Raw genomic sequence first — 57,192 nt, 5'->3', positions numbered from 1 at the left:
GCGCCACCGGGATCTCGGTGTATTTCGGCGAGGGGAACTGGCCCTGCTGCTGGAACCAGCCGGCCTTGCCGTGGATCTCGCCGGCCGACTTCACCAGCAGGCCCACCAGGGCCGGATGCAGGTCTTCCCTTGCCACCAGCGTGGCGGTGGGCGCGATCAGGTGGTAGTCCTGCGACGGGATGTCGCGCCCGAGGTCGACGATCCCGCGCGGCAGCACCACGTGGGTCAGGAAAGGCAGGCGCCGGGTGTAGGCGTCGGCCTGGGTGAAGTTGAACAGCCTGATGCCGGGCGTCTGCAGCAGCATCTGGATCAGCGGCGCTTCCGGCGCGGAGCTGAACACCAGGCCGTCGATGCGGCCGGCCAGCAGTTCCACCGTCGCCGGCGTGTTTTCCAGCGCGCCGATCTTCAACTGGGCGGGTTCGACGCCGTTGGCATCGAGCACCTGGCGGAACAGGCGCGGCACGCCGGTGCCTTCCGGGCCCAGGTTGATGCGTTTGCCCTTCAGGTCGGTCAGGTGGCTTACCTTGGCCTCTTCGCGCAGGAACAGCCACACCGGTTCGGTGAACAGGCTGCCGAGCGAGACCAGCCCTGCCCGCGCGGCCTGGCCGTCGCTGGTCGAGCCGCTCTGCACGAAGGCGATGTCGGCCCGGCCCTCGATCAGGCGCTGCAGGTTTTCGTGGGAACCGAGCGAGGGCTGCAGCTGCAGCGTGATGTCGTCGCGCGCCAGCAGTTCGGCGTACTGGCGGCCGAATTCCTGGTAGGCGCTGTTGAACTGGCCGGTGGCCATGCTGAGGCGGCGCGGCGGCGCCGGGTCGACCCAGAGGTAGGCCAGCACCGCCACCGCGATCGCCGCCAGCAGGGTCGGTCCGCTGGCGACCAGCAGGTCGCGCAGGGACACGAAGCTGAACTGGCGCACCCGCGTCATGGCGCGCCGCACTGCCGTACCCGAAACGCCGGGTTTCAACGCACGCACTGACGCTGGGCGGCCACGCTGCCCGCAGGCGGTTCGATCATCGGCATCAGGCTCGGGGCCAGGTTCGCCAGCAGCTGCACCGGCAGCGCGCTGGTAAAGTCGTAGTTGCCGGCCTGCGGGCCGTGCACATAGGCGGTCATGCTGCCGAAGTAGCGCTCGCCGATGTTGAAGACAAAGGTCGCCGAGCGGTTCACGTAGCGCGACTCGATCACGCGGCCGCCGCGCGCATACACCTCGAAGCGCTGGTCGCCGGTACCGGTCTTGCCGCCAACGGCGATCACGCTGCCGTCGGACTGGGTGAAGGCGGTCTTCACGCGCTTGGCGGTGCCGTCGCTGACCACGCCCTGGATGGCGTCGGCCACGGTACGGGCGACTTCAGGCGACAGGACCTGCTCCTTGCCGCCGCCCTTGCTGCGCTTGACCAGGGTCTCGTACGGCGTGTCCTTGGCGAAGTGCAGCGAGTCGATGCGCTCCACGGGCTTGCGCACGCCGCCGTTGACGATGATGCCCATCAGCTCGGCCAGCGCGGCCGGACGGTCAGCCGAGGCGCCCAGCGTGGTGGCGTAGGACGGCACCAGCGAATCGAAGGGGTAGCCCATCTTCTTCCACTGCGCGTGGATCTTGAGGAAGGCTTCCACCTCGATCAGGCCGGCGATGCGCTTGTCCTGGGCGTGCTTGCGGTGGGTCTTGAACAGCCAGGAATACACTTCCTGGCGCTCCTTGACGCTGGCGTCGGTGACTTCGGTCCAGCCGGCCTTCGGATGGGTGATCAGGTAGCCCGCCAGCCACAGTTCGAGGGGGTGCACCGAGGCCACGTAGCCGCGGTCGGCCAGCGACATGTTCTTCGGATCGTACATCTCGTACATCTTCGGAATGCGGTCCGGATCCATGTCGACCGAATCCGGCAGGGCCTTGTCGACGAAGGCGCCGAACTGCTCCAGCGTCGCCTTCGGGAACACGGTGCGGTGCGCGGCAGCCAGCTTCGAGGCCATCGGGCGGATGCCGGAGAACAGCAGGCTTTCGACCTCGGCAGGGGTCTTGCCCTTGTACTTGTTCCAGAACTTGGCCATGAAGACCTTGCCCTCGTTGTCGGCGAAGCGCGCCAGGTACATCTGGCGGCGCGGGTCGTCGGCGTCGGCCAGCAGCTTGGCCGAGGAACCCGGCAGCTGGAACATGTAGTAGCGCACCACGTCGCGCATCATGCGCACGAACACGAGGTTGGTCGAATTGCGCAGCGCTTCGGTCACCGTCATGATCTTGCTGTTATCCAGCTTGCTGAAGTTGCCGAAGGTGTGCAGGCCGCCGCCGGTGAAGAAGGCTTCGCCCGGGTTGGCCGAGTACTTGCGCTCCATCGCGGCGGCCAGCATCGGCTTGAGGCCACGGTCGGCGCCGTCCGGCAGCTGCTGGAAGTATTCCACCGCCCACTGCGACATGCGGTCTTTCGGATCGACTTCCACGCCCATCAGGCCAATCTTGTCCATCGGCTCGTAGCGCTTGTGCAGCTGGTCGACGATGTCCAGGTAGGTCACCAGGGTACGCAGCTTGGCGGTCGAACCCAGGTCGAGCTTGGCGCCTTCGTTGATGTCGAGCGGCTGGTCGTAGTTGTCGGTCTGGACCCGCAGGTAGTTCACGTGCTCGCCGCGCTCCATCAGGGTGAAGCTGTACACCACCTGGGCCGGGTCGCCGTTGCCGAGCAGGCCCTTGCCGGTCAGGCCGGCTTCTTTCGCGTGTTCGGCGTCCGACAGCTGGCGCAGCGCCGCGGTGACGGCCTGCTGCACGCCGGCGTCGAGGGTCGAGACCACCGACAGGTCGAGGCGGTCGACGTTGTACAGGCGCGAGTCGCCCACCAGATATCCGAGGTGGTTGCGCACCGCATTCGCGGCCTTGCGCGACACAAAGGCGTCGGCGCCCGGCGCGGCCACACCCGAGGCCTGGGACGGGTGCAGCTGGACCTTGAGCGCGGCGTCGCGCAGCTGCGGCGAGATCACCCCGGTCTGGGCCAGCACGCGCAGGTGGCTGTTGGTGAGGGTTTCGAGGTCATGCTCGCCGTCGCCCAGGTAATAGGCCGGGCGGCGCTGCGCGATCATCAGCGACAGCGCTTCCTTGTAGGCGGTGACCGCTTCCTGGCTGTCCATCGGGCCGCGCAGCATCTTGCTGGTCTTGTCGAAGTCGCGCCCGTACCAGACCCACATGCCGTCGCCGATGCCGTTGACCTCGCCGTAGCCCGGCTTGGCCGACAGCGGCACGGTATTCAGGTAGTCGAGCACGATCTGGCGCCGCGCCTTGGTGGTGTCTTCGCCGTCCTGGTAGGCGCGCAGCGTGGCCGAGGCCATCTGGATGATCTTGTCGCCCAGCGAGCCGGTACGGCCTTCGGCCGAATGGCGGTATTTCTCGATCTGGGTCGCGAGCGTGGAGCCGCCCGCCACGCGGCCGGTGCCGCCCAGGCCGACGCTGCTCAGGGTCTTGTCGAACACCGCTTTCGAGAATCGGTCCCATTCGACCGCCGGGTTGCGGCGCGGGTAGGCCGGGTCGAGCAGTTCGCGGTTCTCGATGAACAGCAGGCTTTGCACCAGCAGCGGCGGCGCGTCGTCGAACTTGTGATAGAAGCGCTCGGGGAAGCGCGACGCGAACAGCGGCTGCGCGCGGCAGTCGAGGATCTCGAGGCCGACCTTGGTCTTCTCGTGGTAGGTGGCGTACAGGCCGCGGTCGGCCATCGCGATCATCTGCGGCGACATGCGCGCCTGTGCCTCGATGAAGTAGCCGCGCGACTGCAGTTTCTGCAGGTAGGCCGGCATGCTGGCGTAGCCCAGGCGGGTGTCGTAGGGGCTGGCAGCCGGGAAGCGGATCGCGTTGCTGGGGCCCTTGTCCATGCGGTAGGTCAGCTCGCTGGCCATGTCGGCGAAGATCATCGCCTGCAGGCGCGAGGTGCGCATCTCGAGCGCGCCCCAGGCGCCCAGCAGCACCAGGAAGATCAGGAGGCCGAGGTAGAAATAGGGCTTGAAACGGCGCTTGCGCGGCGCCGGTTCGGGGGTGCGCTCGGGACCGCCCTCGGGTTCCGGCGGCACGGGCGCGCCGGACGGCCGGTCCGGCGCGCCGGCACCGCCGCCTGCCGCCAGATGCGGATAGGCTTCGTACAGGGGAACGTCGTTGCCGCCCGCGGATGCGAATACGGGCGCGGTGCCGGCCATGGCTTGGGCGGGACGCCCGAGCCAGCTGCCGACTACCTGAAATAAATTACTTGGCCGCATATTGCGGCGAATACTTTCCATGATGGCTCAACCGGTTTGAATCAATACGTGCTCAATCCCCGCCAACCTGCCCGCCATCCTTGCCTGCCTTTTCGAGTGATGTTGGGTCCTCGCCAGTCTGCAAAAATGCGCGGCGCAAACTCACTCAGGATTGCACCTCCACAGGTATCATTCCACCACATCAATACGACACGCGCGAGACACCGTTTAACAAATTTGATGCGCGCGAAGTATTTTCGCAAAAAAACAACGGCTGAGTTAGCAGGACGGCATGTCGTCCTACAACACCTCGAATTCGGCGCCGCGGCTCTGCAGTTCGGCCTGCATCGCCCCGAAGGCCGGCTCCACTTGCGCAGGCGCGCCCTTCACGCCCAGCTCGATGTGGCGGCGGGTCTGGGCGTCGCCCACGCTCGGCAGGCTGAACACCCGCAGGCCGGGATAGTCGCGCTCCAGCGCCTCCATCATCGGGGTGAGGTCGGCCTCTCCCTGTTCATAAACGAGCAGGGAGCGCTCCAGGTGCACAGCCGCGTGAAATAAGTGGGCGTAGTGGGTGTCCAGCACCCATTCGATCATCGGCCAGGCCATCACCGGAAAGCCCGGCACGAAGTGGTGGTCGCCGACCGTGAAGCCGGCAATGCGGTTGTACGGATTAGGAACCAGGCCGGCTCCTTGCGGGAACTCGGCCATCTTGAGGCGCTGCAGGTTCTCGGGCGCGTTCATGTCGGCATCAAGGCCAGCGGTCTCGCGGATGCGCTCCTCGATGTTCAGGCGCCCTTCGGGATGCAGCACCAGCGGCAGCCCGAGCGCCGCGGCCGCGCACTGGCGCGTGTGGTCGTCCGGCGTGGCGCCGATGCCGCCGCAGGAGAACACGATGTCGCTGCCCGCGAAGCTGCGCTGCAGCAGCGCCGTCAGGCGCCTTGGGTCGTCGCCCACGAATTCGGCCCAGGCCAGCTGCAGGCCGCGCGCGCCGAGCAGTTCGACCACTTTCGAAAAATGCTTGTCCTGGCGCCTGCCGGACAGGATCTCGTCGCCGATGACGATCAGGCCAAATCCCATATGAGCTTCTCCTTCTTCATGTTCAGGCCAGTGTGCCACAGGACAGGCAAATACCTGTGAAGCCTCAGGCCTGCGGCGCGCCGGCGCGCAGCTCTTCCAGCGCCTGCAGGCAGAAGTACTGGAACCACAGGCCGGCGAACAGGAAGATCATGATGTACAGCCACAGCGACAGCATGGCCAGGAAGGGGAACAGCACGATCGACAGCAGCGCCCCGCCCATCCAGGCGATGCCGGGCAGCGCCCCGGCCAGGCCGGAAGCCAGGCCGATCGCCAGCAGCGCGCCGCGGTGGCGCCGCATCAGTTCATGCCGCTCTTCCCGACTGGCGTGGGCGGCCAGCGCGTCATAGCTCATCACGCGCGACGTGACCCAGGCCCACAGGCAGGCCTGCACCAGCCAGGCCAGCGGCGGCACCGCGTACAGCGGCAGCGCGATCAGCCACAGCAGCGCGAACACGGCGGTGCTGCCGACGTTGATGGCGACGCTGCCGAGGAAGGATCCGCCCTGCTTCTTTTCCAGCTTCGGGTACTGGGTCGTGCCGACGTGGCGTTCGATCGCGGGCATGGCGATCACGCCCATGAACAGCAGGGCCGAACCGATCATCAGGGGCAGCAGCAGCGCGATCGCCAGCAGCGGCACCACCATCACCTTGAACACGCCCAGGCCCAGCATCCCCAGCGTACTGCCGCTGGCCTGGAACAGGCCGTAGTCGGTGAACACGCCCTGGAGCCAGTCGAGCAGCGGCTGCAGCCCGGTCCACAGGACGGCGCCCCACAACAGCAGCGACAGTGCCAAGGGCGCGCCGGAGAGCACCAGCATGCGGCGGGTGAACTGGGCGCGCAGCGCGCGGCGGTAAGCGGTACCGATGCCCTTCATCGTGGCTCCTGTTATGGCTGGCGAAAGCGCCATTCTACGCAGATGAGCCGCAAGCGTGCGGACCCGGTTTGGCGCACCCGCGATGCATGGACTACAATCCCCGTTCAACTTGAACAACAGGGAAAACCATGTCCACCATTACCACTGATTCCGGCCTGCAATACGAAGACACCGTCGTTGGCAGCGGCGCCGAGGCGAAAGCCGGCCAGCACGTCACCGTTCACTACACCGGCTGGCTGCGCAACGACGACGGCAGCCAGGGCGCCAAGTTCGATTCGAGCAAGGACCGCAACGACCCGTTCCAGTTCGCGCTGGGCGCCGGCCACGTGATCCGCGGCTGGGACGAAGGCGTGCAGGGCATGAAGGTCGGCGGCCAGCGCCGCCTGACCATCCCGGCCAGCCTCGGCTACGGCGCGCGCGGCGCCGGCGGCGTGATCCCGCCGAACGCGACTCTCATCTTCGACGTCGAACTGCTCGCAGTCTGAGGTGTTGTAGGGTGGGCGGCTTGTCCGCCCACGCGTTCAAGCAGCCGGAGCATTTTCGCGAAGCACGCTGCAGCTATCACCGCGTGGGCGGGAAGACCCGCCCACGCTACGTCCCCCGAGCATCCCCTCTAAAGTTCGCCCCGTTTGGCGGTGGACGCCCTCCTCCTGCGCTAAGATCGCCTCCTGCATTACCACATTGCCAACGCAACCAACACAGGAGTATTCATGAGCTTGCAGGAACAGTTCGCCCAGGCCCAGGCCGAATCGAAGAATCTGCCGGAACGCCCGGACAACATGACCTTGCTGAAGATTTACGCGCTGTACAAGCAGGGCGCGAGCGGCGACGCCACCGGCGAACGTCCGGGCATGACCGATTTCGTCAACCGCGCCAAGTTCGACGCCTGGGCTGCCCTGAAGGGCACCTCGCAGGAAGACGCGATGCAGCAGTACATCGACCTGATCGAGGAACTGAAGGGCTGATTCCTTCGATGCGCCGGCCGTGCGCGGCCGGCGATTGCCGCGCCTGACTCAGGCGGGCACGAACACCTTGCGCATCTTCTCCGCCACCTTGGCTTCGATGCTCGATGCGAAGGCGCTCATGAAGAATCCCAGGCGGATCCGCAGCGCCGCGCGCTGGCCTTCCAGGCTCAGCGCTCCTTCCACCCCACTGCGCTCGAAGCGCAGCATGTCGCCATCCCATTTGCAGGCCAGGTCGTAGTCGGCCGCGAGCTTCTGGGCCACCTGCTGGGCCGCCGCGCGCGCCTGTTCCGGGCTGAGCGTATGTTCCTGGACGATGCTAATTTCCGACATCTGGGCAATCCTTTTTCTTTTTCCGTTGCAAGACAGTCCGCCATGATGCCAGTTGGCGGCTGAGGATGCCAGCCTTGGGCTCGATCCAGATCAATTGACGCCAGTCAATGCCCGCGCCGCCCGGCGCGCGACCATGGGGGTGCCGACCGACCTATCGCAAGGAGCCGTCATGGAACCAGGTGCCCTCTTGCCGGACGAGCTGGACACGCCCAGTGACCAGCCTCCGGTCCGCTTCATCCCCACGCCCAGCGCCCCCTATCAACAGCAGCACCGCATCGCCAGGCTGCTCGAACAGCCGATCGAGCCGGGCGATGCCACGACAACGCAATCCGGCCTGCCCGACGAGGAGGAGCTTGCCGAGGCGCCGCCGCTGCCCTACGCCTTCGGCGCCCGCGTGCTGATGTGGAAGCAGGACCCGTCCGTCGGCGAGATCGGCACCCGCCGCGCCTACCTGCCGGGCCCGGTGCTGGCCGGCCCGCGCGACGCCCGCATCGCGCCCGGCACGCCCGGCATCGACGCGGTCGAGCCGAACGCCTTCGGCGACTTCGTCACCCAGCCCGACACGCCCCAGTTCGACGCCGTGCACACCTTCGCCGTGGTGCGCCAGACCCTGACCATGTACCAGCGCGCCCTGCTGGCGGCGGGCCTCGACATGCCGCTGCCCTGGCAGTGGAATACCAGCATGGACACGCGCCCGCTGGCGGTCTTCCCCTACGGCCTGCCGAACGTGATGAACGCCTTCTACAGCCGCACCCAGGGCTGCCTGAAGTTCGGCGACTTCATTCCCAACGGGATCGAAGGCGGCGAGGCTGCGCGCGTCTATACCTGCCGCTCCTTCGACATCGTGGCCCACGAAACCGCGCACGCGGTGCTCGACGGCCTGAAGCCGCAATGGCTGCTGGCCGACGCCCCGCCCCAGACCGGCGGCCTGCACGAAGCCTTCGGCGACCTGACCGCGATCTTCCTGGCCCTGTCCCAGCTCGACCAGTGCGAGGCGGTGGTGGCCCAGACCAAGGCCCACCTGCACGACAAGACCTATTTGTCCGACATCGCCGAGCAGTTCGGCATGGCGCTGGGCGGCACCACCGGCCTGCGCAATGCCGACAATGACCTGACCCTGGGCCAGGCCGGCACCCAGGTGCACGCGATCTCGCAGGTGTTCACCGGCGCCATGTACGACGTGCTGGCCGACATGTTCGCCTACGAGCGCAACCCGACCTTTGATGACTGCGCCGCCGTGCTGCACCGGGTGGCGGCCTACCTGCGCGGGCTGCTGCTGCGCGCCCTGATCGCCGCCCCCGACAGCGCCGCCTCGTACGTCGACGTGGTCAACGAGATGCTGCGCATCGTGCAGGAAGACGGCAAGCCGGCCGCTTATGCCGGCTTCATCCGCAACCAGTTCGCCCGCCGCGACGTGGTCGAGCAGCCGCCCCCCGCGCCTGCCGAGGCCAGCGCCACGGCCGCCCCGCTGGCGCCCAAGGTCTGCGACAAGCCGGGCGCGCGCCAGGACCGGCGCGCCTGCTGCGGCACCATGAACCTGCCCGAATACCACCGGGTGCACCGGATGCTCGACAGCGAAGCCCAGGCGCTGGCGCGCTGGTGCGCGGCCAACGGCCGCCTCGGCGAATGCGTGGTGCCCGCGGCGGCCGTGCCGGTGGCGGGTGTGGCGGAAGAGCCATGAAAATCAGCGCACGCGCCTGCGGCGGCTTCGCCGGCCTGGCCGAAGCCTACGACCTCGACACCGCCGCCCACCCGGGCGGCGGCGAGCTCGAAACCCTGCTCGGCCGGCTCGACTTCTTCTCGGCGGCGCCCGAATGCCCGGTCGGGGCCGACCTGCCGCGCTGGGAAATCACGGTCGAGGACGGCCCGCGCTGCCACACCGTGTTCGTGCGCGAGGACGGCAGCGGCGGCGACTGGCAGGCCCTGCTCGACCGCCTGCGCACCAGCGCCTGAGCCATGGACGGCGCATGACGGCGCTCTCGGGTGCGCCGTCATGCGCCACATTTGCTTATATATATTGTGTATAAGGCTGATTTGTAGGAAAACCCGAATTGCCCTAAAATACAGTGCTTTGCAAGTCCCGTCGGCCCCATTCAGCGTCCGGCGCCGCGACACACCAACACTAATAGGACTGTTATGACCCACGTTGTCACCGAATCGTGCATCCGTTGTCGTTACACCGACTGCGTCGATGTATGCCCGGTAGATTGTTTCCGGGAAGGCCCGAATTTCCTCGCCATCGATCCTGACGAGTGCATCGACTGCGCCGTCTGCGTGGCCGAATGCCCGGTGAACGCGATCTACGCGGAAGAAGACGTGCCGTCGGACCAGCAGCAGTTCATCAAGATCAACGCCGACCTGTCGCGCGCCTGGCCATCGATCACCAAGACCAAGCCGGCCCTGCCCGACGCCGAAGAGTGGAAAGACGTCAAGGACAAGCTGGACCAGCTGGCCCGCTGATCTTCTCCCGGCCGGGCCCGCCAGGGCCCTGGCCAGCGCAGGTTCGTCAATCGTGGCACACTAGCGGCCACCGTCACACCCTATCCAATACACAGAAAGTTTAAGCGCATGACTATCAGTGCCTCCCACGAAGCGGGCAGCATCGCTCCCAACAGCTCCTTCGCCGGCGCGATCGAAGCCGATGCCGTGATCATCGGCGCCGGTCCGGTCGGCCTGTTCCAGGTCTTCGAACTCGGCCTCCTCGAAATCAAGGCCCACGTCATCGATTCGCTGCCGGCCGTCGGTGGCCAGTGCGTGGAACTGTACCCGGACAAGCCGATCTACGACATCCCGGCCGTGCCGGTGTGCACCGGCCAGGAACTGACCGACAACCTGCTCAAGCAGATCGAGCCGTTCGAGCCGACCTTCCACCTGGGCCAGGAAGTCACCACCGTCCAGCGCCGCGAAGACAGCCGCTTCAACGTCGAGACCTCGACGGGCACCCGCTTCATCACCAAGACCATCTTCATTGCTGCCGGCGTCGGCTCGTTCCAGGCGCGCACCATGAAGGTCGACGGACTCGATAAGTTCGAGAACACCCAGCTGTTCTACCGCGTCAAGGATCCGGTCCTGTTCGAAGGCAAGAACCTGGTCATCTGCGGCGGCGGCGACTCCGCCCTGGACTGGGCCCTGAACTTCGTCGGCAAGGCCGAGTCGGTCGTGCTGCTGCACCGTCGCGAAGACTTCCGCGCGGCGCCGGCATCGGTGGCCAAGATGAAGGCCCTGTGCGACGAATACGAGATGCAGCTGATCATCGGCCAGGTCACCGGCTTCGAAGAGAAGGCCGGCCAGCTGAGCGAAGTGAAGGTCACCGGCGCCGACGGCGTCACCCGCCGCGTCCCGCTCGACATGCTGCTGGTGTTCTTTGGCCTGTCGCCGAAGCTGGGTCCGATCGCCGAATGGGGCCTGGACATCGAGCGCAAGCAGCTCAAGGTCGTGGACACCGAGAAGTTCGAGACCAACGTGCCGGGCATCTTCGCCGTGGGCGACATTAACACCTACCCGGGCAAGAAGAAGCTGATCCTGTCGGGCTTCCACGAAGCCGCGCTGGCCGCCTTCGGCGCCGCGCCCTACATCTTCCCGGACAAGAAGATCCACATGCAGTACACGACGACCTCGCCGAAACTGCACAAGATCCTCGGCGTCGAGACCCCGGTCTTCGACTGATCTCTGGATGAGGAAATAAAAATGCCGCCCGGCGCAAGCCCGGCGGCATTTTTCATTTCTGCTCCAGCCTGCAATTTTTTAGTGTCATTACAACAGAAAGCCCGTGTCGGACAGGACCTACCTTTATATGTGGTCCGCTTCACCGAGCAGTTTTGGGCAAATATGCTACAAGTAGTCTATGCAGCAAGGGAAGTGAAAAGGACTGTTTCCACAAGTAAATCACTATCCCCTATAATTGACTGCGAGCACGCGCAAACGATTGCGACGCCCAGTCTATTCGAAGGAATTATTTATGCTTTACCAACTGCACGAGATGCAACGCTCCTTCCTGACCCCACTGATGCAGTGGGCAGATGCGTCCTCCAAACTGTTCTCGAACCCCGTTTCGCCATTCGCGCACACCCCGTTCTCCCAGCGTATCGCTGCAGGCTACGAGCTGATGTACCGCCTGGGGAAGGATTACGAAAAGCCGGCATTCGGCATCAAGACCGTATCCATCAAGGGTAAGGATGTCGGCATCATCGAACACACGGCCGTCGAAAAGCCCTTCTGCAAGCTGCTGCATTTCAGGAAGGACCTGAGCGACAAGGCGTTCGCCGCGCTGAAGCAGCCGACCGTGCTGGTCGTGGCGCCGCTGTCGGGCCACCACGCCACCCTGCTGCGCGACACCGTGCGCGCCCTGCTGGTCGAACACGACGTCTTCATCACCGACTGGACCGACGCGCGCATGGTGCCGCTGTCCGAAGGTCCGTTCCATCTCGACGACTACATCTACTACGTCCAGGACTTCATCCGCCGCCTGGGCCCCGACGTCCACGTGATCTCGGTGTGCCAGCCGACCGTGCCGGTGCTGGCCGCGATCTCGCTGATGGCGACCAACAATGACCCGAAGCTGCCCAAGACCATGACGATGATGGGCGGCCCGATCGACCCGCGCAAGTCGCCGACCTCGGTCAACGACTTGGCCGTCGAAAAGCCATTCTCGTGGTTCGAGAACACCGTGATCTACTCGGTGCCGGGCAACTACCCCGGTTTCGGCCGCAAGGTCTATCCGGGCTTCCTGCAGCACGCCGGCTTCATTGCCATGAACCCGGGCCGCCACGCCCAGAGCCACCGCGAGTTCTACCAGCACCTGGTGCGCGGCGACGACGATTCGGCCGAGTCGCACCGCCAGTTCTACGACGAATACAACGCCGTGCTCGACATGCCGGCCGAGTACTACCTCGAGACCATCAAGACCGTGTTCCAGGACCACGCGCTGCCGAAGGGCACCTGGGAAGTGGGCGGCCAGCTGGTGCGTCCCCAGGACATCAAGACCGTGGCCCTGTTCACCGTCGAGGGCGAGCTGGACGACATCTCGGGCCTGGGCCAGACCCGTGCCGCGCACGACCTGTGCACCGGCATCCCGAGGGACATGCACCAGGAATTCGTGGCGCCCAAGTGCGGCCACTACGGCATCTTCTCGGGCCGCCGCTGGCGCGAGATCATCTGCCCGAAGATCGGGGAGTTCATCCGGGCGCATGCCTGATGCTTGAAAAAATGCCGGAGCTCGCTCCGGCATTTTTGTTTGGGGCGCCAGCTGCCTCAACGCCCCACCAGCACCTCCGTCACCACCCCCGTCGCAATCGCCACCAGCGCATAGTCGCTGCCCGCCTGCACCCACTGGTGCCCCGGCGGCGGCTCGCTCAGGCGGTGCGCCCTCCAGTTCTCCACCACGTAGTGATGCGTGCGATAGCGCGGCGGCAGCTGTTCGCCGCGCTTGAGCTGGCCGCTGGCCTGCACGCTGCGGTAGGGACCGGCCTTGACGGCCTGCGCCTGCTGTTCTCTGGCCTGCTGCTCGCCGCGCGCGTAGACCTGGGCCGCGGCGCCACCGGCCAGCACCGCCGCAGCCAGCAGCGGAACGATCAATTTGTTCATGTGAGCTCCTCCTAGCGTCGAGCCACCAGTGGACCATGCGCGAACCCGGCAGTCTGTTCGCTCCAGCACGCACATCGCGCCGGCTGCGGTTTTGGCGGATAATGTCGGCTTTGACCGTTTGCCCTTCGCCGTGACCAAAACCCTTGCCGACCTGATCGAAGACGCGCTGCCGCAGACGCAATGCACCAAGTGCGGCTACCCCGCATGCCGTCCGTATGCGGAAGCGATCGCGCGCGGCGAGGCCGAGATCAACCAGTGCCCGCCGGGCGGCATGGAGGGCGTGCACAGGCTGTCTGCCGTCACCGGCCGTCCCGTCATCCCGATCAACCCGGCCAACGGCGTCGAGCGCCCGCGCCCGGTCGCCTTCATCGACGAGTCGCTGTGCATCGGCTGCACGCTGTGCATCCAGGCCTGCCCGGTAGACGCCATCATGGGCGCGGCCAAGCAGATGCACACCATCCTGCCGAGCCTGTGCACCGGCTGCGACCTGTGCGTGGCGCCCTGCCCGGTCGACTGCATCTCGATGGTGCCGGTCACCAATGCAACCGGCTGGGCCGCGTGGTCGCAGGAAGCCGCCGATGCGGCGCGCGCGCGCCACGACTTCCGCAGCGAGCGCCTGCGCCGCGAGCGCGAAGAAAACGATGCGCGCCTGGCCGCCAAGGCGCTGGAAAAGATGCGCGCGGTGACGGCTGAAGTGACCAACACGCCCGAGGAGCTGGCCGAGAAGGAGCGCAAGCGCGCCATCATCGCCGCCGCGATGGAGCGTGCACGCCAGAAGGCGGCGGGCAATCCGCCGGACCAGACATAAGCCGATGAATCCAGCCAAACGCCTAGAAATCTTCACGCGCTTTCGCGCCGCCAATCCGAAGCCGACCACCGAGCTCGAATTCACCACGCCCTTCGAACTCTTGATCGCGGTGCTGCTGTCGGCGCAGTCGACCGACGTCGGCGTCAACAAGGCCACGCGCCGCCTGTATCCGGTGGCGAACACGCCCCAGGCCATCCTCGACCTCGGGCTGGACGAACTCAAGTCGTATATCTCGACCATCGGCCTGTACAACAACAAGGCCAAGAACGTGATCGCTACCTGCCAGATCCTGGTGGACCAGTACGGCGGCGAGGTGCCGCCATCGCGTGAGGCGCTGGAAGCGCTGCCGGGCGTGGGCCGCAAGACCGCCAACGTGGTGCTGAACACCGCTTTTGGGGAGCCGACCATGGCGGTCGACACCCACATCTTCCGGGTGTCCAACCGCACCAGGATCGCACCGGGCAAGAATGTCGACATCGTGGAACAGAAGCTGCTCAAGTTCGTGCCGAAGGATTTTTTGCACGACGCCCACCACTGGCTGATCCTGCACGGCCGCTACACCTGCGTGGCGCGCAAGCCGCGCTGCTGGAACTGCCTGATCGCCGACCTGTGCGAGTTCAGGGACAAGACGCCGGCGCCGGCCGGCGTGCTCGATCCGGCCGCCGACCTGGCGACTCAGGCCGCGGAGCTGGGGTAAAGCCGCGTTTCCCCCGTGGCGAACGAGGCGCGCACGATGCGCCCGTCCACCACTTCATACACGCACAGCATCTCGACCGTCCCCAGTCCCTCCGGGAAGTTACGGGTCACGATCTCGAGGTCGGTAACGAAGTTGCCGGTTACCTGGCGGCTCAGTAGGCGCGCCTGCAGGTCGGGCTCGAGGAAGCGCTGCTGGTAGCGCGGACGGATCTCGTCATGCCCTTGGGCGAGCAGTGCGCCGTGCAGCGCGAACTGCTGCGCATCCGGGGCATAGGTGCGCATCAGCGCGTCGAGGTCCTTGGCGTTGTAGGCGTCGAGCTGGGCCTGGACGATAGCGAGGGGGGAAGGATTCATGGGCTCCGAAGGTAGATGAAAAAACGCGCCAACTGTGGCGCGTCTTTCATCTTACCGTAGGGTGTTCGGCTTTGCCGAACACGCGCTCAACTCCGGCATGCATGGCGGCGGCGCAGAGTCGTGCTGAACGCGCGGTCGGCGAGCGTGATCTGGTCCACTGGACCAGATCACGCCTACGCAGCCAAGCGTTTCGGTGCGTGGAGCGGAAGCGCCTTGCGCAGCTCGCGCACCTCTTCGAGCTTGAACACCGATACCACCTCGTTCAGGGCCTGGGTCTGGTCGCGCAGCGACTGCGCGGCGGCGGCGGCTTCCTCGACCAGTGCGGCGTTCTGCTGGGTGGTGGTGTCCATCTCGCCCACCGCCATGTTGATCTGCGCAATACCCGCGCCCTGCTCGGCGCTGGCGGTGCTGATCTCGCCGATGATGTCCATCACGCGGCGCACGCTGGTGACGATGTCGCCCATGGTGGCGCCGGCCTCGCCGACCAGCTGGTTGCCCGCCTCCACGCGCTGCACCGAGTCGTTGATCAGTTCCTTGATCTCCTTGGCGGCGGTCGCCGACCGCTGCGCCAGGTTGCGCACCTCGCCCGCCACGACGGCAAAGCCGCGGCCCTGCTCGCCCGCACGCGCCGCTTCCACGGCCGCGTTCAGCGCCAGGATATTGGTCTGAAAGGCGATGCCGTCGATGACGCTGATGATGTCGACGATCTTGCGCGAGGATTCGCTGATCGAGGCCATCGTGCCCACCACCTGCTCGACCATGTGGCCGCCCTTGGCCGCCACGTCGCAAGCCGAGACCGCCAGCTGGCTGGCCTGCTGCGCGTTCTCCGCATTGCGCTGCACGGTCGCGGTCATTTCTTCCATCGACGAGGCGGTTTCCTCGATCGCGCCGGCCTGCTGCTCGGTGCGGGTCGACAGGTCCAGGTTGCCCTGTGCGATTTCATCCGAGGCCACGGCGATGGTCTCGGCGCCGCCGCGCACCTGCGCCACAATGTTCTGCAGGCTGCCGGTCATGTCTTTCAATGCCTGTAGCAGCTGGCCGGTCTCGTCGTCGCTGCGCACCACGATGCTGGTCCGCAGGTCGCCCGAGGCGACACTCTGGGCCGCTTCGACGGCCTGGCCGAGGGGGCGCGTGATCGAACGCGACACCAGCACGCCGGCGCCAACCGCCACCGCGGCGCCCAGCAGCATCAGGCTGTAGCTGAGAATCGTGGCATCGTGCCCGACCGCCTCGGCTGCACCGACCGTTTCGGTGGCCTGCTTCGACATCGCGTCCTGGGCCTTGGTGAGGAGCTCGGCGGGCGCCCGGTCCATCCCCTTGACCGCCATGTCCCCGGCAGCGGCATCGAAGCCTGCGCTGGTGAACTCGGCATAGCCGCGGCGATAGCCTTCACCCATCTTCGCATGCGCGCCCTGGAACTCGGTCAGCAGTTCGCGCACGGGGCCAGCAGGCAGTGCCGCGACCAGATCTTTCGCTTCCCCCGCGACTTCGGTCTCACTCTTCTGGAAGGCAGTCCAGAACTTGTTGCGCTGTTCCTCGTCCTTGCCACGCAATAAGGTGTTCTTCCACTCCTGCGTCTGCAGCCTGAAGTGGGACAGCAGTCCTTCCACACGCTGCGCGTTGCTGGACTGGATCACGGCCGCGTTGTAGGTGTCGAGCGCATGGTTCATGCGGTTCATGCCGAAAAAGCCGGCACAAGCGACGACAAGGGTGACGGCGGCGAAGCCGATCGGAAGTTTGCGGCTGAGTTTCATGAGTGTTGGCCGTGCGCGGCGTTATGCGTGATGAATACAGTGTACTTATTTCTGTATCCTGTAGGCAAAATTAACACCAGACCGCTTGTAGCGGCGCCAACTATATGTAGCTCAGCAGCAACGCCGCACCAGAGTAGTGCGCTACCCCTTATAAAAGGACGAGGTTGTCGCGATGTACCAGTTCCGGCCCCTCGACATAACCAAGAATGCGCTCGATCTCGGCCGAGGAGTGACGCATGATGCGCCGTACTTCGCTGCTGGTGTAGTTGGTTAGCCCGCGCGCCAGCGGCTTGCCCGCTTCGTCGATGCAGGTGATCACCTGTCCGCGCCCGAACTCGCCGCGCACCGCAAGCACGCCGATCGGCAGCAGCGACTTGCCCTCCTGCGTGAGCTTCTGTACCGCGCCGGCGTCGAGCACCACTTCGCCGGTGGTGTGCAGGTGGTCGATCATCCACTGGCGGCGTGCGGTCAGGCGTCCGGTCGGGGCCACCAGCTGGGTGCCGATGGCTTCGCCGCCGGCCAGGCGCGTGAGCACGTTTTCTTCGCGGCCCCAGGCGATGATGGTGTGGGCGCCCGAGCGCGCGGCGCGCCTGGCCGCCAGCACTTTGGTCAGCATGCCGCCGCGCCCGATGCTGGACCCGGCGCCGCCGGCCATCGCCTCGAGTGCCGGGTCGCCTGCCTGCGCCTGGGCGATCAGGCGCGCAGCGGGATCCTTGCGCGGATCGCTTGAAAACAGGCCGCGCTGGTCGGTGAGGATCACCAGCACGTCGGCTTCGATCAGGTTGGCTACCAGTGCGCCCAGGGTGTCGTTGTCGCCGAATTTGATCTCGTCGGTGACGACGGTGTCGTTCTCGTTGATGATCGGGACCACGCCCAGGCGCAGCAGGGTGGTCAGCGTGGAGCGCGCGTTCAGGTAGCGCTCGCGGTCGGCCAGGTCGGCGTGGGTCAGCAGCACCTGGGCGGTGCCAATGCCATGGGTACGGAAACTGGTTTCATAGATCTGCGCCAGGCCCATCTGGCCCACGGCGGCGCAGGCCTGCAGTTCGTGGATGTCGGTCGGGCGCTTGCTGAAACCGAGACGCAGCATGCCCTCGGCGATCGCGCCCGAGGATACCAGCACGACTTCCTTGCCGAGGCTGCGCAATGCGGCGATCTGGGCAGCCCAGCGGGCGATGGCGGTGTGGTCCAGGCCCCTGCCCTCGTTGGTGACGAGCGAGGAACCGACCTTGACGATGATGCGGGAGGCTTGCTGGAGCGTGGAGTGGGCGACTGAGTTCATAGCGACAGGAATTTTCCTCGCGGCCTTAAGGCCAGCAGGGAAAGTCCTGCCAACAACTCGACCGCGCAGACTGCTAATAATACCCCCTTCGGCAGCCCGATCGCGAAAGCGGCGACGAGACGCCCGGCCGGCTGGGCCAGGAGGAACAATGCGGTGAGGTCGACGAGAAGGGGCTGGTCGCCGCTTCTTGCTGCCAGCAGCGCCAGCATCGCGGTAGCGAGGCGCATGCCCACGTAGACGGCGTAGAACTGGCTGTAGCCGTTCACGCCGACGAGAAAGATGCCCATCGCGCCCGCAATGCGGTCGGGATCGAGCATGGCCGCCAGCGCCGCCAGCGAGCTGGCGGTAGCGAGCAGTTGCAGCAGCCGGCCGCGCAGCCAGCTGCGATACACGGCTGACAAGGCCAACGAGCGCCTCTTAGTCCTCAATGATCTTGAAACGCGGATCGTCCGGGTCGATCGAGTTGATGCCGCGCGCTTCCTCGGTCATCGAGGTCTCTTCGGCGCGCTGCTCAAGCGTGCGCTTTTCTTCCAGGTGCAGGTAGATCGCATTGACCAGGTCCTGGCAGCCTTCGCGGTTCAGGGCCGAGATCTCGAACACAGGCCCTTTCCAGGCCATGCGCTTGACGAAGTCCTTGACGACCTTCTTGCGCTCGGCTTCATCGACCACGTCGAGCTTGTTCAGCACCAGCCAGCGCGGCTTGTTGAGCAGCTCTTCGTCGTACTTTTCCAGTTCCTTGACCAGGGCCTTGGCTTCCTTGACCGGATCGACCTTGGCATCGAAGCCCGACAGGTCGACGATGTGCAGAAGCAGGCCGGTACGGGCCAGGTGGCGCAGGAACTGGTGACCCAGGCCCGCGCCTTCGGCCGCGCCTTCGATCAGGCCCGGGATGTCGGCGATCACGAAGCTCTTCTCGTGCGACACGCGCACCACGCCCAGGTTCGGGTGCAGGGTGGTGAACGGGTAGTCGGCGATCTTCGGCTTGGCGTTCGACACAGCGGTGATGAAGGTCGACTTGCCGGCATTCGGCATGCCCAGCAGGCCGACGTCGGCCAGCACCTTCAGTTCGAGGCGCAAGGTGCGGCGCTGGCCTTCCTTGCCCTCGGTCTTCTGGCGCGGTGCGCGGTTGGTCGAGGTCTTGAAGTGGATGTTGCCCCAGCCGCCCTCGCCACCCTGGGCCAGCAGTTCGGTCTGGCCGTGCTCGGTCAGGTCGGCGATGATCTCGCCGTTGACGTCGTCGATGATCAGGGTGCCCACCGGCATGCGCAGGTAGACGTCTTCGGCGCCCTTGCCGTAGCAATCCGAGCCGCGGCCCGGTTCGCCGTTGCGCGCATGGTGGGTCTTGGAGTAGCGGAAGTCTACCAGGGTGTTGATGTTACGGTCGGCCACCACGTAGATCGAGCCGCCCTTGCCGCCGTCGCCGCCGTCCGGGCCGCCGAATGGGCGGAACTTCTCGCGGCGGAACGAGGCGCACCCGTTGCCGCCGTCGCCGGCGATGACTTCAATTCTTGCTTCGTCGATAAACTTCATGATGGTGACCGATAAAAACTAAAAAGGCCCTACCGTGGGCAGAGCCTTTCGATGGAAGGCTTGCGCCTTACAAAGAAGCGCCGCTGAACGCGGCGCAAATGCTATTAAGCAGCGACTGCTTCGTTAGCAACGACGGTCACGAACTGCTTCGAGCCGACGCCTTGCTTGACGAACTTGACGGTACCGTCGACCAGCGCGAACAGGGTGTGATCCTTGCCGGTGCCGACGTTGGCGCCAGCGCGCACCGGGGTGCCGCGTTGACGGATGATGATGCCGCCGGCGTTGATCGCCTGGCCGCCGTAGACTTTCACGCCAAGGCGTTTGCTTTCTGAGTCACGGCCGTTGCGGGTAGTACCGCCACCTTTTTTGTGTGCCATTTATTTGCTCCTTGATGAATGAACTTGGTGAATCAAACGGGGATTAGCCGTTGATCGACACCACCTGGATTTCGGTGAAGTTCTGGCGATGGCCCTGACGCTTCTGGTAGTGCTTACGACGGCGCATCTTGAAGATGCGGACCTTGTCGTGGCGACCGTGGGAAACAACTTTCACCAGGACCGAGGCACCTTCGACCAGCGGAGCACCAAACTTGATGCTGTCGCCCGCGCCGAGCGCGAGAACTTGATCGATGGTGAGTTCGGAACCAATGTCAGCAGGTATCTGTTCTACTTTGAGTTTTTCGCCAGCGACAACTTTGTATTGCTTGCCACCGGTTTTTATGACCGCGTACATGATTGAAACCTCATCAAATGTTAAAAGAATCCCGCCGGCGTCAGAGACGCTGAGCTGTTCGGAAGCCGGGGAACAGGGGATTATACATAAGTCGCTGCAGCGCGTCAAAAGGCCTTGACGAATCCGGAAGAGCATGTTGCAGGCGTAGCGCTTTGCCAACGTCGACGCCGGCATGTGGCTGGACCACCTGAGCCCCTTGGAAGCCATCAGTGGGACGCCCTTTCCTTGCATGTCGTATAATCCCCGCACTTCAAACCGATTACGTTTCGCAGGTTCGCCTTGTCAGCCGCTACCCAACACGCCCAGAACACTATCGCCCAATCGATCGCCACCGACATGGAGGCCGTGAATGCGGTGATCCGACAGCGGCTGCACTCGGAAGTAAGCCTGGTCAACCAGATCGCCGAGTACATCATCAGCGCAGGCGGCAAGCGGATCCGGCCGGTGCTGGTGCTGCTGCTGGCGAACGCCTACGGCTACAAGGGCACCGCCCACCACGAGCTGGCGGCCGTGGTCGAATTCATCCACACCGCCACCCTGCTGCACGACGACGTGGTCGACGAATCCTCGATGCGGCGCGGGCGCCAGACGGCCAACGCCCTGTTCGGCAACGCCGCCTCGGTGCTGGTCGGCGACTTCCTGTATTCGCGCTCGTTCCAGATGATGGTCAGCCTCGACAACATGCGCGTGATGCGCATCCTGTCCGACGCCACCAACGTGATTGCCGAAGGCGAAGTGCTGCAGCTGCTGAACATGCACGATCCGGACGTGACCCACGAGAGCTACCTCACCGTGATCCGCTCCAAGACCGCCAAGCTGTTCGAGGCGGCCGCCGAGCTGGGCGCCCTGGTGGGCGGCGCCAGCGACGAACAGATCGCGGCGGCCGGCGAATACGGCCGCTCGCTGGGCACGGCCTTCCAGCTCATCGACGACGTGCTGGACTATGCGGGCGACGCAGCCGAGATCGGCAAGAACTTGGGCGACGACCTGCGCGAAGGCAAGCCGACCCTGCCACTGATCTGGCTGATGGAACATGGCACCCCAGAACAGCGCCAACTGGTGCGCAGCTGCATCGAGCACGGCGACGAAGCCCAGTTCGAAGCGGTGCTGGCCGCGGTCAGCTCGAGCGGCGCCCTGGACTACACCCGCCGGCAGGCGGAACAGGCCGCCACCCGCGCGGCCGAAGCGATTGCCGATCTGCCGGACAGCCTCTACAAGAGCAGCCTGCTCCAGCTCTGCAGTTTCGCTGTTGACAGGAACCATTGAGCCTACTATAGTAATGCCTTCCCGAGATTTCGAATACGAAGTCTCAAACCGTCGGGGTGTAGCTTAGCCCGGTAGAGCGCTACGTTCGGGACGTAGAGGCCGGAGGTTCGAATCCTCTCACCCCGACCACAGAATTTCAGAAAAACAGCGAACTCCGGTTCGCTGTTTTTTTTCGTCCGTCCGCTGCACGCTTGGCGTGTCGCGCGTCGCGCACGGTCTCGATATGATGAGGGATGCAGGCCGCAGGGCCTGATCCTTCCATCATTATCGAAAGGTTGCCCATGACCGCACAGATCCAGGTGCAAACCACCGACGGCAGCTTCGTCTGCCACGTCGCCCGCCCCGCCACGCCGGGACCTCACCCCGTCGTCATCGTTCTGCAGGAAATCTTCGGCGTGAACGCCGGCATCCGCAGCATCGCCGACGACTACGCCGCCAAAGGCTATATCGCCGTCTGCCCCGACCTGTTCTGGCGCCTTGAGCCGGGCGTGTTCCTGTCGGAAGCGGTGGAAGGCGACTGGGAGAAGGCCTTCGCGCTGTACCAGGCCTACGACAGGGACAAGGGTGTGGAAGACATCGCCCTCGTCATCCAGCAGGCGCGCACGCTGCAGGACGCCAATGGCAAGGTCGGCGTCACCGGCTACTGCCTGGGTGGCCTGATGACTTTCCTGAGCGCGGCTCGCACCGACGGCGACGCCTTTGCCGCTTACTACGGCGGCGGCACCGACGCGTATCTCGACGAGGTGCCAAACATCAAGGCGCCCCTGCTCTACCACCTTGCCGAAGAGGACGAGTTCATCGGCAAGGATGCGCAGGCGAAGATCCGCGCCGCCTTTGCCGGCAAGGACAACATCGAGCTGCACAGCTACGCCGGAAGCAACCATGCCTTCGCGCGGCCGGGCGGTAATCACTACCACGCCGAGAATGCCACGCTCGCCAACAGCCGCACCGACGATTTCTTCGCGCGCACGCTGCGTTAACGCGTTCCCAGGAGCTGGCGAATCTCGGGCAGGCAGGAGCCGCAGTTGCCGCCGGCGCGCACGCAGGCGGTGACGCCGGCGCTGTCGGTCAACCCGTGCTCGGCGATGGCGCGGGAGATCGTGTCGCGGCCCACGCCGAAGCACGAGCACACGATCGGGCCGGGATCGAGCCCCTGGCGCGGCGCCCGTCCAGCCAGCAGCGTGGCGCGGTCCTTGGCAGACAGTTCAGCCTCAGCGAACAGTCCGCCCAGCCATGCGCGCGCCGGCAGGTCCGTGCGGCGCGACAGGAACAGGCAAGCCTGCAGGCGTCCATCCACCAGCAGCGCGCAGCGCAGCATGCCCTCGGCCCTGTCCTCGTACTCGATCCAGTCGGCGTCCTCGCCGGCGCCCAGCAGCGCTCTTGCCTGCTCGGGCGACACCGGATCGCGTCCCCCCAGTTCGTAGCGCACGAAGCCGGCGCCGCGCACGCGGGTCCAGTTGGCGATGCGGTCGAGGTCCAGTTCTTGCCGGCTCAGGATGAAGCCGTGCCAGCTCACGCCGAAGGGTTCGACGCGCACTGGCGTGTGCTTGAATTCCGGTTCGCCCGAGACCGGGTCCACTTCGGGATTGACCACGGCGCCGACGCGCGCGTCCGACGCCGTCTGGCCGTTCCAGTGGATCGGAACAAAAGCGGCGCCGCGCGCAATGCCACCGCTGTGCGCGACGCGCGCCACGATGGCGCCCCAGTGGCTGCTCACGCGCGCCAGCTCGCCCTCGCGCACACCGCTCGTCAAGGCGTCGTGCGGATGCAGGTCGACGAAGGGTTCGGGCGCGTGGCCCGCCAGGCGCGGCGACTTGCCGGTGCGCGACATGGTGTGCCACTGGTCGCGCAGGCGGCCCGTGTTCAGCGCCAGCGGGAATTCGCCGCTCACGGCGTTCGCCGGCGCGCGCGGCGCCGTCGCGACGAACCGCGCCCTGCCGTCGGCATGGGCGAAACGGCCGTCCGCGAACAGGCGCTGCGTCCCCTCCCTCCCGGGCGCCAGCGGCCACTGCACGGGGTCGAGCGCGTCGTAGGCCGCGCGGTCCATGCCGGCCAGACCGTCGATCCGGAACTGGCGCGGCAGCTCGCCCGCGCGGTTGTGCCAGCCCGACAGGCGGGCATGCTCGTCGAAGATGGCGTGCACGCCGCTGTAATCGAAGCCAGTGAAACCCATGCGCCGTGCGAGCTCGCAGATGGCCTGCCAGTCGCTCTTCGCTTCACCCGGCGCCGGCAGGAAACGGCGCTGGCGCGAGATGCAGCGTTCGGAGTTGGTCACGGTGCCATCCTTCTCGCCCCAGCCCAGCGCCGGCAGCAGCACATCGCCGAAGGCCGCGGTGTCGGTGCCGGCCGTCATGTCCGAGACCACAACCAGCTCGCAGCGTTCCAGGGCGCGCTTCACCTGGTCGGCGTCCGGCAGGCTCACTACCGGATTGGTCGCCATGATCCACACCGCCTTGATCTTGCCCTCCTCGATGGCGCGGAACAGGTCGACGGCCTTCAGGCCCGGCTTGTCGGCCATGCGCGGGGCGTCCCAGAAGCTGCGCACGGCCCCGCGGTGTGCCGGCTGGTCCAGGTCGAGGTGGCTGGCCAGCATGTTGGCCAGGCCCCCTACTTCGCGCCCGCCCATGGCGTTGGGCTGCCCGGTCAGCGAGAACGGCCCCATGCCCGGCTTGCCGATGCGGCCGGTGAGCAGGTGGCAGTTGATGATGCTGTTCACCTTGTCGGTGCCGCTCGAGGACTGGTTGACGCCCTGCGAGAAGGCCGTCACCACCCTGGTCGTCGCTGCAAACATCTCGTAGAACTCGACCAGCAGGCGCGGATCGACGCCGCAGGTGCGCGCCACGAAATCGATGCTGTCGCAGCGGTCCGCCTCCAGCAAGGCGGCGTCCAGGCCGGCCGTGTGCGCCGCCACGAAGGCATTGTCGGCGGCGCCGCTGCGGGCCAGGTAGCTGAGCAGGCCGTTGAACAGCCAGACGTCGGTGCCGGCCTTGAGCGGCAGGTGCAGGTCGGCCAGCTCGCAGGTGGCGGTGCGACGCGGGTCGATGGCGACGATGCGCATTCCGGGGCGCGCTTCCTTCGCTTTCGCGATGCGCTGGAACAGGGTCGGGTGGCACCAGGCCGTGTTGGCGCCCACCAGCACGACCAGGTCGGCCAGTTCGAAGTCTTCGTAGCAGCCAGGCACCAGGTCTTCGCCGAAGGCGCGCCTGTGGCCGGCAACGGCGGAGGACATGCACAGGCGCGAATTGGTGTCGATGTTGGCGCTGCCCACGAAGCCCTTCATGAACTTGTTGGCGACGTAGTAGTCCTCGGTGAGCAGCTGGCCCGAGACGTACATGGCCACGGCATCCGGGCCATGCTTGGCGATGATCGAGGCGAAACTGGAAGCGACCCTGTCAAGCGCCTCGCCCCAGCTCGTGCTGCGCAAACGGCCCCCTTCGCGGATGGCCGGGGTCAGTAGTCGCCCGTCCAGGCCGAGCGTCTCGCCCAGCGCCGAACCCTTGACGCACAGGCGCCCGCGGCTCGCCATGTGTTCCGGATCGCCCTCGATCAGGGCGCCTTCCACCGTCGGCGTCGCGCGGATGCCGCAGCCGACCCCGCAGTAGGGACAGGTGGTGCGCACGCTGGCGACGATTGGCGCCCCCATCACGCCGCCTCGCACAGAGCAGGGCCGAACAATAGCCGGTCACGGAAGCTTGAAACGTCCGTGCCGCGCTGGATCAGGTCGAAGTACCAGGGGCCGTCCGTCACGTCCCCGTACAGCACCGCGCCGGTCACGCGGCTGCCCGCCAGCACCAGGCGCTTGTAGACGCCGGCGCGTCGGTCACGCAGCACGAGGTCTTCGCTGCCGTCCCTGCCCACGATGTCGCCGGCCGAGTACAGGTCGATCCCCGTCACTTTCAGCTTGGTGGCGGTGGCCTGCTGCACGTAGCGGCGGTGCCCGAGACCGGCCAGGTGGGCGGCGCAGACGCGCGCCTGGTCCCAGATCGGCGCCACCAGGCCGAAGGTGGCCTTGCGGTGCTGGACGCACTCGCCCACCGCATAGATGCGCGGGTCGTAGGTCTGCAGGGTGTCGTCGACCACGATGGCGCGCTCGACGTGCAGACCCGCGTCAACCGCCAGCGCCACGTTGGGACGCACGCCGGCAGCCATCACCACCAGGTCGGCTTCGACCTCTGTGCCGTCGGTGAAGCGCACCGCCTCTACCCTGGCCTCGCCCAGGATCGCTTCGGTCTGCGCACCGAGCAGGATGCGCAGGCCACGCTGCTCCAGCGCGAGCTTCAGCAGAGCGGCCGCCTGCGGGTCGAGCTGCTGGTTCATCAGGCTGTCGGTCAGGTGGACGACGGTGACCGCCATGCCACGGCGCAGCAGCCCGTTGGCGGCTTCCAGGCCGAGCAGGCCGCCGCCGATCACCACCGCGCTACCGCCGCGCCGCGCCGCCGCCAGCATGCGGTCGACGTCGTCCAGGTCGCGAAAGCCCAGCACACCGTCCAGCTGCGCGCCCGGCACAGGCACGATGAATGGCGTGGAACCGGTCGCCAGCAGCAGCCGGTCGTAAGCCACCTCCAGGCCGGAGCGGGCACGCACGACGCGGCGGTGGCGGTCGATCGCGAGCACGGGGTCCCCCGCATGCAGCACGATGCCATGTTCCGCGTACCACTCGCGCGTGTGCAGCACGATGTCGTCAGCCCCCTTGTCCCCCGCGAGCACGGGCGAGAGCAGGATGCGGTTATAGTTCACGCGCGGCTCGAGGCCGAACACCGTGATGTCATACATGCCGGCGTCGAGCTTGAGCAGCTCTTCCACGGTGCGCATGCCGGCCATGCCGTTGCCGACGACGACCAGCTTCGGTTTCACGGTGCGATCCATACCTTGCCTCCTTCCACGCGGGCCGGGTAGCTGGCCACCGAATGCTCGGGCGCTTCCAGGCATTCGCCGCTGTGGAGGTCGAAATGCTGCTTGTAGATGGGCGAGGCGACGACGATGCGTTCGCCGATGCTGCCGACCAGGCCGCGCGACAGCACTGCCGCCTGGGCGTTGGGGTCGAAGTTATCGATGGCGAATACACGCGGCTCCTGGCTGCCGACGCGGAACACGGCCACCTGCCGTCCACCCAGCAGTGCGCAGACGCCGGTGTCGGGGACGATGTCGTCGAGGGCGCAGATCGCGGTCCAGTTCTGTAATTGCAGGTCTCGGTGCATGGCTTGCTCCTTGCTTCGTTACGCCGCGCTGGCGGCAATCGGGATGACGCGAGCGCGCCGCTCCTCGGGATTGGCCGGACGGATCTGTCCGCGTTCGGGCACGAACACGACATTGCTGTCGGGCGCCTCGCTGTTGACGAAGTGGCGGAAGCGCCGCCGCACCTCGGGATTGGTGACGGCTTCCTTCCACTCGCAGGCGTAGGTGTCGACCACGTGCTGCATCTGCGCCTCCAGTTCCTGCGCGATGCCCAGGCTGTCCTCGACCACCACCTGCTTCAGGTAGTCCAGCCCGCCCTCGAGGTTCTCGCGCCACACGCTGGTGCGCTGCAGGCGCCCGGCCGTGCGCACGTAGAACATCAGGAAGCGGTCGACCAGTTTCACGACCGTTTCCTCGTCGATGCCGGCAGCCAGCAGCTCGGCGTGGCGCGGCTTCATGCCGCCATTGCCGCACACGTACAGGTTCCAGCCCTTCTCGGTGGCGATCAGGCCCACGTCCTTGCCCTGGGCTTCGGCGCACTCGCGGGTGCAGCCGGACACGCCGAACTTGATCTTGTGTGGCGCGCGCAGGCCCTTGTAGCGGTTCTCCAGCGCGATGGCGAAGCCTGCGCTGTCACCCACGCCGAAGCGGCACCAGGTCGAGCCGACGCAGGACTTCACGGTGCGCAGCGACTTGCCGTAGGCATGCCCCGACTCGAAGCCGGCCGCGATCAGCTCTTCCCAGATGGTGGGCAGCTGTTCCACGCGCGCGCCGAACAGGTCGACCCGCTGGCCGCCCGTGATCTTGGTGTACAGCCCGTACTTCTTGGCCACCTGCCCCACCGCGATCAGGCCGTCGGCCGTCACTTCGCCGCCCGGCATGCGCGGCACCACCGAATAGGTCCCGTCCTTCTGGATGTTGCCGAGGAAGTAGTCGTTCGAGTCCTGGAGGCTGGCGTGCTCCGGCTTGAGCACGAAGTCGTTCCAGGCGGAGGCAAGGATATTCGCCACGACGGGCTTGCAGATGTCGCATCCGAGGCCTTTACCATGCTTCGCCAGCAGTTCGCCGAAGCTGCGGATGCCTTCCACCCGCACCATGTGGTACAGCTCCTGGCGCGAGCAGGCGAAGTGTTCGCACAGGTGGTCCTTGACCTCGACGCCGAGGCGCGCCAGCTCGGCGTTCATCACCTGGGTCATCAGGGGCACGCAGCCACCGCAGGCGGTGCCGGCCTTCGTACAGCTCTTGAGCGCACCGACCGACCTGGCGCCGCCCGCCACCGCTTCGCACAGGGCGCCTTTCGACACGTCATTGCAGGAACAGATCTGGGCGCCGGCCGGCAGCGCGGCGACGCCCAGCGCGGGACGGACCGCGCCTTCCAGCTGCGGCAGGATCAGCACTTCCGGCGATGCGGGCAGCTCCAGCCGGTTCAGCATCATCTGCAGCAGTTCGCCGTAAGCGGCGTCGTCGCCCACCAGCACGGCGCCAAGCAGGTATTTACCACAGTCGGAGGTGACGATTTTCCGGTACTGCTGCCTGCGCTCGTCCAGGAACTGGTAGCTGCGGCAGCCTGCCGTGGCGCCGTGGGCGTCACCGATGCTGGCCACGTCCACGCCCATCAGCTTCAGCTTGGTGCTCAGGTCGGCGCCGGCAAAGCCGGCCTCGAGACCGAGGATGTGCTTGGCCGCGGTGCGCGCCATGTCGTAGCCCGGCGCCACCAGGCCGAACAGCTGGCCGCGCCAGGATGCGCATTCACCGATCGCATAGATGTCCGGATCGGAAGTCAGGCAGTGGTCGTCGATGAGAATGCCGCCGCGCTGGCCCAGCGCCAGGCCGCTTTCACGCGCCAGCTCGTCACGCGGACGGATACCGGCCGAGAACACGATCATGTCGGCCTCCAGGTGACTGCCGTCGGCGAACTGCATGCGATGGGTCGCTTCCTCGCCATCGACGATCGCCAGCGTGTTTTTTTGCGTGTGCACCTGCACGCCCAGTTCTTCGATCTTGTTGCGCAGTACGCGCGCACCTGGTTCATCGACCTGCACCGCCATCAGGCGCGGCGCGAACTCGACGACGTGGGTCTGCAGGCCCAGGTCGCGCAGCGCCTTGGCGCATTCCAGGCCGAGCAGACCGCCGCCCACCACCACGCCAGTGCGCGAACGGCTGCCTGCCTCCTGCATCGCCTCCAGGTCCTCGATGGTGCGGTACACGAAACAGTCCTTGCGGTCGGCGCCCGGTACCGGTGGCACGAAGGGAGTGGACCCGGTGGCCAGCACCAGCCTGTCGTACGTGACCGGCTCGCCTTCCGCCAGCAGCACCTGGCGTGCTTCGCGGTCGATGCCGACCACGCGAGTACCGAGGCGCAGGCAGAGCCTGTCGTTCTCGAAGAAACCGGGCGCCACCAGCGACAGCTCTTGCGCGCTTTTCCCGGCAAAGAATTCGGACAGGTGGACCCGGTCGTAGGCGGGCCGCGCTTCCTCCCCGAGGATGGTGACGCGCAGCTCCGGGTCTGCGCTGGCGGTGAGGGTTTCAAGGAACTTGTGGCCCACCATGCCGTGGCCGACGAGGACGATATGCATGCTGCTGCTCCTTATGCTGCCGTGGCGAGCGGCGCTGCTTCGGCCGCGCCCAGGGTGAAACGGGCGGCGATGGCGCACAGGCTCGAGGCCAGCACCAGCACGCTCAGGATGACGAGGGTCTGCTGGACGTCGCCAGTACCCTTCATCAGGAAGCCGGCCAGCACCGCGCCGACGTTGCCGCCGGCGCCGACGATGCCGGCCACGCCGCCCAGCGCCTTTGGCGCAACAAAGGGCACCAGCGCATAGGTGGCGCCGCAGGCCATGTGGGTGAACAGGCCGAAGCACAGCATGGCGATGACGGCATAGGCGACCCCGTCGGCCTGGGCGAACCACAGCAGGCCGAGGCCCTCGCCGATCATCAGCACGAACAGCACGGTGACGCGGCTGTTCAGGCTTCCGCTACCGGCGGCGCGGTCCGACAGCCAGCCGCCGAGTGCGCGGGCGAACAGGGCCAGCAGGCCGAAGCTGCCGGCCGCCAGCCCGGCGGCGCCTAACGACAGGTTGAAATGCTCGACGTAATACACGGCGGCGATGTTGTGGATGAAGATCTCGATGCCGAAACAGGCGCCGTAGGTGACGAACAGCAGCCAGGCGCGGTGGTTGCGGCAGGCTTCCTTGAAGCTCGCCCAGCCGCCCTTGCCGCCTTGCGGGTGGATGCCCTGGGCGCGCAGCTCGTCGTAGTTACCAGCCGGGCAATCCTGGGTGTAGCGCCAGTAGAAGAAGGCCATCAGGATCATCATCAGGCCCGGCACCACCAGCGCCACGCGCCAGCCCAGGCCCTGCGACACGCCCAGCATGGTCACGGCCGTGAGCAGCAGCGGCATGAGCGCCTGCGCCGCGCCGCCGCCGCTGTTGCCCCAGCCGGCCGCCGCCGCGTTGGCGGTGCCGACCACCTTCGGCCCGAACATCACCGAGGTGTGGTACTGGGTGATCACGAAGCTGGCGCCGACCGCGCCGATCCCGAGACGGAACAGCAGGAAGCTTTCGTAGCTCTGCGAGAGCGCCACGCCGAGCACGGGGATCGATCCCAGCAGGAGCAGGCCGGTATAGGTCTTGCGCGGGCCGTAGCGGTCGCACAGCGGGCCGACCAGCAGGCGCACGAAGATCGTGATGGCGACGGCCGCGATGTTGATGTTGGCGATCTGCTCCATCGACAGCCCGAACTCGCCTTTGATCACCGGCATGAGCGGCGCGCAGGCGAACCAGGCGAAGAAGCAGATGAAAAAGGCTACCCAGGTCAGGTGGAAAGCGCGCATCGGCGCGGTATTAAACGAGAACAGCTTGATGCTGTCAGCCTTGTTGCCCAATGGTGTGGTCATATTTCTTCCTCTAGAAAACAAAACGGCGTCCGCGCACCTGCCGGGAAGGAAGGTACTGCGGACGCCGTTGTCCTTGGTTGCCAGCCCCTCGTTAGGCAGGCGAAGAATTGAAGAGGATCGCCATTGATCCTGTACCGATGTATGAGCAAGACGCGTGCCACACGGGACGCAGAGGGAAGCGGCTGGCCTCCTGCCGCCGGCGCGCTACATTGCGGTGCAACATGCTCGCAAATGAGGCGCAGCGGCGCACCGATTCAGGCAAAGCGGGCCGGGTCGCTGCCGTCCCAGACAAGGCCATCGATCAGGGTCGAGCTGCGCATCACGCCATCCGGGACGTCCACGCCGGCCAGCGCCGCGCCGTCTGTATACAGGTCGATCCGGTTCACTTCGCGCGCGACCGACAGCCAGCTTGGGTCGCTCTGCAACAGGCCCCAGCGCCGCTGCTGGGTGAGGAACCACATGCCGTCCGACAGCCAGGGGAAGGTGGCTTGCCCGTCGGCGAAGAAGCGCAAGCCGTTATGGCCGCGCCAGGCCGCGCCGATGTTTGTCCGTCCCGCCAGGCAGAGCTGCAGCACGTCCCTGCCCGCGCCCACGTAAGCGGGGCTGGCCAGCACTTCGGCCGCCGCTTCGCGGTTGCTGCGCGAGGCATCCAGCCAGCGCGCGGCATCCAGCAGCGCCGCGATCATGGCGCGGCAGGTGTGCGGATGGGCGGCCGCGAAATCGGCACTGGCGCCCAGCACCTTGCCCGGATGGTCGGGCCAGATCGCTTCGCTCGACACGGCGAGCAGGCCGGCGCCGTCGCGCACCGCGCGCTGGCCCCAGGGTTCGCCCGCGCAGAAGCCGTCCAGGTGGCCGGCCGCCAGGCTTGCCGCCATCTGCCCGGGCGGCACCGTGACCAGCTTGCAGTCTACGAAAGGATCGATGCCGGCCGTGGCCAGCCAGTAGTACAGGAACAGCGCGTGATTCCCGGTCGGGAAGGTATGTCCGAAGGTGGGCCGCATTCCTCCGCCGCGCACCAACCGGGCCAGCGCCCCACCGTCCGGCGCCTGGGCGGCCAGGCTGCGCGACAGCGTGATGCCCTGACCGTTCTGGTTCAGGTTCATCAGGACCGCCATCTGGCGCGCCCGCGTGCCGATGCCCATCTGCAGGCCGTACAGCAGGCCATACAGCACATGGGCCGCATCGATCTCGCCGCCCACCAGGCGGTCGCGCATGCCGGTCCAGGACAGCTCGCGGCTGAGTTCAAAGCGCACGCCATACTGTTCGTCGAAGCCGAGCACCGACGCCATCACCACCGGCGCGCAGTCCGCCAGCGGCATGAAGCCGATCCGCACGCTGCGCTTTTCCGGTCGGTCCGAGCCGGCCGCCCAGGCGCCGGTTGTCGCAATGCCTGCCATAATCTTCCTGTTCTCCTTGGGTGGCTAACCGAGCAGGTCTTCCACGTCGATCAGCCGCTGCGCGATCTCCGCCAGCTTCATGTTCTTTTTCATGGCCATGCTGCGCAGACGCTGGTAGGCCTGCTCCTCGCTCAAGCGGTAGCGCGTCATCAGGAGGCCCTTGGCGCGGTCGACCAGCTTGCGCTCGGCCAGCTTCTGGCGTGTGCCTGCCAGCTCGTCGAGCAGCTTCTGTTCGCGCCGGAAGCGCGCCAGCGCCACGTCCAGCACCGGCTTGACGCGTTCGGCCTGCAGGCCGGCCACGATATAGGCCGACACGCCCGCCTCCAGCGCCGCGTCCATGCTGGCCGGCGCATCGTCTTCGGTGAACAGCACGATGGGCCGGCGCGCGTCGCGGGTAGCGATCACGATGTGCTCGAGGACGTCGCGCGCGTCCGACTCGCTGTCGACGATGATCATGTCGGGCTGCAGCTGCGCGATCCGCTCGGGCAGGAACACGTCGGCCGGCAGCGAGGCGACCAGGTCGTAACCCGATTCGAGCAGGCCGATGCGCAGCGCGGCGCTACGGCGCGCCTGCTCGGCAAGCACGGCATCGCGTTCCTCGCCAGGCGTGCTGGCGGGATTCACGACGACAATGCGCAGAAGGGGAGATGCACAGCCGGGAAAAGTCATGCCGGTATTGCATGCAAGAAGCGCACCAGCTACCCCAATCATTCACAGTGGCAACAATGAGACATTCGCGACGTAAATATCACTCGCCGAGATAGATCGTCAATTATTCACGCCAAGCATCGCTGGAATCACAAATCTAAAGTTTATTTATGGCTCGGACTTCCCTATACTGCACCGCAACATCACAGTCTTTACAGGAGAGCCACATGGCCGTCACCCGCCGCTTCTTCAGCAATGCCGCCGCCGCCCTGCGCAGCTTTTCGATCGAACTCTACGCCGCCCACGGCGGCTGGGCGCCGGTCGTCCGGGGCTGAGCATGACCACACTCGAAACCGTCCTCATCGTCTGCGCCCTCGCCGGACTGGTCATTCGTCTTGCCCTGTTCCTGCGCCCTTCGCGCGAATCGGGCGAGGCAGCCTGACGCGCTGCAACGCGACAGCTGTACTGACATGCATGCGCCGGCCGTACATACGTACGCCGGCGCATTGTTTTTTGGTCTAATCATTCTCCGCATCCCTCCCCCGCAGCGTCGCATGCTGAGCTAGAATGCAAAGCGCATTTTCTGGCAAGAAAGCTAATTCCCTTTCACTCAGCACTGAGAACACGATGCGACTACCAGCACTCACGATCTTCGCGGCACAACTCGCCCTGCTTGCCCTGCCGGCGGCGGCCTCCACGCCCATCACCCTCGACCAGGCCATGTCCCACCCCGACTGGATCGGCACCCCGGTGGAAACCGCCTGGTTCAGCTGGGACGGCAAGCAGGTGTATTACAAGCAGAAGCGCACCGGCTCGCCGATCCGCGACACCTGGCAGGTGGCGCAAGGCGGCAAGCCGAAGCTGGTGAGCGATCTTGAGGCCGCAAAGATCGACGGCGCCGACGTGGTCTACAACCCGGCCCAGACCCGCGTCCTGATGCTGCGTAACGGCGACCTGTTCGAGCGCGACCTGCGCAGCGGCGCGCTGGTGCAGATCACACGCGGCGCCAGCCGCCTCGAGTCGCCGCAGTATGCGAGCGACGAGCGCAGCGTCCAGTACCGCATCGGCACCGACTGGTACAGCTGGGACCGCACCACCCGCGTGGTGGGCCCGGTCGCCCTGCCGCGCGCTGCCAAGGACCCGGCCGTGAACGAGGACGATCCGCTGCGCGACCAGCAGCTGCGCCTGATCGCCACCCTCAAGCGCCAGAAAGACGAGCGCGACGCCCTGCGCGAGCGCATGAACGAACAGCGCCGCGCCGACCCGACCCTGCCCCCGGCCCCGATCTACCTGGGCGAGAAGGTCGCGATCGAAGGCAGCGTGCTGTCGCCCGACGGCCGCTGGCTGCTCGTGGTCACCGCACCGAAAGGCGCTGACAAGGGCCGCATCGGCAAGATGCCGCGCTATGTGACCGAATCGGGCTACGAGGAATTCGACGACCAGCGTCCGCGCGTGGGCCGCAACACGCCGGCGCCGCACGCACTCAAGCTGGTCGACCTGCGCACCAACAAGGTGCAGGACCTGTCCTTCGACGTCCTCCCCGGCGTCAATGTCGACCCGCTGGCCGAGCTGCGCGCCGCTGCCAAGAAGGAGCCGCTCAAGGGCAGCCGTCCGGTGCGCGTGCTCGAAGGCGCCGACGCCATCGAATGGAGCGCGAACGGCGCCAATGTCGCCGTCATGCTGCGTTCGGTGGACAACAAGGACCGCTGGATCGCCACCGTCGACCTGCAGGCTGCGAAACTCAAGCCGCTGCACCGCCTGAGCGACACCGCCTGGGTCAACTACGACAACAACGAATTCGGCTGGCTGCCGGACAACCGCACCCTGTGGTACCTGTCCGAGGAAAGCGGCTATTCGCACCTGTACACCCAGCCGGCAGAAGGTGGCGCCCCACGTGCCCTGACCTCGGGCAAGTGGGAAGCCTCGGACGTGCGCTGGTCGCATGACGGCAGCGTCGCCTACGTGATGTGCAACCGCGCCACCCCGGGCGACTACGAAGTCTGCGCCGTCAACGCGAAGGACGGCGCCGTGCGCGAAGTCACGAACCTGGACGGCGTCGAACGCTTCACCCTGTCGCCGGACGAGAAGAAGCTGCTGGTTCACTGGTCGAGCAGCTACACCCCGGTGCAGATCGCCACGGTGCCTGTGAGCGGCGGCGCTGCAGCCAAGCTGACCGACACCCGTACCGCCGAGTACAAGGCGCGCCAGTGGGTCGAGCCGCAATACGTAGCGGTGCCCTCGAGCGCCGGTGGCGATCCGGTCTGGGCCAAGCTGTACCGCCCGGCCCAGCTCGAGCCGGGCAAGAAGTATCCGGTCGTGATGTTCGTGCACGGCGCCGGCTACCTGCAGAACGTCAGCAAGCGCTACCCGAACTACTTCCGCGAGCAGATGTTCCACAACCTGCTGGTCCAGAAGGGCTATGTGGTGCTCGACATGGACTACCGCGCCTCCAAGGGCTACGGCAGCAAGTGGCGCACCGCGATCTACCGCCAGATGGGCCACCCGGAACTGGTCGACTACATCGACGGCGTGAACTACATGGTGGGCCAGCACCAGGGCGACGCCAAGAACGTCGGCGTCTACGGCGGCAGCTACGGCGGCTTCATGACCTTCATGGCCCTGATGCGCGCACCGGAGACCTTCAAGTCGGGCGCCGCGCTGCGCCCGGTGACCGACTGGGTGACCTACAACCATGGCTACACCGCGAACATCCTGAACACGCCGGACATCGACCCGGAGGCCTACCGGATCTCGTCGCCGATCGAGTACGCGGACAAGCTGCAGGGCCATCTCCTGATCGCCCACGGCATGATCGACGATAACGTGTTCTACCAGGACTCGGTGCGCATGGCGCAGCGCCTGATCGAGCTGAAGAAGGACAACTGGGAACTGGCCAGCTACCCGCTGGAGCGCCACGCCTACGTGCAGCCGGAAGCCTGGTACGACCAGTACCGCCGCATCTACCAGCTGTTCGAGCGCACGCTCAAGCAGTAATCGACGCGATACAGCAGTGATTGCAAGGGCGCCTGCGGGCGCCCTTGTTGCTTGAGCGCGAACGCAGCGCGCATGCGCCTGGCGCTACCATACGGCATGCCAGCCTTTCACCCTATCCTCCCCGGAGCCGCCATGCCCGCCTTCCGCGTACCAATCATGCTCGCCTTCCTGCTCGCCGCCGGCACCGTCCACGCCGAGATCCAGGTCTTTACCGGCCTGCCGGCAGGGGGCGGCCTGGACGCCCGCAAGGTGGTGGAAGCCCGCTACGGCAGCGCCACGCCCAACCTGGTGAAGCGGATCGAGGGCAGCCTCACCACGGCCACCGTGGAGAACACGGGCGGCGCCGCGGCCGGCGAAGCGGTTCCGGTCTCGTTCGGACAAGTGTTTGCGCCTGGCGTCCTCCAACCCGGCACTTCGCTGCACGGCAGGACGGCCGCCGGCACGGTCCCCCTTCAAATGGACGTCAAGGCGACCCACCCCGACGGGTCGGTGCGGCACGCGGTGATCTCGGCACTGGTCGCGCGGCCGGAAGCGCGCAAGCCGGTGGCCCTCGGCCTGTTCGCGGGAGCGGCCCCGGATGCGCACAAGAGCGCCGCGCCGGAAACGGAGCGGCCGGCCGTCGACGCGGTGGTCAGCGCCACCATCGATGGCAAGCGCTACAGCGCCACGCTCGATCGGCGCCCTGCGCAGCCGCCCAGGGACAGCTGGCTGGCCGGCCCCATCGCACACGAGTGGCATGCCGCCGTGCCGCTGCGCAGTGCCGCCGGCGAGGAGCATCCGCAGCTCGTGGCGCGCTTCGCGCTGCGCACCTATCCCGACGCCAGGCGAACCAGGGTCGACATCACCGTCGAAAACGCCTGGGCTTTCGAGCCGGGGGCCAGGAACTTTACTTACGACGCGCAGATCGTGCTCGATGGCGCTGCCGTGTACACGCGGCCCGGCCTGAACCACTACCACCACACGCGCTGGCGCAAGGTGTTCTGGGTCGGCGGCGATCCGGGCGTCGACGTGCATCCCAGCATGCAGGACCTGATGGCCAGCCGCGCGATCCCGAACTACGACCCCACGGTGCTGGTGGCGGAATCGGCCCTGGCCGACATGCAGGCGCGCTGGCAGGGTCCCCGCACCGAACCGATGGGCACCGGTGAAGCCATGCCTGCGATGGGAACCACGGGCGGGCGCGCCGACATCGGCCTGCTCCCGGGATGGGCGGCGATGTACGTGCTGAGCGCCGATGCGCGGGCCAGGAAGGTCACGCTGGGCACGGGCGACCTGGCCGGCAGCTTCTCCATGCACTTCCGGGACAAGCGCAGCGGACGGCCGGTGAGCGTGCGCGACTTTCCCTACATGACGATCCTGGGCCGTCCCGGCGACGCCATCAATCCGGCGACTGGTAAGTCCGAAGGTTTCCGCGGTTGCGAGACGCCGGGCAGCTGCGACAGCCCGAACCTGCACGACGTGCCGCACCAGCCGGAACTGGCTTATCTCCCCTATCTGGTCACCGGCGACCATTACTATCTCGAAGAACTGCAGTTCTGGGCGATGTACAACGCCTTCTCGTCGAATCCCTACTACCGCGAATTCGACAAGGGACTGCTCAAGCCGGACCAGGTGCGCGGCCAGGCATGGGGCCTGCGCACGCTGGCGCGCGCCGCCTATATCACGCCGGACGACGATCCGCTGAAAAAGCATTTCAGGCACATCGTCGACAGCAACCTGGCCTGGTACAACGCGCACTACACCGACAACCCGCAGGCCAACGCGCTGGGTGTCGTCGTCGATGGCTACGCGGTCGTGTACAAGAACGGCACCGCGCTGGCGCCGTGGCAGGACGATTTCTTCACTGCGGCGGTCGGCATGACAGCGGAACTCGGCTTCGACAAGGCCCTGCCGCTGCTGAAGTGGAAGGCCAGGTTCCCGGTCGCGCGCATGGTCGATCCGGACGCATGCTGGATCGACGGCGCGATCTACGACCTGAAGGTGCGCGACAGCGCAGGCAGCCCGTTCTACCGCAACTATGCCCAGGCCTACCGCGCCAGTCACGCCCCCGAGTTCCTTGCCCTACCCTGCGCCGGCGCAGACATGGCGGCGGCGCTCAAGCTGGCTGTGGGCGAAATGACCGGCTACTCCACCAGCGTGGTGGGCTACCCGTCGAACATGCAGCCGGCGCTCGCCTACAGCGCCGCCGTCGCAGGCGACGACGGACGCAAGGCGTGGGAACGCTTCATGGCGCGCAGCGTCAAGCCGGACTACGGCAACGGCCCGCAGTTCGCCATCGTGCCGCGCTGAGGCAGCCTTTACTCGGACTGCGCCAGGAAGTCGAGCAGCGTGAGCGCCACCACCTTGGTAGCCTTGCGCAGGTCGTCCAACACCAGCCGCTCGTCGGCCTTCTTGGCGTTCGATTCGGGCACCGTGCGCGGCCCGGCACCGTACAGCACCGCCGGGATGCCGCGCTCGCCGTACAGGCGCGCGTCCGCATACAGCGGCGTGCCCTGGGCCGTGATCTCTTCGCCCATGATGGCGCGGCCGTGGCGCTGCAGGCTGGCTACCAGCTGCTCCGAGCCGGGCAGCGGACGCAATGCGTGCGACAGTAGCAGGCGCCGGATCTCCAGGCGGATGCCCGGCATGCCTGCCACCGCATCCTCGATCAGCGCGCGCACCTGGGCCTCCACCGCCACCGGGTCTTCTTCCGGGATCATGCGGCGGTCCATCTTCATCACCACCTTGCCCGGCACCACATTCGTGTTCGTCCCGCCGTCGATGCGGCCGACCAGCATGGTGGGTGAATCGATGCCCGGCACGCCCGACTTGATCTTCTTCAGTTCCGGCAGCTGGCCGTAGATCGCGTTCAGGATGCGGGTGGCGGCCTGCAGCGCGTCCACCGCGGTCTCCGGCATCGCGCCGTGACCGGCCTTGCCGTGCACCGTGATCTCCAGCTGCAAACAAGCGTTGTGGGCGGTGACGATGTTGTAGCTGAAGCCGGCCGCGATCACGTAGTCGGGACGGGTCAGCCCCTGCTCCAGCAGCCAACCCGGGCCGAGCAGGCCGCCGAATTCCTCGTCATAGGTGAAGTGCAGCTCGAGCGCGCCGGTGAGCGGCAGGCCCAGCGCTTCCAGCGCGCGCACCGCGAACACATAGGTGGCGAAATCGCTTTTCGATACCGCCGCGGCGCGGCCGTAGATGGCGCCATTGTGAATCTCGGCGCCGTAGGGCGGCCTGGTCCAGCCCTCGCCCGGCGGCACCACGTCGCCATGCGCGTTCAAGGCCAGCGTCGGGCCTCCCGGCCCATACGGGCGGCGCACGATCAGGTTGGTGATGCTCGCCATGCCGTAGTCGCGCACCTCCTGTTCAGGTACCGCGTGCTTCTCGGCGTTCCAGCCGTACTGCGCGAGCATCTCCGCGACTGCGTCCGCGTGCGGCGCATTGTTGCCCGGCGGCGTGTCGGTCGGGATGCGGATCACCTGCTGCAGGAAGCCGACCTGTTCGTCGAAGTGCGCGTCGATCCATTCCAGGAGCTGTTGCTGTCGCTGGTCGTTCATTATTTCTGTCCTGTTTTTGCGCCGGTTTCGAACCAGGCGCCGACTTGCGCCCGTTCGGCATCGGTCATGTGGGTAAGGTTCGCCAGCGGCATCGCTTTCAGCTGCACCGTCTGCTGGTAGATACGCTGAGCGTTCTGGCTCACGAGTTCGGGGGTGTGCAGCATCACGCCGCCCGGCGCCGTCGCGAAGCCCGGCTGTGTCGGCTGCTGCGCATGGCAGGACACGCAGCGCTGGTCGATGATGGTGCGGACCTGGGCGAAGCGCGCTGCCTCGTCCTGCCCCGCTGCGGCCTGGCTCCCTGCCGGCGCCTTTGGCGCGATGGCAAAGGCGAGCAGCGCCAGCAGCGCCACGCCCGCCGCCGGATACTTCCACGCGATACGGCCCTTGTGGCGCAGGTTGAAGAAGTGGCGGATCAGCACACCGGCCGCCATGATCACGCCCAGCACCGCCCATGAGTATTCGTGGCGGTAGGTCATCGCATAGTGGTTGCTGATCATGATGAACAGCACCGGCAGCGTGAAGTAATTGTTGTGAACACTGCGCTGCTTGGCCTTGATGCCGTGGATCGGGTCCGGCTTCTGGCCCGCCAACATGGCCTTGACCATCTTGCGCTGGCCGGGAATGATCAGCATCGCCACGTTCGCCACCATCATGGTGCCGATCATCGCCCCCACGTGCAGGTAGGCGGCGCGGCCGCTGAGCAGGTGCGTCAGCACATAGCTGCTGGCCACCAGGAAGGCGAAGATGGTGACGCCGAAAGCCAGATCGTGCCTGCCCAGCGGGGAGCGGCACAGCAGGTCGTAGACGATCCAGCCGACCACCAGGCTTCCCAATCCGATGCCGACCGCCTGCCAGCTGGTGAGGTCCGCCACGCTGCGGTCGACCATCATGGCTTGCGCATTCAGGTAGTAGACGATGACCAGCAGCGCGAAGCCCGACAGCCAGGTGGAATACGCTTCCCACTTGAACCAGTGGAGCTCCTTTGGCAGCTCGGCGGGCGCCACGAGGTATTTCTGCGGGTTGTAGAAGCCGCCGCCGTGCACGGCCCACAATTCACCTGCGACGCCCTTCTTCGCCAGCTCCGAACCCGGCGCCGGCGGGCGGATCGTGTTGTCGAGCCAGACGAAGTAGAAGGAAGCGCCGATCCAGGCGATGCCCGTGATGATGTGCAGCCAGCGCACCAGCATGTTGAACCATTCCAAAGCATACGGGCCGAGATATCCGAAACCATCCATAGGAGGCGTCCTTATTGAGTATCCCTCGAAGATAGCTTGATTTCATTTTCTGCAACATGAAATTTAGCGTATATTCAACATATCTGTATTGATATACGCGCCCATGGCCAGCCTGCCCCAGCACCTCGACCTGCACCTGATCCGCATCCTCTATTTGCTGCTGCAGGAGAAGAACGTGTCGCGCGTCGCCCTCAAGCTGAACCAGCCGCAGCCATCGATCTCGGCTTCGCTGCGCAAACTGCGCGAGCTGACCGGCGATCCGCTCTTGGTGCGCGGTGCGCGCGGCATGGTGCCGACCCAGCACGGCGAGAGCCTCATGAAGCCGGCCAAGCGCATCCTGGACGAAGCCGAGAGCCTGTTCGTGCGCAAGTCTCCCTTCGTGCCGGAAGAAGCGACGCGCACCTTCCACATCGCCGCGCCCGACTACCTCGACACCCAGTTCCTGCCGGGCGTGGTGGCCGCCCTGCGCCGCGGTTCGCCCAACAGCAAGGTGGTGATCCATAGCCTGGGCCCCGGCCTGGATTACCTGCGCATGCTGTCCGACGGCGAGATGGACCTGGTGATCGCCAACTGGGACGAGCCGCCCGCGCACCTGCACATGTCCAAGCTGTTCGAAGACCCGATCATCTGCACCATGCGCGCCGACAGCCCGTATGCGCGGCGCACCGCCGCCGATGGCATGACGGTCGAAGACTACCTGTCGCTGCCGCACGTGGCGCCCTCGCAGATGCTGCCCGGTTACCACGGCGTGATCGACGCCCACCTCGACCGCATGGGCATGCAGCGCAAGGTGGCGGTCGAGTCGCCCTATTTCGGCGTGATCCCCTACATGCTGACCCAGAGCGACCTGGTGCTCACCACCGGACGCCAGTTCATCCGCTTCTACGAACGCACGCTGCCCCTGAAAAGCTTCGCGGTGCCGATCAAGTTCCCGCCGATGCGCTTCTACCAGCTGTGGCACCAGCGCGTGCACCAGTCGTCCGAGCACAAATGGCTGCGCGACCAGGTCAGCGCCGCGGCGCGGGCGCTGGTACCGAAGTAAGCGCAATACCGGCTATGCGCCCGCGCGTATGAGCTGGAAGCTTGCAGGATTTATCATCATGGACTCGAATGAGGCGATGCACACCATGACTACCCTGTCGGATCTGAACACTTGCGAACCCGGCGCCTTCGTGGAGGCACTGCGCGGCATCTATGAACACTCCCCCTGGATCGCCGAGCGCGCGGCCGGCAAGCGGCCCTTTGCCAGCCTGGCTGCGCTCAAGCTGGCCCTGCAGGACGTGGTGACGCAGGCGGACGAGGACGAGCAGCTGGCGCTGCTGCGCGCCCACCCTGAGCTGGCCGGCAAGGCGGCCATCGCGGGCGAGCTGACGGCGGAATCGACGGGCGAGCAGGCCGCGTCCGGCCTGAACCGCTGCAGCCCGGACGAATACGCCCGGCTGCACGAACTCAATGCCCGGTACAGCGAGAAATTCGGCTTTCCCTTCATCTTGGCGGTGAAGGGACCGACGGGACGCGGCCTCACGCGCGCCGCCATCATCGAGACCTTTGCGCGGCGCCTGAAGAACACCCGTCCTGATGAGATGCTTGAGTGCCTGCGCCAGGTGCACCGCATCGCCGAGATCCGCCTGAACGAACTGCTGGGCGTGCAGTTGCGCTTCGGGCCGCAGGTGATGGACTGGGCCGAAACGCTCGGCGCCATCAGCGACGATGAAAACGGACTGACCTGCGCCTACATGACCCCGGCCCACCAGCGCAGCGCGCAGCAGCTGCGCGACTGGATGATCGAGGCCGGCATGGAAGCGCACATCGACGCGGTCGGCAACGTGGTCGGGCGCTACGCGGCCGCGCAGCCGGATGCCAAGACCTTGCTCACGGGCTCGCACTACGACACGGTGCGCAACGGCGGCAAGTACGACGGCCGGCTCGGCATCCTGCTGCCGATCGCCCTGGTGCGCCACCTGAACGAGCGGGGCGAGCGCCTGCCCTTCCACCTGGAGGTGATCGGCTTTGCGGAAGAAGAAGGCGTGCGCTTTCGCAGCACCTTCCTGGGCAGCAGCGCGATCACGGGGCGCTTCGACCCGGTGCTGCTGGACCAGCAGGACAGCGAGGGCGTCACCATGCGCGCGGCGCTGCAGGCTGCCGGCCACGATCCCGCGCAGATCGGGACGATCGCACGCGATCCTGCATTGCTGCTGGGCTTTGTCGAGGTCCATATCGAACAGGGACCGGTTCTATTGGGACGTGGCCTGCCCGTGGGCGTTGTCACGGCGATCGCCGGCAGCTCGCGCTATTTGCTGGAACTCTCCGGCGTGGCCAGCCATGCCGGTACCACGCCGATGGGCATGCGGCGCGACGCCGCCGCAGCGGCTGCCGAGATCGTGCTGCTGGTCGAGCAGCGCTGCAGCGGTCGCGGCTCGCTGGTCGGCACGGTCGGCCAGCTCGAAGTGCCGGCCGGTTCGGTCAACGTGATCCCCGGCCAGTGCCGGCTGTCGCTCGATATCCGCGCGGCCAGCGACGGGGAGCGCCTGGCGGCAGTGGACGATATCCTGGCGGGGATAAGCGCCATCTGCGCCCGGCGCGGCATCGAGGAAAAGCTGTGGAAGCTGGTCGAGGCCGACGCCGCTCCCTGCGCGCCGCCTCTGATGGACGGCCTCGGCGCCGCGATCGAAGCGGCCGGCCTGCCGCGCTTCGACCTGCTGTCCGGCGCCGGCCACGACGCCATGGAGATGGCGAAGATTACCGAGGTGGCGATGCTGTTCACCCGCTGCGGCAATGGCGGCATCAGCCACAATCCGCTGGAGACCATGACGGCGGACGATGCCGAGATCGCGGGCGAGGTGCTGCTGGACTTCCTGCGACGTTACACATACGCATGACGAATGGCACATGCGGCCGGCGCGCCGCATCCCGACAATAGGGGTACACGCTGCATCTCGGTGACGCAGCGGACCACATTGATCGGAAAAGCCACATGAACAAACGCGTCTCTGCAATCCTCCTCGCCCTGCCATTGTTCGCCAGCCTGTCCGCGCACGCGGCCGGGCCGGACGACACCCGCTTCTATGCCGGCATCGCGACCGGCCAGTCGAAGTCGACCCTCGAAAACCCCGACGGCGAACGCTTCAGCAGCAAGAACCATCCCCTGCGCGTCAAGCTGTATGGCGGACTCGCACTGAGCGAGCACCTGGCGCTGGAAACCGGTTACGCAGGCGTGGCGAGCAGGTACAAATTCGACCGCGACATGCTCGACACCGCCCAGGATCCACGGCTGTCATCGCGCGCCCTCTACGCGGCCGTGAAAGGCTCGGTGGCCGTCAGCGACAAGGTGTCGCTGCACGCCAAGCTGGGCGTGGCGCACAGCCGCTTCGAGATATCGAACGCCGGCCAGCTTGACGGTACGGTCAGCGGCACCAAGCCGATGTTCGGCGTCGGCGCCTCGTACAAGCTGACGGAGAACGTCGCCGCCACGCTCGAATTCGAACACTACGGCACGGTACGCGAGAAGGACGTCAAGCTGAGCCAGCGACAGCTGCAGGCCGGTCTGCGCTTCGGCTTCTGACGGGGATGGCCGGGCGCCGCCCGGCCATCCGCTAGAATGCAGCACCCTTTTCAATCCATGAGTTCATGACGCAAGAGCCGACCGTCAGCAAGCTGCCCACTGTTCCGCCCTGGATCATCGCCGTCGCGGCCGCACTGCTGTTCGGCGGGCTCGACGTCGCGGCCGCGCTGGCCGGCCGCATCTCCCTGCATAACCCGCTCGGCCTGGCGGCAGTCGCCCTCACCGGCGACTGGCGCGGCGATATCAGCCCGTCCCATGTGCCCCTGGCTTTCCAGCTGTTCGTGGCAGCCAAGGCGGCGGGGTGCGCCCTGTTCGCCCTGCTGCCGGGCGCCGCCTGCCTGGCCAGGACGCCGCGCCGCCGCCTGGTCCTCCTCGGCCTGCTGGTCGCTTGCGCGGTGCTGCTCGATTCGATCGCGCTGCACGTGCTCGTCGCCGCCCATCTCGGCCTGCTGCTGCCTTGGCGCCACGGTTTGTGGATGCTGCTGGCGCAGTACCTGGCGGGCGTTGCGGTGGACACCCTGCTGGTGCTGGATCTGGGCGTACGCCTGGGTGAAGCGCCGCGCTGGTCACTGCTTGCCTATGTCTCGGCCGAACGGACCATCGCGGCGGCGGGCTACCTGGCCGCCCGCCTGGTCCTGCGCGAACACCGGATGCGTCGTGCGCTGGCCACGGCGCATGCGCAGATGCTGGCGACCCGGTCGCTGCTGGCCGAGACGGTGCGCGGCGCCGAGCGCCTGCGCATCGCACGCGACCTGCACGATGCGGTCGGCCACCACCTCACCGCCCTGAACCTGCACCTGGACCTGGCGCTGCGCCAGTCGCGCGAAGCGGCGCCGCCCGCCCTCATCACGGCGCGCGACGCCGGCGGCCAGCTGCTGGCCCAGGTGCGCAACGTCGTCTCCGGCAGCCGCCAGGACCAGGACATCGACCTGGAACAGGCGATCCGCCTGCTGTGCGACGGCATCCCGGGGCTGGCGATCGGCCTGCACGTCGATCCCGCGGCCGCCCGTCACCCGGCGCCCGTCGCGCACGCCCTGTTCTGCTGTATCCAGGAAGCCGTGACCAACGCCCTGCGCCACGCGCATGCGCGCCGGCTCGACATCGCGCTGGCGCTGCAGGACGGCGCCACCGTGGTCCGGGTGGCCGACGACGGGCATGGAAACGCCGCCCTGGCCGAAGGTAATGGCCTGCGCGGCATGCGCGAACGGCTCGCCGACCTGGGCGGCGAGCTGCATTACGGCGCCCGTGCCGGCGGCGGCTTCGCGCTCGAGCTGCGCCTGCCCCCGCGGGAGGTGGCGGCGTGATCCGCGTGGTGCTGGTCGACGACCAGACCCTGGTGCGCAGCGGCATCCACGGCCTGCTCGCGCTGACGGACGACATCCGCGTCGTCGCGGAAGCGGAGGACGGGGTGAAGGCCAGGCAGGTGCTGGCGCAGGCCGGCGCGGACGTCCTGCTGCTCGACGTGCGCATGCCCGGCTGCGGCGGCATCGAGCTGCTGCGGGAACCCGCTTGCACCCTGCCGCCGACGATCATGCTGACCACCTTCGACGACGAAGACGCCATGTTCGAGGCCATGCGCCTCGGTGCGCGCGGCTTCGTGCTCAAGGATATCTCGCTCGAGCGCCTGGCCGAGGGCATCCGGCAGGTTGCGGCTGGCGGCACGCTGTTCCGGCCCGCGCTGACGGAACGCGTCCGCTCCTCCTTCGCGCGCGGGGGCACGGCGGCCATCCCCGGCGTGCTGACGCAACGCGAGACCGAAGTCTTGGCCCTGGTGGCCGGGGGATTGAGCAATGCCGAAATCGCCGCCCACCTGGGCTCGAGCGAAGGCACCGTGAAGAATCACGTCTCCAGCATCCTGTCGAAGCTAGGCGTGCGCGACCGCGTGCGTGCCGTCCTGCGGGGGATCGAGCTAAGTCTGATCTGAAGCGGTCAGGCCTTTATTCCTTCTTGGGCGTGATGCGCAGGATCGCCAGGATCACCAGCGCGAACAGGGCGCTCAGCACCGCGGTCGCTTCGCGTCCCATGCCGGCCGCGATGCCGACCGCCGCGGTCAGCCACACGCTGGCGGCCGTGGTCACGCCCTTCACGTCGTCTTTCTGGTGATGCTTGAGGATGGCGCCGGCGCCGATGAAGCCGATGCCTGCCGTGACGCCCTGCAGGACGCGCGAGACGTCGCCGATCTCCATCCCCGCCTGCAGCGGAATCAGCACGAACAGGGCCGAGCCGAGCGACACCAGCATGTGGGTGCGCAGGCCAGCCGAGGCGCCGACCGACTCGCGCTCGTAGCCGAGCAGGCCGCCGAGGACGACGGCAACCAGGAGGCGCAGCACGATGCGCGTGATGTCCTCCACGTTGCCGAGGTCGGAAAATTCAAACAGTATCGTATTCCAGCTGCGCTCCAGCCAATCCATGCGGCATCTCCCAGGTTACCCCAGGATCATGCCATTTTTACAAGGAAGCTGTCGCCCGCGTCCGGTTGGCCTTGCGTTCAAGCCTGGCGGCGACGGCGCGCGACCAGGCCAGCCAGTCCAGCCAGGCCGAGCAGCGCCAGCGAGGTCGGTTCCGGCACGGCGTTGGACCTGATTTCGCGTACCTGGGCGGCGCTCAGCACGCTATCGAAGACTTGCACGTCCGCGATCGAACCCGAGAACCAGTTGATACCGGTGGCCAGGCCGCCGATGGCGAGCAGGTTTTGGTTGGCACGGGTCATGTCTTTCGAAGCGGCAACGACCTTCGAATTGCTCAGCACGCCATCGAGGTAAAGCGACATGGTTCCGGTGTTCATTTGCCAGCTTGCGTTGACCAGGTGCCATTGGTTGTCATTGACGCTGGTGGCGGTGGTGATCGTCGTGTCCGGCCAGCCGATGCCGAAGCCGATCTTGTTGTTCATGAAGCTCAGGCCCCAGTCGGTCGTCACGCCGCCGCGCTCGGCATCGACCAGGCCCATGCCTTCGTACCACTGGGATACACCCTGCGGACTGGTGGCGCCCGTCTTCATCCAGAACGACACGCTGAAGTCGCCGGAAATCGCGGCCATGCTCGTCGAGCGGAGATAGCCACTGCTGTTGAAAACAGCGGCCTTGCCCGTGACGCCAGCCGGCGCGGACGCATAACTGAAGCTGCCGGCCTGTGCCATCGACTTCGGCTTCGAACCGGTGTCGAGGGTGTTGTTATTAAAAATAAAGTGATCGACAGGGATAGGCAATGCGGCGGCGCTGCCCGTGACGGCGACCAGGGCGAGACCTGCGGCGATACTGAGAATATTGCTCATTGCTAAGATTCCTTATCATATATTTACGATAAAGGATTAAAAGCAATATTTATGCCAAGAAAATAATCATGATTTTAATCAAGCACTTGTTGACAGGACGTGGCAACGGCCGCAAGCAAGTGTAAATATTCCCGACAGTAGCATTCAGCTCGCGACGCCGGCCCGCTCGAGCATCGCATGCAGCAGCACGTTGCAGCCGGCTTCCAGGTGGGCCGGCTGGGCGTCCTCGATCTCGTTGTGGCTGATGCCGTCCTTGCAGGGCACGAAGATCATGCCGGAGGGGGCCACGCGCGCGGCATAGATGGCGTCGTGCCCGGCGCCGGACACCACGTCCATGCTCGAATAACCCAGCTTTTCGCTTGCCTTGCGCACCGCGTTCACGCAATCCGGGTGGAAGGGGCAAGGCGGATAGTAGGAGACGCGCTCGATGTCGATGCCCAGGCCGCTCTCGGCGCGCGTCTTCGCAACAAACGCCAGCATCTCTTCATGCATCGTGTTCAGCAAGGCCTCGTTCACGTTGCGCAGGTCGATGCTGAACTTGACCTGGCCCGGGATCACGTTGCGGCTGTTCGGGAAGACCTGCACCATGCCCACCGTCCCGCGGCCATAGGGCGGGTAGCGGTTCGCGATCTGCACCACCTCCTGCATGATGCCGGTCGCGACCTGCAGCGCGTCGCGGCGCAGGCCCATCGGGGTCGGGCCGGCGTGCGCTTCCATGCCCGTCACCGTGCAGTCGTACCAGGACAGGCCCATCACGGCCGGCACCACGCCGATCACCTTGTCGGCGTCTTCCAGTACCGGGCCCTGTTCGATGTGGGTCTCGAAATAGGCGCCGATCGGGTGCTTGCCGGGCACCTCGTCGCCCAGGTAGCCGATGCGTTCCAGTTCGTCGCGCACGCTTTTCCCCTCGACGTCGCGGGCGGCGTAGGCGGTCTCCAGGCTGAAGGCACCGCAGAACACACCGGAACCCATCATCACGGGCACGAAGCGCGATCCCTCTTCGTTGGTCCAGAACGCGACTTCGATCGGCGCCTCGGTCTGGATGTTCAAGTCGTTCAGGGTGCGCACCACTTCCAGCCCGGCCAGCACACCGTAGTTGCCGTCGAACTTGCCGCCGGTCGGCTGGGTGTCGACGTGGCTGCCGGTGACGATCGGGAACAGCGAGGGGTTGCGCCCTTCGCGCCGCATGAAGACGTTGCCGATCTGGTCGACCGTCACTTCCAGGCCCGCCTCGCGTCCCCACTTCACCACCAGGTCGCGGCCCTGGCGGTCCAGGTCCGTCAGGGCCAGGCGCTTGACGCCGCCCTTCTCGGTAGCGCCGATGGCGGCCAGGTCCATCAGCGACTGCCACAGGCGCTCGCCCTTGATCCTCAGTTCGTTCATGGTTTCCTCTCAGGCGGTGGTGGCGGTAAAGGCGGGACGCGGGACGTAGCGGCCGGCGCCGCGTTCGGCGCGCAGCTCGCCACGTTCGAACACCAGCTTGCCGGCGGCCACCGTATGGCTCGGGATGCCGCGCACGCTGCGGCCCTCGAACACGTTGAAGCCACCCTTGGCGAACTGCGTCGCGGCCGAGATAGTGCGGCTGCCGTTCGGATCCCAGACCACGATATCGGCATCCGCCCCGGCCGCGACCAGGCCCTTGCGCGGGTACATGTTGAAGATCTGGGCCGCGTTGGTGGAGGTGACGCGCACGAATTCCGAAGGCGTGAGCAGGCCTGCATTGACGCCCGCATCCCAGATCACCGCCATGCGCTCCTCGACGCCGCCGCAGCCGTTCGGGATCCTGGTGAAATCGTCCTTGCCGGCCGCCTTCTGCTCGGCGCAGAAGGTGCAGTGGTCGGTCGCCGTGGTGTGCAGGTTCCCGCCCTGCAGGCCCTGCCACAGTGCCTGCTGGTGATGGCGGCTGCGGAAGGGTGGGCTCATCACGTGGCCGCGCGTGAAGTCCGGGTCGGGGTGGCGGTAGACGCTGTCGTCGATGACCAGGTGGCCGGCCAGGGCCTCGCCATACACGCGCTGTCCTTTTGCGCGCGCCCGCGTAATCGCCTCCAGCGACTCGGCGCAGGACACGTGCACGATGTAGACCGGCGTGCCGAGCACGTTGGCGATGGCGATCGCGCGGTTGGCGGCTTCCGCCTCGACCTCCGGCGGACGTGACAGCGGGTGCGCTTCGGCGCCGCGGATGCCCTTCTGGAGCAGCTCCTGCTGCAACTGGTAGACCAGTTCGCCGTTCTCCGCATGGACGGTCGGGATCGCGCCGAGTTCCAGCGAGCGGCGGAAGCTTTTCACCAGGGTCTCGTCGTCGGCCATGATCGCGTTCTTGTAGGCCATGAAGTGCTTGAAGCTGTTGACGCCATGCTCGCGCACCAGCACGCCCATCTCTTCATGCACCGATTGATCCCACCAGGTGACGGCGACGTGGAAGGTGTAGTCGCCGGCCGATTTCTCGGCCCAGCCGCGCCAGGTGTGGAAGGCTTCCAACAGCGACTGTTTTGGGTCAGGGATGACGAAGTCGATGATGGTGGTGGTGCCGCCCGCCAGCCCGGCCGCGGTGCCGGTGAAGAAGTCGTCCGCCGTGACCGTCCCCATGAAGGGCAGCTGCATATGGGTGTGGGGATCGATCCCGCCCGGCATCACGTACTGGCCGCCGGCGTCGACGATGGTGGCCCCGCCTGGGGCCTCCAGGTTCTCGCCGACCGCCGCAATCTTGTCGCCCACACAGAGCACGTCGGCGCGGAAGGCCCGGTCGGCGTTCACGACGGTACCGCCACGGATCAGGATCGTCATCAGGTTCTCCCTCGTTTCAGGATTGGTGCGCCGAAAGAAGCGGCACGCGGTGGCCCTTCATCATGGCGCCGTAGACGATGGCCGCGATGGCGACGCCGACGAACCATGCATAGGTATAAATGGTCTTGAACGCCTCGCCCACGTCCGGGAAGGATGCCGGGAAGGCGGCGTTCAGGAAGCCCGGGATGTTGGGCGCCACGCCCAGCACGAAGGCGACGATGGCCGCCATGTTCCAGCCGTTCCGGTACGAATAGATGCCGTCGTCGCGGTACATCTGGTCGACGTCGAGCTTCGTTCTACGCACCAGGTAGTAGTCGACGATCAGGATGCCGGCGATCGGCCCGAGCAGCGCCGAGTAGCCCACCAGCCAGGTGAAGATGTAGTTCTGGGTGGTCTCCAGGATCTTCCAGGGCATCATGACCAGGGCCAGGCCGGCGGTGATGTAGCCGCCCATGCGATAGCTGATGGCGCGCGGCGCCAGTGCGGAAAAATCGTAGGCCGGGCCGACAAGGTTGGCCGCCAGGTTGACGCTGACCGTATCGACCAGCAGCACGATCAGCGCCACCAGCACGGCCGTGCCTTCCATGCGGCTGGCCAGGTCGACCGGGTCCCACAAGGCCTTGCCGTACAGGACCACCGTGGCCGAAGTGACGATCACCGCCAGCGCTGCCAGCAAACCCATCGGCACCGGCAACCCCACGGTCTGGCCGACCACCTGGTCGCGCTGGGTCTTCGCAAAACGGGTGAAGTCGGGGATGTTCAGCGCCAGCGTGGCCCAGAAGCCGATCATGGCGGTGAGCGAAGGCCAGAACACCTGCCAGAACTGGCCCTCCTTCGGCCCGCCGGCAACAAAAGCCGAGGGACGATCGAGCAGCGGGCCGAAGCCGCCGGCGCGCTCGTACACCCACCACAGCAGCACGAAGCAGATCGCGATCTTCAAAGGCGCGGTCCAGGTCTCGAGTTTGCGGATCGATTCGATGCCGTGCACGATGAAGTAGAGCTGGATCGCCCAGAAGGCGAGGAAACAGAGCAGCTGCGCCAGGTTGATGCCCAGGCCCGCGATCGGCTCGCCCCCGATCGGCGCGCCGTTCATCACACCCAGCAGCGTGTAGATCATGCTGCCGCCGAACCAGGTCTGGATGCCGTACCAGCCGCAAGCCACGATGGCGCGCATCAGGGCGGGCAGTTTGGCGCCGCGGGTGCCGAAGGAGGTGCGCGCCAGCACGGCATAGGGAATGCCGTACTTGGTGCCGGCGTGGCCGATCAGCAGCATCGGCACCAGCACGATGGCGTTGGCGAGGAAAACCGTCCACACCGCCTGCCAGGCCGACATGCCCGATTCGATCAGGCTGGCGGACAGCGTATAGGCGGGGATGCACATCACCATGCCGACCCACAGTGCGGCGAAGTGGTACCAGCGCCAGGTGCGCTGCGCGGCCCCGGTGGGGGCCAGGTCGTGGTTCCAGAGTTCGGAGCTTGCGTTGTGTTGCGTCGTCACGTGGGCCTCTCCTGGTCGGTTGCCGATTGTGCAACCGAGTGTAGCGCAATCGTCTGTACAAAGGTGTCGCGTGCGGGGTCGGGTGTTTACACCACTACCGGCTCGGCACGCGGGTTGCGCGGGTCCTGGGTCCAGTTCATGTAAGGCTTGCCGGTTTCCTGCGGCACCATGGTGATGCAGGCCTCCACCGGACAGGTGATTTCGCACAGGTTGCAGCCCACGCACTCGGCCTCCTTCACCTCGTAGCGGCGGTTGCCGACATTGTCCACAGCGCGTGCGATGGCCTGGTGCGAGGTGTCCTCGCAGGCCACGTAGCACTTGCCGCACTTGATGCACTTGTCCTGGTCGATGTGGGCAATCACCTGGTAGTTCATGTCCAGGTACTTCCAGTCGGTAGTGTTCTGCACCGCCTTGCGCGAGAAGGCGGCGATGTTCGCGTAACCCTGGCTGTCCATCCAGCGCGACAGGCCATCCTTCATCTCTTCGACGATGCGGAAGCCGTGCAGCATGGCGGCCGTGCAGACCTGCACGCTGCCGGCGCCGAGCGCGATGAATTCGGCCGCGTCGCGCCAGCTGCCGATGCCGCCGATGCCGGAGATCGGGAGATTGCGGGTTTGCGGGTCGCGCGCGATCTCGGCCACCATGTTGAGCGCGATCGGCTTGACCGCCGAGCCGCAGTAGCCGCCGTGGGTGCTGGCCCCGCCCACGATCGGAAAGGCCACCATGCGGTCGAGGTCGAGGTGGGTGATCGAATTGACCGTATTGATCAGGGAGACCGCATCCGCCCCGCCGGCCAGCGCCGCGCGCGCCGGGTGGCGCACGTCGGTGATGTTGGGCGTGAGCTTGACGATCACCGGCAGGCGCGTGTGCTTCTTGCACCAGCTGGTGACCATCTGGACGTAGTCCGGCACCTGGCCCACGGCCGCGCCCATGCCGCGCTCGGGCATCCCGTGCGGGCACCCGAAATTCAGCTCGATGCCGTCGGCGCCGGTGGCTTCCACCAGCGGCAGGATCGCCGCCCACGGCGCCTCTTCGCAAGGCAGCATCAGGGACACGATCACGGCGCGGTCCGGCCAGTCCTTCTTGACCTGGGTGATCTCTTCCAGGTTGATGGCCAGGCTGCGATCGGTGATCAGCTCGATGTTGTTGAAGCCGATGACTTCGCGGTTCTTGCCGTAGTGGGCCGAGTAGCGCGAAGAGACATTCACCGCCGGCGGGTCTTCGCCCAGGGTCTTCCACACCACCCCGCCCCACCCCGCCTCGAAGGCGCGCACGACGTTGTAGGCCTTGTCGGTGGGCGGCGCGGAGGCCAGCCAGAACGGGTTCGGACTCTTGATGCCGCAGAAATCGATGCTCAGGTCTGCCATGCTGCCTCCATAGTGGTGCCGATATGCGCCTGGATGTCCTGGTGGATGCACAGGGCCGCCAGCTTGCCGTGCTGGACCGCCTGCACGGTCAGGTCCTGGCCCGGCGCCACGCAGTCGCCGCCCGCATAGATGCCGGGGATCGCGGTGCGGAAACGCTCATCGATCCGGAGTCGGTCGCCCTCGCGCGACAGTTCCCGTGCCAGCGGTTCGACCAGGCCGTCTTCGCTCATGCTCTGCCCAATGGCCTTGAACACGGCGTCGGCCGCGATCTCGATGTAGCCGCCGGTACGCACCAGGCGGCCCTCTTCCATGCGGGTCTGCTCGAAGCGCATGCCGGATACCCGGCCCGCCTCGTCCAGCAGCACCTCGAGCGGCGCGGCCCAGGTGCGGATGCGCACGTAGTTCGCCTTGGCGATCTCGATCTCGTGGCCGGTGGCGCTCATCGACTCCAGGCCGCGGCGGTAGACCAGGGTCACGTCTTCGGCTCCCAGGCGCTTGATCTGCACCGCCATGTCGATCGCCGTGTTGCCGGCGCCGATCACGACCGCGCGGCGCGGCACCGGCAAGGTGGACAGGTCGCTGGCCTGGCGCAGCGCGGCGATGTAGTCGATCGCCGCCATCAGGCCAGGAGCGTCTTCGCCGGTCAGGCCGAGTGCGCGGCTGGCCTGCAAACCGATACCCAGGAAGACCGCGTCATAGCGGGTGTGCAGCTCGGCCAGGCTGAGGTTCTCGCCCAGCTTGCGGCCGTATTCGATGTGGATGCCGCCGATCGACATCAGGAAGTCCACTTCGCGCTGGGCAAAGTCGCCCGGCAGCTTGTATTTGGCGATCCCGTATTCGTTCAGGCCACCGGCTTTCGGGCGCGCCTCATAGACCACCACGTCGTTGCCCAGCATGGCCAGGCGGTGCGCGCAGGACAGGCCGGCCGGGCCGGCGCCGACCACGGCGATCACCTTGCCGGTGGCGGGAGCCCGCTGGAAGGGATGGCCGGCGAAACTGGCATTGTCGATTGCGTAGCGCTGCAGCAGGCCGATGCGCACCGGCTCGCGCTCGGCCGGGTTGTTGCGTACGCAGGCATGCTCGCACAGGATCTCGGTCGGGCACACCCGGGCGCAGCTGCCCCCGAAGATGTTGGCCTTCAGGATGCCGTGGGCGGCGCCATCGATGTTCCCGTCGTGGATGTTCTTGATGAAGCTGGCGACGTCGATGCCGGTCGGGCAGGCGTTCATGCAGGGGGCGTCGTAGCAGTACAGGCAGCGCGCCGCCTCGACGGCGGCCTGGCGGGCCGTGAGGGGCGGCGCCAGGTCGGTGAACTGCAGGGCGAGCTCGCCGTTCGACCCCGCCGCGGGCGGCAGGTGCTGGAGTGATTCGATCATGTGCATCCCTTCTTGTTGTTGGTCGACGACATGCTGCTGCACCCCACGGGTGCCGAATTACTTCATCTGCGGGAAAGCGAACTCCGGCCCGCTGCTGGCAGTATTGGGCCAGCGCTCCATCACCGCCTTGTGGCGGGTATAGAAGCGCACGCCTTCGGGACCGTAGGCATGATGGTCGCCGAACAGGCTGCGCTTCCAGCCGCCGAAGCTGTTGAAGGCCATCGGTACCGGCAGCGGCACGTTCACGCCCACCATGCCGACTTCGATCTGGCGCACGAACTCGCGCGCCACGCCACCGTCGCGCGTGAAGATGGCCACGCCATTGCCGTATTCGTTGGCGTTGATGAGTTCCACCGCCCGGCCCACGTCCGGCAGGCGCACCACGCACAGCACCGGGCCGAAGATCTCTTCCTGGTAGATTGTCATGTCGGGCGTGACATGGTCGAACAGGGTGCCGCCGACAAAGAAGCCGTTCGGGCAGCCGTCCACGCGGCAGCCGCGGCCGTCCACCACCAGCGTCGCGCCCTGCTCCACCCCTTGGCCGATCAGGCGCTCGATGCGTTCCTTGGCGGCGCTGGTGACCACCGGCCCCATCTCCGCCCCCTCGGCCATGCCGTCGTTGATCTTGAGCGTCGCGGTGCGCTCGGCCAGTGCGGCGACCAGCCGGTCGCCGGCGTCGCCGATGGCCACCGCCACCGAGATCGCCATGCAGCGCTCGCCGGCCGAACCGTAGGCCGCGCCGATCAGGGCGTCGACCGCCATGTCCATGTCGGCGTCCGGCATCACCACCATGTGGTTCTTGGCGCCGCCCAGGGCCTGCACGCGCTTGCCCTTGGCCGAGCCACGGGAATAGATGTACTCGGCGATCGGCGTCGAGCCCACGAAACTGATGGCCTGGACGTCCGGATGGTCGAGCAGCGCATCGACCGCCACCTTGTCGCCCTGGACCACGTTGAACACACCGTCAGGGAGGCCGGCCTCCTGCAGCAGCCGGGCATGCAGCAGCGAAGGCGAGGGATCGCGTTCGGAAGGTTTCAGCACGAAGGTGTTCCCGCACGCCAGCGCAATAGGGAACATCCACATCGGCACCATCACCGGGAAGTTGAACGGGGTGATGCCGGCCACCACGCCGAGCGGCTGGCGCATCGACCAGGCGTCGATGCCGCGCGCGATCTGGTCGGTGAACTCCCCTTTGAGCATCTGCGGGATGCCCACCGCGAATTCCACCACCTCGATGCCGCGCGCGACTTCGCCCTGGGCGTCCGCGAAGGTCTTGCCATGCTCGCGCACGACCATCTTCGCGAAATCGTCGGTGTGCTGCTGGCACAGCTGCAGGTACTTGAACAGGATGCGTGCGCGCGCCAGTGGCGGCGTGGCAGCCCAGGCCGGGAAGGCAGCCTGCGCGGCGCAGACCGCGGCGTCAACGTCACCCGTCTCGGCCAGCGCCAGCCGGGCGCGGGGCTCGCCGCGTGCCGGATTGTAGACGTCGGCCTGGCGCGTGCCGTTCCCTTGCGTCGGCTGGCCGTTGATGAAATGCGAAATAATGTCCATGAGAGATTCAGTCCAGGTTCTTGAGTACGGTGGCGAGCTTGCCGAACAATTCGTCGATGTGCTGCTTGTTCAGGACCAGCGGCGGCGACAGCGCGATGATGTCGCCCGTCACGCGGATCAGGATGCCGTCCGCAAACGCCTTCTTGAAGGCGCTGTAGGCGCGCGCGCCCGGCTTACCGGCGATGGGTTCGAGTTCGATGCCCGCGACTAGGCCGATGGAGCGCAGGTCGATCACGTGCGGCAGGCCGCGCAGGGAATGCAGCGCGTCCTCGAAGTACGTTTGCAGCGCCTTTGCGTTGTCGATGATGCCCTGCTCGCGGAACACCTCGAGCGTGGCGATCGCCGCCGCGCAGGCCAGCGGATGGCCGGAATAGGTATAGCCGTGGAATAGCTCGATACCGGCCGGCGCCTCCATGAAGGCGTCGTGGATGAAACGCTTGGTGAACACGGCGCCCATCGGCACCACGCCGTTGGTCAGCCCCTTCGCCGTGGTCATCATGTCGGGCTCGACGCCGAAATAGTCGCTGGCGAAGGGCGTACACAGGCGGCCGAAGCCGGTGATGACTTCGTCGAAGATGAGCAAGATGCCATGCTTGTCGCAGATCTCGCGCAGGCGCTTCAGGTAACCCTTGGGCGGCACCAGCACGCCGGTGGAGCCGGACACCGGTTCGATGATCACGGCGGCGATGGTGGAGGCATCGTGCAGCGTGACCAGGCGTTCGAGTTCGTCGGCCAGCTCCACGCCGAAGTCCGGCTCGCCGCGCGAGAAGGCGTTCTTCAACAGGTTGTGCGTGTGCGGCAGGTGGTCGACGCCCGGCAGCAGCGGACCGAAGCTCTTGCGGTTGTTGCCGATGCCGCCCACCGACAGGCCGCCGAAGCCGACCCCGTGGTAGCCGCGCTCGCGCCCGATCAGGCGGGTGCGCCCGCCCTCGCCGCGGGCCTTGTGATAGGCCAGCGCCATCTTCAGGGCGGTATCCACCGCTTCGGAACCGGAATTCGTATAGAACACGTGGCCGAACTTGTGGCCGGTGTAGTCCATCAGCCCCTCGGCCAGGTCGAAGGCGGCCGGGTGGCCCATCTGGAAGGTGGGTGCGAAGTCGAGCTGGCCCACCATTTCGCTGACGGCCTGGGTGATGCGCGGCTGGGCGTGGCCACAGGGCACGCACCAGAGGCCGGCGGTGCCGTCGAGCACGCTGTTGCCGTCCACATCCTTGTAGTACATCCCATCGGCAGATACCAGCAGGCGCGGATTGGCCTTGAAGTCGCGGTTATTGGTGAAGGGCATCCAAAACGACGACATCGACTTGGGCTTGGACTCGTTCATGCGTCTCTCCCCGCCATGACGGCGAAAAATTTTTACCAGTTGGCAAAATATTGATCAATAATAGTCAGCAAGGCAACACCGGCACAGATACACCAAGGGCAAAACCGACCAACCGTACAGGCGACGCG

Annotated in this window: 49 protein-coding genes and 1 tRNA gene (1 of these 50 only partly in view); 19 read left to right on the top strand and 31 right to left on the bottom strand. The window is 66.4% G+C overall.

Going from position 1 to position 57,192, the window contains the following annotated elements; all coding sequences use genetic code 11:
* The 4 genes from LK542_RS01335 to LK542_RS01320 form a co-directional block, all read right to left on the bottom strand.
* Positions 1-925, bottom strand: partial view of a TAXI family TRAP transporter solute-binding subunit gene (locus LK542_RS01335; RefSeq protein WP_227810519.1) — the 5' portion only. 428 nt of this gene lie to the left of the window's left edge; the window shows 925 of its 1,353 coding nt (coding positions 1-925); the start codon lies at positions 923-925; the stop codon falls past the left edge of the window.
* Positions 926-960: 35 nt separating this feature from the next.
* A complete protein-coding gene (locus LK542_RS01330) occupies positions 961-4,242 on the bottom strand; it encodes a transglycosylase domain-containing protein (RefSeq protein ID WP_227810518.1) in 3,282 nt (1,093 codons plus the stop codon).
* Between the two features lie 258 nt (positions 4,243-4,500).
* Positions 4,501-5,277, bottom strand: coding sequence for a molybdopterin-binding protein (locus tag LK542_RS01325; protein WP_227810517.1), 777 nt, complete (start codon positions 5,275-5,277; stop codon positions 4,501-4,503).
* Between the two features lie 64 nt (positions 5,278-5,341).
* Positions 5,342-6,151 carry an EI24 domain-containing protein gene (locus tag LK542_RS01320; RefSeq protein WP_227810516.1) on the bottom strand — a complete coding sequence of 270 codons (810 nt, stop codon included), beginning with the start codon at positions 6,149-6,151 and terminating at the stop codon, positions 5,342-5,344.
* A gap of 128 nt (positions 6,152-6,279) precedes the next feature.
* Between LK542_RS01320 and LK542_RS01315 the strand changes: the two genes are divergently transcribed.
* Positions 6,280-6,636: an FKBP-type peptidyl-prolyl cis-trans isomerase gene (locus LK542_RS01315; RefSeq protein ID WP_224945133.1), complete on the top strand. Its 357-nt coding sequence runs from the start codon at positions 6,280-6,282 to the stop codon at positions 6,634-6,636.
* Positions 6,637-6,861: 225 nt separating this feature from the next.
* Complete coding sequence (locus LK542_RS01310; protein WP_159696209.1) at positions 6,862-7,116, top strand: acyl-CoA-binding protein; 255 nt, start codon at positions 6,862-6,864, stop codon at positions 7,114-7,116.
* Positions 7,117-7,164: 48 nt separating this feature from the next.
* Here the strand turns inward: LK542_RS01310 and LK542_RS01305 are convergent, their stop codons facing one another.
* Positions 7,165-7,446, bottom strand: a complete 282-nt coding sequence (locus tag LK542_RS01305; RefSeq protein ID WP_227810515.1) for a polyhydroxyalkanoic acid system family protein — start codon at positions 7,444-7,446, stop codon at positions 7,165-7,167.
* 169 nt (positions 7,447-7,615) lie between these two features.
* Here LK542_RS01305 and LK542_RS01300 point away from each other — a divergent pair, with 169 nt between their 5' ends.
* From LK542_RS01300 to LK542_RS01280, 5 genes are all read left to right on the top strand, one after another.
* Complete coding sequence (locus LK542_RS01300) at positions 7,616-9,127, top strand: hypothetical protein (RefSeq protein WP_227810514.1); 1,512 nt, start codon at positions 7,616-7,618, stop codon at positions 9,125-9,127.
* The gene (locus tag LK542_RS01295) at positions 9,124-9,399 is read left to right on the top strand and encodes a protealysin inhibitor emfourin (RefSeq protein ID WP_227800195.1); all 276 of its coding nucleotides are present in this window, start codon (positions 9,124-9,126) and stop codon (positions 9,397-9,399) included. The genes LK542_RS01300 and LK542_RS01295 overlap by 4 nt, the downstream gene beginning before the upstream one ends.
* Positions 9,400-9,582: 183 nt before the next feature.
* Positions 9,583-9,906, top strand: coding sequence for a ferredoxin FdxA (fdxA, locus tag LK542_RS01290; RefSeq protein ID WP_227800194.1), 324 nt, complete (start codon positions 9,583-9,585; stop codon positions 9,904-9,906).
* A 108-nt stretch (positions 9,907-10,014) separates the two neighbouring features.
* The gene (locus LK542_RS01285; protein WP_227810513.1) at positions 10,015-11,112 is read left to right on the top strand and encodes an NAD(P)/FAD-dependent oxidoreductase; all 1,098 of its coding nucleotides are present in this window, start codon (positions 10,015-10,017) and stop codon (positions 11,110-11,112) included.
* A 292-nt stretch (positions 11,113-11,404) separates the two neighbouring features.
* Positions 11,405-12,640, top strand: a complete 1,236-nt coding sequence (locus LK542_RS01280) for a polyhydroxyalkanoate depolymerase (RefSeq protein ID WP_227810512.1) — start codon at positions 11,405-11,407, stop codon at positions 12,638-12,640.
* A gap of 56 nt (positions 12,641-12,696) precedes the next feature.
* On the opposite strand, the gene LK542_RS01275 is transcribed toward LK542_RS01280, so the two are convergent.
* Positions 12,697-13,029: an RcnB family protein gene (locus tag LK542_RS01275; protein WP_227810511.1), complete on the bottom strand. Its 333-nt coding sequence runs from the start codon at positions 13,027-13,029 to the stop codon at positions 12,697-12,699.
* A gap of 130 nt (positions 13,030-13,159) precedes the next feature.
* Between LK542_RS01275 and rsxB the strand changes: the two genes are divergently transcribed.
* Together rsxB and nth are read left to right on the top strand one after the other, a co-directional pair.
* Positions 13,160-13,837 (top strand): electron transport complex subunit RsxB, encoded by a 678-nt coding sequence (gene rsxB / locus LK542_RS01270; RefSeq protein WP_374040105.1) that lies wholly within the window; start codon positions 13,160-13,162, stop codon positions 13,835-13,837.
* Between the two features lie 4 nt (positions 13,838-13,841).
* Positions 13,842-14,534: an endonuclease III gene (nth, locus tag LK542_RS01265; RefSeq protein WP_227810509.1), complete on the top strand. Its 693-nt coding sequence runs from the start codon at positions 13,842-13,844 to the stop codon at positions 14,532-14,534.
* On the opposite strand, the gene LK542_RS01260 is transcribed toward nth, so the two are convergent.
* The 7 genes from LK542_RS01260 to rplU all read right to left on the bottom strand — a co-directional run bounded on the left by LK542_RS01260 (position 14,513) and on the right by rplU (position 20,182).
* On the bottom strand, positions 14,513-14,887 hold the full coding sequence (locus LK542_RS01260; protein WP_227810508.1) for a nuclear transport factor 2 family protein: 375 nt from the start codon (positions 14,885-14,887) through the stop codon (positions 14,513-14,515). The genes nth and LK542_RS01260 overlap by 22 nt on opposite strands.
* Positions 14,888-15,060: 173 nt before the next feature.
* Complete coding sequence (locus tag LK542_RS01255) at positions 15,061-16,641, bottom strand: methyl-accepting chemotaxis protein (protein WP_227810507.1); 1,581 nt, start codon at positions 16,639-16,641, stop codon at positions 15,061-15,063.
* A gap of 148 nt (positions 16,642-16,789) precedes the next feature.
* A complete protein-coding gene (gene proB, locus LK542_RS01250; RefSeq protein ID WP_227800186.1) occupies positions 16,790-17,920 on the bottom strand; it encodes a glutamate 5-kinase in 1,131 nt (376 codons plus the stop codon).
* Entirely contained in the window at positions 17,917-18,327 is a 411-nt protein-coding gene (locus LK542_RS01245; RefSeq protein ID WP_227810506.1) for a hypothetical protein, read from the bottom strand. The genes proB and LK542_RS01245 overlap by 4 nt, the downstream gene beginning before the upstream one ends.
* A gap of 10 nt (positions 18,328-18,337) precedes the next feature.
* Positions 18,338-19,450 carry an Obg family GTPase CgtA gene (cgtA, locus tag LK542_RS01240; protein WP_227800185.1) on the bottom strand — a complete coding sequence of 371 codons (1,113 nt, stop codon included), beginning with the start codon at positions 19,448-19,450 and terminating at the stop codon, positions 18,338-18,340.
* Positions 19,451-19,554: 104 nt separating this feature from the next.
* Entirely contained in the window at positions 19,555-19,827 is a 273-nt protein-coding gene (rpmA, locus tag LK542_RS01235; protein WP_005668438.1) for a 50S ribosomal protein L27, read from the bottom strand.
* Between the two features lie 43 nt (positions 19,828-19,870).
* Positions 19,871-20,182 carry a 50S ribosomal protein L21 gene (gene rplU / locus LK542_RS01230; RefSeq protein ID WP_027865917.1) on the bottom strand — a complete coding sequence of 104 codons (312 nt, stop codon included), beginning with the start codon at positions 20,180-20,182 and terminating at the stop codon, positions 19,871-19,873.
* A 279-nt stretch (positions 20,183-20,461) separates the two neighbouring features.
* On the opposite strand from rplU, the gene ispB reads away from it, so the two are divergent.
* From ispB to LK542_RS01215, 3 genes are all read left to right on the top strand, one after another.
* A complete protein-coding gene (gene ispB, locus LK542_RS01225; protein WP_227810505.1) occupies positions 20,462-21,448 on the top strand; it encodes an octaprenyl diphosphate synthase in 987 nt (328 codons plus the stop codon).
* 52 nt (positions 21,449-21,500) lie between these two features.
* Positions 21,501-21,577: transfer RNA gene (locus LK542_RS01220), tRNA-Pro, on the top strand.
* A 152-nt stretch (positions 21,578-21,729) separates the two neighbouring features.
* Positions 21,730-22,428: a dienelactone hydrolase family protein gene (locus tag LK542_RS01215; RefSeq protein WP_227810504.1), complete on the top strand. Its 699-nt coding sequence runs from the start codon at positions 21,730-21,732 to the stop codon at positions 22,426-22,428.
* Here the strand turns inward: LK542_RS01215 and LK542_RS01210 are convergent.
* The 7 genes from LK542_RS01210 to LK542_RS01180 all read right to left on the bottom strand — a co-directional run bounded on the left by LK542_RS01210 (position 22,425) and on the right by LK542_RS01180 (position 32,584).
* Positions 22,425-25,091: a nitrate reductase gene (locus LK542_RS01210; RefSeq protein ID WP_227810503.1), complete on the bottom strand. Its 2,667-nt coding sequence runs from the start codon at positions 25,089-25,091 to the stop codon at positions 22,425-22,427. The genes LK542_RS01215 and LK542_RS01210 overlap by 4 nt on opposite strands.
* A complete protein-coding gene (locus tag LK542_RS01205; RefSeq protein ID WP_227810502.1) occupies positions 25,091-26,314 on the bottom strand; it encodes an NAD(P)/FAD-dependent oxidoreductase in 1,224 nt (407 codons plus the stop codon). The genes LK542_RS01210 and LK542_RS01205 overlap by 1 nt, the downstream gene beginning before the upstream one ends.
* Complete coding sequence (gene nirD / locus LK542_RS01200; protein WP_227810501.1) at positions 26,299-26,646, bottom strand: nitrite reductase small subunit NirD; 348 nt, start codon at positions 26,644-26,646, stop codon at positions 26,299-26,301. Before nirD ends, LK542_RS01205 begins: the two co-directional genes overlap by 16 nt.
* Positions 26,647-26,664: 18 nt before the next feature.
* Positions 26,665-29,199, bottom strand: coding sequence for a nitrite reductase large subunit NirB (gene nirB / locus LK542_RS01195; RefSeq protein ID WP_227810500.1), 2,535 nt, complete (start codon positions 29,197-29,199; stop codon positions 26,665-26,667).
* A gap of 11 nt (positions 29,200-29,210) precedes the next feature.
* The gene (locus LK542_RS01190) at positions 29,211-30,518 is read right to left on the bottom strand and encodes an MFS transporter (RefSeq protein ID WP_227810499.1); all 1,308 of its coding nucleotides are present in this window, start codon (positions 30,516-30,518) and stop codon (positions 29,211-29,213) included.
* Between the two features lie 254 nt (positions 30,519-30,772).
* The gene (locus LK542_RS01185) at positions 30,773-31,915 is read right to left on the bottom strand and encodes a CmpA/NrtA family ABC transporter substrate-binding protein (protein ID WP_227810498.1); all 1,143 of its coding nucleotides are present in this window, start codon (positions 31,913-31,915) and stop codon (positions 30,773-30,775) included.
* Positions 31,916-31,939: 24 nt separating this feature from the next.
* Positions 31,940-32,584 (bottom strand): ANTAR domain-containing response regulator, encoded by a 645-nt coding sequence (locus LK542_RS01180; protein ID WP_227810497.1) that lies wholly within the window; start codon positions 32,582-32,584, stop codon positions 31,940-31,942.
* Between the two features lie 606 nt (positions 32,585-33,190).
* Here LK542_RS01180 and LK542_RS01175 point away from each other — a divergent pair.
* The gene (locus LK542_RS01175) at positions 33,191-35,557 is read left to right on the top strand and encodes a prolyl oligopeptidase family serine peptidase (protein ID WP_227810496.1); all 2,367 of its coding nucleotides are present in this window, start codon (positions 33,191-33,193) and stop codon (positions 35,555-35,557) included.
* Positions 35,558-35,689: 132 nt separating this feature from the next.
* On the top strand, positions 35,690-37,846 hold the full coding sequence (locus LK542_RS01170) for a hypothetical protein (protein ID WP_227810495.1): 2,157 nt from the start codon (positions 35,690-35,692) through the stop codon (positions 37,844-37,846).
* An 8-nt stretch (positions 37,847-37,854) separates the two neighbouring features.
* Here LK542_RS01170 and LK542_RS01165 read toward each other — a convergent pair whose 3' ends face one another.
* Both LK542_RS01165 and LK542_RS01160 read right to left on the bottom strand, forming a co-directional pair.
* Positions 37,855-39,096 (bottom strand): M20/M25/M40 family metallo-hydrolase, encoded by a 1,242-nt coding sequence (locus LK542_RS01165; RefSeq protein WP_227810494.1) that lies wholly within the window; start codon positions 39,094-39,096, stop codon positions 37,855-37,857.
* A complete protein-coding gene (locus LK542_RS01160; protein ID WP_227810493.1) occupies positions 39,096-40,331 on the bottom strand; it encodes a urate hydroxylase PuuD in 1,236 nt (411 codons plus the stop codon). Before LK542_RS01160 ends, LK542_RS01165 begins: the two co-directional genes overlap by 1 nt.
* 103 nt (positions 40,332-40,434) lie before the next feature.
* Between LK542_RS01160 and LK542_RS01155 the strand changes: the two genes are divergently transcribed.
* The 5 genes from LK542_RS01155 (at position 40,435) to LK542_RS01135 (ending at position 45,817) form a co-directional block, all read left to right on the top strand.
* Positions 40,435-41,373 carry a LysR substrate-binding domain-containing protein gene (locus LK542_RS01155; RefSeq protein WP_227800171.1) on the top strand — a complete coding sequence of 313 codons (939 nt, stop codon included), beginning with the start codon at positions 40,435-40,437 and terminating at the stop codon, positions 41,371-41,373.
* Between the two features lie 85 nt (positions 41,374-41,458).
* Positions 41,459-43,210, top strand: coding sequence for an allantoate amidohydrolase (locus LK542_RS01150; RefSeq protein ID WP_227810796.1), 1,752 nt, complete (start codon positions 41,459-41,461; stop codon positions 43,208-43,210).
* Positions 43,211-43,305: 95 nt separating this feature from the next.
* Positions 43,306-43,893: a porin family protein gene (locus LK542_RS01145; protein ID WP_227810492.1), complete on the top strand. Its 588-nt coding sequence runs from the start codon at positions 43,306-43,308 to the stop codon at positions 43,891-43,893.
* A 65-nt stretch (positions 43,894-43,958) separates the two neighbouring features.
* Positions 43,959-45,197, top strand: a complete 1,239-nt coding sequence (locus tag LK542_RS01140) for a sensor histidine kinase (protein ID WP_227810491.1) — start codon at positions 43,959-43,961, stop codon at positions 45,195-45,197.
* On the top strand, positions 45,194-45,817 hold the full coding sequence (locus tag LK542_RS01135) for a response regulator (protein WP_227800168.1): 624 nt from the start codon (positions 45,194-45,196) through the stop codon (positions 45,815-45,817). Before LK542_RS01140 ends, LK542_RS01135 begins: the two co-directional genes overlap by 4 nt.
* Positions 45,818-45,830: 13 nt before the next feature.
* Here the strand turns inward: LK542_RS01135 and LK542_RS01130 are convergent, their stop codons facing one another.
* From LK542_RS01130 to LK542_RS01090, 9 genes are all read right to left on the bottom strand, one after another.
* Entirely contained in the window at positions 45,831-46,304 is a 474-nt protein-coding gene (locus LK542_RS01130) for an MgtC/SapB family protein (protein ID WP_227800167.1), read from the bottom strand.
* Between the two features lie 77 nt (positions 46,305-46,381).
* Positions 46,382-47,164, bottom strand: coding sequence for a LamG domain-containing protein (locus LK542_RS01125; RefSeq protein ID WP_227810490.1), 783 nt, complete (start codon positions 47,162-47,164; stop codon positions 46,382-46,384).
* A gap of 144 nt (positions 47,165-47,308) precedes the next feature.
* Positions 47,309-48,547: a Zn-dependent hydrolase gene (locus LK542_RS01120; RefSeq protein WP_227810489.1), complete on the bottom strand. Its 1,239-nt coding sequence runs from the start codon at positions 48,545-48,547 to the stop codon at positions 47,309-47,311.
* A gap of 9 nt (positions 48,548-48,556) precedes the next feature.
* A complete protein-coding gene (hydA, locus tag LK542_RS01115) occupies positions 48,557-49,948 on the bottom strand; it encodes a dihydropyrimidinase (protein ID WP_227810488.1) in 1,392 nt (463 codons plus the stop codon).
* Between the two features lie 16 nt (positions 49,949-49,964).
* Positions 49,965-51,446 (bottom strand): NCS1 family nucleobase:cation symporter, encoded by a 1,482-nt coding sequence (locus LK542_RS01110; RefSeq protein WP_227800163.1) that lies wholly within the window; start codon positions 51,444-51,446, stop codon positions 49,965-49,967.
* Between the two features lie 86 nt (positions 51,447-51,532).
* Entirely contained in the window at positions 51,533-52,813 is a 1,281-nt protein-coding gene (preA, locus tag LK542_RS01105; protein ID WP_227810487.1) for an NAD-dependent dihydropyrimidine dehydrogenase subunit PreA, read from the bottom strand.
* On the bottom strand, positions 52,801-54,189 hold the full coding sequence (locus tag LK542_RS01100) for an NAD(P)-dependent oxidoreductase (protein WP_227810486.1): 1,389 nt from the start codon (positions 54,187-54,189) through the stop codon (positions 52,801-52,803). Before LK542_RS01100 ends, preA begins: the two co-directional genes overlap by 13 nt.
* Positions 54,190-54,246: 57 nt before the next feature.
* Entirely contained in the window at positions 54,247-55,740 is a 1,494-nt protein-coding gene (locus LK542_RS01095; protein WP_227810485.1) for a CoA-acylating methylmalonate-semialdehyde dehydrogenase, read from the bottom strand.
* A gap of 7 nt (positions 55,741-55,747) precedes the next feature.
* Positions 55,748-57,064, bottom strand: coding sequence for an aspartate aminotransferase family protein (locus tag LK542_RS01090; RefSeq protein WP_227810484.1), 1,317 nt, complete (start codon positions 57,062-57,064; stop codon positions 55,748-55,750).
* Positions 57,065-57,192 lie beyond the last annotated feature (128 nt).

The sequence above is a fragment of the Massilia sp. IC2-477 genome (assembly GCF_020707265.1).
Taxonomy (GTDB): Bacteria; Pseudomonadota; Gammaproteobacteria; order Burkholderiales; family Burkholderiaceae_D; genus Telluria.
Note: the sequence above shows the minus strand (reverse complement) of the source record. Positions and strands in the feature narration are given on the sequence as shown.

What these genes read in the sequence shown, in the direction of transcription:
- LK542_RS01145 (WP_227810492.1), top strand. Translation starts at nt 43,306, where the DNA reads ATGAACAAACGCGTCTCTGCAATCCTCCTCGCCCTGCCATTGTTCGCC.
- LK542_RS01160 (WP_227810493.1), bottom strand. Translation starts at nt 40,331, where the DNA reads ATGGATGGTTTCGGATATCTCGGCCCGTATGCTTTGGAATGGTTCAAC.
- LK542_RS01150 (WP_227810796.1), top strand. Translation starts at nt 41,459, where the DNA reads ATGACTACCCTGTCGGATCTGAACACTTGCGAACCCGGCGCCTTCGTG.
- LK542_RS01305 (WP_227810515.1), bottom strand. Translation starts at nt 7,446, where the DNA reads ATGTCGGAAATTAGCATCGTCCAGGAACATACGCTCAGCCCGGAACAG.
- rpmA (WP_005668438.1), bottom strand. Translation starts at nt 19,827, where the DNA reads ATGGCACACAAAAAAGGTGGCGGTACTACCCGCAACGGCCGTGACTCA.
- LK542_RS01090 (WP_227810484.1), bottom strand. Translation starts at nt 57,064, where the DNA reads ATGAACGAGTCCAAGCCCAAGTCGATGTCGTCGTTTTGGATGCCCTTC.
- LK542_RS01185 (WP_227810498.1), bottom strand. Translation starts at nt 31,915, where the DNA reads ATGGCAGGCATTGCGACAACCGGCGCCTGGGCGGCCGGCTCGGACCGA.
- LK542_RS01100 (WP_227810486.1), bottom strand. Translation starts at nt 54,189, where the DNA reads ATGATCGAATCACTCCAGCACCTGCCGCCCGCGGCGGGGTCGAACGGC.
- nirB (WP_227810500.1), bottom strand. Translation starts at nt 29,199, where the DNA reads ATGCATATCGTCCTCGTCGGCCACGGCATGGTGGGCCACAAGTTCCTT.
- LK542_RS01175 (WP_227810496.1), top strand. Translation starts at nt 33,191, where the DNA reads ATGCGACTACCAGCACTCACGATCTTCGCGGCACAACTCGCCCTGCTT.
- LK542_RS01165 (WP_227810494.1), bottom strand. Translation starts at nt 39,096, where the DNA reads ATGAACGACCAGCGACAGCAACAGCTCCTGGAATGGATCGACGCGCAC.
- LK542_RS01310 (WP_159696209.1), top strand. Translation starts at nt 6,862, where the DNA reads ATGAGCTTGCAGGAACAGTTCGCCCAGGCCCAGGCCGAATCGAAGAAT.
- LK542_RS01315 (WP_224945133.1), top strand. Translation starts at nt 6,280, where the DNA reads ATGTCCACCATTACCACTGATTCCGGCCTGCAATACGAAGACACCGTC.
- LK542_RS01300 (WP_227810514.1), top strand. Translation starts at nt 7,616, where the DNA reads ATGGAACCAGGTGCCCTCTTGCCGGACGAGCTGGACACGCCCAGTGAC.
- LK542_RS01130 (WP_227800167.1), bottom strand. Translation starts at nt 46,304, where the DNA reads ATGGATTGGCTGGAGCGCAGCTGGAATACGATACTGTTTGAATTTTCC.
- LK542_RS01325 (WP_227810517.1), bottom strand. Translation starts at nt 5,277, where the DNA reads ATGGGATTTGGCCTGATCGTCATCGGCGACGAGATCCTGTCCGGCAGG.
- LK542_RS01125 (WP_227810490.1), bottom strand. Translation starts at nt 47,164, where the DNA reads ATGAGCAATATTCTCAGTATCGCCGCAGGTCTCGCCCTGGTCGCCGTC.
- LK542_RS01170 (WP_227810495.1), top strand. Translation starts at nt 35,690, where the DNA reads ATGCCCGCCTTCCGCGTACCAATCATGCTCGCCTTCCTGCTCGCCGCC.
- LK542_RS01120 (WP_227810489.1), bottom strand. Translation starts at nt 48,547, where the DNA reads ATGAACGAACTGAGGATCAAGGGCGAGCGCCTGTGGCAGTCGCTGATG.
- LK542_RS01210 (WP_227810503.1), bottom strand. Translation starts at nt 25,091, where the DNA reads ATGGGGGCGCCAATCGTCGCCAGCGTGCGCACCACCTGTCCCTACTGC.
- LK542_RS01215 (WP_227810504.1), top strand. Translation starts at nt 21,730, where the DNA reads ATGACCGCACAGATCCAGGTGCAAACCACCGACGGCAGCTTCGTCTGC.
- cgtA (WP_227800185.1), bottom strand. Translation starts at nt 19,450, where the DNA reads ATGAAGTTTATCGACGAAGCAAGAATTGAAGTCATCGCCGGCGACGGC.
- LK542_RS01140 (WP_227810491.1), top strand. Translation starts at nt 43,959, where the DNA reads ATGACGCAAGAGCCGACCGTCAGCAAGCTGCCCACTGTTCCGCCCTGG.
- rplU (WP_027865917.1), bottom strand. Translation starts at nt 20,182, where the DNA reads ATGTACGCGGTCATAAAAACCGGTGGCAAGCAATACAAAGTTGTCGCT.
- LK542_RS01095 (WP_227810485.1), bottom strand. Translation starts at nt 55,740, where the DNA reads ATGGACATTATTTCGCATTTCATCAACGGCCAGCCGACGCAAGGGAAC.
- LK542_RS01320 (WP_227810516.1), bottom strand. Translation starts at nt 6,151, where the DNA reads ATGAAGGGCATCGGTACCGCTTACCGCCGCGCGCTGCGCGCCCAGTTC.
- nirD (WP_227810501.1), bottom strand. Translation starts at nt 26,646, where the DNA reads ATGCACCGAGACCTGCAATTACAGAACTGGACCGCGATCTGCGCCCTC.
- LK542_RS01205 (WP_227810502.1), bottom strand. Translation starts at nt 26,314, where the DNA reads ATGGATCGCACCGTGAAACCGAAGCTGGTCGTCGTCGGCAACGGCATG.
- proB (WP_227800186.1), bottom strand. Translation starts at nt 17,920, where the DNA reads ATGAACTCAGTCGCCCACTCCACGCTCCAGCAAGCCTCCCGCATCATC.
- LK542_RS01285 (WP_227810513.1), top strand. Translation starts at nt 10,015, where the DNA reads ATGACTATCAGTGCCTCCCACGAAGCGGGCAGCATCGCTCCCAACAGC.
- LK542_RS01255 (WP_227810507.1), bottom strand. Translation starts at nt 16,641, where the DNA reads ATGAAACTCAGCCGCAAACTTCCGATCGGCTTCGCCGCCGTCACCCTT.
- nth (WP_227810509.1), top strand. Translation starts at nt 13,842, where the DNA reads ATGAATCCAGCCAAACGCCTAGAAATCTTCACGCGCTTTCGCGCCGCC.
- LK542_RS01280 (WP_227810512.1), top strand. Translation starts at nt 11,405, where the DNA reads ATGCTTTACCAACTGCACGAGATGCAACGCTCCTTCCTGACCCCACTG.
- hydA (WP_227810488.1), bottom strand. Translation starts at nt 49,948, where the DNA reads ATGACGATCCTGATCCGTGGCGGTACCGTCGTGAACGCCGACCGGGCC.
- LK542_RS01190 (WP_227810499.1), bottom strand. Translation starts at nt 30,518, where the DNA reads ATGACCACACCATTGGGCAACAAGGCTGACAGCATCAAGCTGTTCTCG.
- preA (WP_227810487.1), bottom strand. Translation starts at nt 52,813, where the DNA reads ATGGCAGACCTGAGCATCGATTTCTGCGGCATCAAGAGTCCGAACCCG.
- LK542_RS01275 (WP_227810511.1), bottom strand. Translation starts at nt 13,029, where the DNA reads ATGAACAAATTGATCGTTCCGCTGCTGGCTGCGGCGGTGCTGGCCGGT.
- LK542_RS01295 (WP_227800195.1), top strand. Translation starts at nt 9,124, where the DNA reads ATGAAAATCAGCGCACGCGCCTGCGGCGGCTTCGCCGGCCTGGCCGAA.
- fdxA (WP_227800194.1), top strand. Translation starts at nt 9,583, where the DNA reads ATGACCCACGTTGTCACCGAATCGTGCATCCGTTGTCGTTACACCGAC.
- LK542_RS01155 (WP_227800171.1), top strand. Translation starts at nt 40,435, where the DNA reads ATGGCCAGCCTGCCCCAGCACCTCGACCTGCACCTGATCCGCATCCTC.
- LK542_RS01180 (WP_227810497.1), bottom strand. Translation starts at nt 32,584, where the DNA reads ATGACTTTTCCCGGCTGTGCATCTCCCCTTCTGCGCATTGTCGTCGTG.
- LK542_RS01260 (WP_227810508.1), bottom strand. Translation starts at nt 14,887, where the DNA reads ATGAATCCTTCCCCCCTCGCTATCGTCCAGGCCCAGCTCGACGCCTAC.
- LK542_RS01330 (WP_227810518.1), bottom strand. Translation starts at nt 4,242, where the DNA reads ATGGAAAGTATTCGCCGCAATATGCGGCCAAGTAATTTATTTCAGGTA.